This is a genomic window from Acinetobacter sp. UBA991 (genome assembly GCF_002292065.1).
Lineage (GTDB): Bacteria > Pseudomonadota > Gammaproteobacteria > Pseudomonadales > Moraxellaceae > Acinetobacter > Acinetobacter higginsii.
In genome coordinates, this window is record NZ_DBBF01000003.1 from 26,639 (window position 1) to 69,201 (window position 42,563).

Sequence of the window (42,563 nt, forward strand, 5' to 3'; positions counted from 1 at the left end):
GTATATTGCAAGCATTGTATCGGTATTGAAATTAGTTATGAATAAGCTTGAATTATTACTGGATCAACACCTTGTTGGTTCTTTATTGAGTAAAAAACTTGATCTGGCGCTTAGCGTACACGGAATTAATCTGACGGAATTCATTCTGATGTATCACCTTGGTCTGGTGCCTGAGGTGGGATTAAATCGAATCTCATTGGCCCATAAAGTTGCACTGACGGCTTCTGGTGTCACCAGAGTGTTGCAACCTATGGAAAAAACTGGACTGATCGTAAAGACGGTTCATCCACGTGATGCGAGACAAAGCTTTGTTGTACTGAGTGCAAGTGGCCAAGAACTTCTCAGTAATGCGATCACGACGGTCGAGCACACGGTTGATTCTATCTTTGCATTATTCAATCAAGAGGAAATCAAGACGCTACAGCTTTTGTTAAATAAATTAAAAGTTTAAAGGGGAGGCAAAATGAAAGACGCGTATATTTTCCCAACCCAAGAGGATGGGATTCGTTTATTTAAGCGACATCTTCAAGGGGAGGTCGTCATGTTGAACTTACTTTGATTGAAGCAAGTGGCGGATTATTCAGATTGTCCAGATTTAGCACCAGCAACCCCAATTACAGGGCGAGAGGCTTTTCAGCGCTATATCGACCATACACGTCCATTTCTACAGCAAACGGGTGGCGATATTTTACTGCTTGCCAATGCAGGTGAATTTTTTATCGGCCCCTCTGATGAGTATTGGGACATTGTGATGTTGGTAAAACAAACATCCATTGACAGCTTTATGTCGTTTGCACAGAACCCAGAATGCATGAAGGGAAATGGACATCGTGTTGCAGCAATTCAAGATTCTAGATTACTGCCAATGCAGACAACAACACAGCTTTAACATTGGTGCAACAGAGCTTATGGATGAACCATCGAAAAAGCCCAGCGATTTAATGTTGGGCTTTTTTTACAGTTCTAAAATAGCAAGCTTTAAACATTCAGATGATCTAAGAACGTTTGAATGACCAGTCGGCACTGTTGTTCCAACTGTGCTGCATAAGCCTGATTATCTTGGCGTAATTGAGGAATGGATAAACCCGCATGACGTATTTCACAGGTATGGCCAATGAGCCATTTTTCAAAATTTTCTTCAGCGATTTCAAGATGAAACTGCAAGGCCAAGATGTTATTGCCGACAGAAAAAGCTTGATTTGGATAGATCGCCGAACTTGCCAATAAGCTACTATTTTCAGGTAAATCAAAAGTGTCGCCGTGCCAGTGCAGCACTTCGACATTTTCTAATGCGGCTAAGGGATTCGTCACAAGCACTTTAATGTCTAATTTGCTCCAACCAATCTCTTTTTGATGTCCAGCATAGACTTTTGCCCCCAGTGCATGTGCAATCAGCTGTGCGCCCAAACAAATGCCAATGGTGGGTTTATTGGCTTTTAAGCGTTGTTTTAAACCCTCAATTTCATCCACTAAAAACGGGTAGTCCTCTGTTTCATAAACACCGATTGGTCCACCGAGAATTATCGTTAAGCCTTCATAACTCAGTGCAGGACTCAGATCATCAACACCCGCTTCAAAATAACGGACGCGAAAACCCAACTGATAAAAAATATCTTCTAATGAACCAAGGTCTTCAAAAGCAAGATGCTGAATGGCGTAAACGGTTTTTAGATGAGTGGCGAGGGGCATGACCGAGTACCAATGAATAAAAATTATGTTGTATCTTAAATCATTTTTAAGACCGATGTGTTGACCTTATGCTTTTTGGACAGCACTGGAAAATAGGGCTGTCCAATTGCTCAGTTAAAAAAGCAATCTGCGTTGATGATGTTCTTCAACAGTTGGAACCACATGTTCATCCTTTAAATCGACACCAGATAAGCCCAGTCGTTTGGAGTTATGCATTAAAGCCAATAGGCGTTGTGTGGCAATCGGCGTACTTAATCCTGCGGGACGAATATTGGAAATACAGTTGCGTTGTGAATCTAGGCAACCGCTGTGCGCTTTCCATGTGTAGTAGAGTCCCATACTGTCAGGTGAACTGAGCCCAGGACGTTCACCGATCAGCATAATCAACATACGGGCCTGAAAAATTTCAGCAATTTCGTCACCCAAAGCAACTCGGCTGCCTGTGGCAATTGCAATTGGGGCTAAGGACCACTGTTGTTCTGCAAAAGGCTGGATCAGTGCCTGTATAAAAGGCAGTGCATTTTCTTCAATGGCACGGGCGGATAAACCATCACCAATCACAATACAGACATCATAACCCTGCGAATCTTTTTGCATCTGCTGAAGCAGTTGCGTCGAATCGGTTGAAAGTAAACGTCCTAAATCAGGCCGCTTCAAATACAGCTCTTTATGTTCAGCCTGACTTTGTACATGGATTGGGTTTAAACCTAGTTTCTGTAGCTGTTCTTGCAGATGCGTGACATTCAGTGATTGGAAAACCGCATCTTTGGCTTGGGCGTGGCTGAGTTGGAAATCAAGCAATGCACGGGTTGGAATGCTGCATCCTGCACGTCCAATGGCAATACGGGCATCGGTAAACTGTTTTAGTGTTTCCCACTGGTCTTGATGCGCCTGTGCAGGAAATTGAATATCTTTAGAAAGCTTCATGAGATTCTCCTTAATGCATCAATAATCTGGAGAATTGAGCAGGCATGTGCTCTGCCCAATGAATCTGTTGCTGCTGCTGTTTTAAAATGCCTTGTTGTTCCAACCAGAGTGAAAACTCGGGGGCGGGTTGCAATCCAAGCAGTTGTCTGAGATACAGCGCATCATGAAAAGAGGTAGTTTGATAATTCAACATTACATCATCTGAACCTGGAATGCCCATAATAAAATTAATGCCTGCTGTACCAAATAAGGTCAGCAGCACATCCATATCGTTCTGATCGGCATCTGCATGATTGGTATAGCAAATATCGCAGCCCATTGGCAGACCGAGCAACTTGCCACAGAAATGATCTTCTAAGCCTGCGCGAATAATTTGTTTTCCGTCGTAGAGATATTCAGGTCCAATAAAGCCGACCACGGTATTGACCAATAAAGGCTTGTATTTGCGCGCCACAGCATAGGCACGTGCTTCGATGGTTTGCTGATCAACGCCGTGATGCGCATTACTGGACAGGGCACTACCTTGACCCGTTTCAAAATACATCACATTGTTACCAAGCGTACCGCGGTTTAAAGACAGCGTTGCTTCATAACCTTCTTGTAGCATTTGAAGTGAAATACCAAAACCTTCATTGGCTTTTTGTGTACCTGCAATAGATTGAAACATCAGGTCAATTGGAACATTCTTTTCTGCCAGTTGTATGCCAGAACTGATGTGGGTCAGAACACAAGACTGGGTTGGGATTTGATATTCCTGAATGACATGGTCGATCAGCTTTAACAGCTCAGAGAGATTATGCAGATTGTCTGTTGCTGGATTAATCCCAATCACTGCATCGCCATTGCCATACATCAGACCATCTAAAATACTGGCGGAAATACCCAGCACATCATCGGTGGGATGATTGGGTTGTAAACGCGTGGATAAATGTCCTTTTAAACCGATGGTATTGCGAAACTGGGTAATGACCTCACATTTGCTTGCAACATAAATTAAGTCTTGATTGCGCATGATTTTACTCACAGCGGCAACCATTTCTGGGGTTAAACCCGCTGCAAGCTGTTGCAGTTTTTCGGTGGTTGCATCTTCACTCAGTAACCAGTTACGGAAATCACCCACCGTAAAATGTGCAATTGGTGCAAATAGATCAGCGCGATGTTCATCAATAATCAGACGGGTAATTTCATCGGTTTCGTAATCGACTAGCGTTTCATTTAAAAAGTTTTTTAACGGTACATCTGCCAGTGTAATTTGTGCAGCAACACGTTCAGTTGCATCCTGTGCAGCAACCCCCGCCAGTTGATCACCAGAACGCAAAGGGGTGGCTTTTGCCATCAAGGTTTTAAGATCGGCAAACTGATAGTGTTGTTGGGCTACGATTTGACGGTAACGCATGCGCTTCTCCTTAATCTTTCTGATTATTGCTTTTCATCTGCCGTGATCTGGGCAAACTCTTCTTCTGGCGTCCCTTGTATGAGTTGATGACGGCTATAAAAAATAAAATAGGCAATAAAGACCATATAAATGCCTGCTGCAATACACCACACTTTAGGATTGACCAGAAAACCTGCGACAACTGCGATGGCAGCCAAAATTAAGGCAATGCTCGAGGTGACGATGCCACCAGGTGTTTTATAGGGACGGTGCATTAAGGGACGAGATACGCGTAGCTTAATATGTGAAAGCATCATCAAGACATAAGAAATGGTCGCACCGAAGACTGCAATTAAAATCAGTAAATCGCCTTCTTTACTTAAGGACAAGAAGAAGCCAATGATGCCAGGAATAATAATGGCTAAATAAGGGGCGTGATTTTTGTTGGTCAATGACAGCGATGTGGGTAAATAGCCGGCACGGGAGAGTGCAAAAATCTGGCGTGAATAGGCATAGATAATTGAAAAGAAACTGGCGATAAGCCCAGCAAGACCGACAAAATTAACAAAGTTCGCCAGCCATGTACCTTGACCATAGACTTTGACGAGCGCATCGACCAAGGGCGCACTGGAGTTTTGTAAGGTACTGGCACCGGCTGCACCTGCGCCTAAAAATAGAATCAGTAGGGCAAAAGCGGTTAAAATTAACATCGCACCAATCAATCCGCGTGGTAGTGATTTGGCAGGGTCTTTGGCTTCTTCAGCAGCTAAAGGTACACCTTCAACAGCCAAGAAAAACCAAATCGCATAGGGAACCGCTGCCCAAATGCCTAAATAGCCATAGGGTAAAAAGCTGCTTGCGCCAAATTGTTGCCCGGCAGCAATATCAAACAGATTCTGCGAATTAAAATGAGGCAACATCGCAACGATAAAAACAGCCAGTGCAATCGCTGCAACCAAGGTGATGGCAAACATAATCTTAAGTGCTTCACCAGCACCTTTCAGGTGGATCCCCATAAAAATCAGATAACAGGCTAAATAAACTTGCCAGCCGCCAATACCGAATAGAGATTCACAATAGGCCCCAATAAAGACCGCAATAGCGGCAGGCGCAATCGCATACTCAATCAGAATCGCGGTACCTGTTAAATAACCACCGAGTGGACCAAATGCAATACGGGCAAAACTATAACCGCCACCCGCTGTAGGCAGCATGGTCGCCATTTCGGACATGGCAAGACATAGGCAGAGATACATCACGGCAACGACCGCGGTGGCAACAAACATGCCGCCCCAACCCCCTTGAGCGATACCAAAATTCCAGCCAGCGAAATCGCCTGAAATAACATAGGCGACCCCTAAGCCGATCAGTAATAACCAGCCCACGGCACCTTGCTTGAGTTTTCTTTGGGCAAAATAATCTTCAGAAGAGGTTGCAGATGCTGAAAGTGCAGAAATAGGTTCTTGATTGTTCATACAAAGCTCCGTGTATGGGTCTCATCAGCAAGATGCAAAAGCAATGCCGATGTTGCACACCTTGTGCCAAAATTAAATTTTTATTTGATTGCTTGATCCAGTTTGCTTGAGAAAATACGGTGTTTATTGAGTCATCAGTACATTAGGGTTTAAGGCTGTATAAGCCTATGTCGCAAGGCTTATACAGGGTTTGATCCTTCTATAGACTTAGAAAAAGCCCATGGCTTTGGTTGAATAGCTCACCAACAGATTTTTGGTTTGTTGATAGTGGTCGAGCATCATTTTGTGATTTTCACGGCCTACACCTGACTTTTTATAGCCTCCAAATGCAGCATGAGCTGGGTAGATGTGGTAACAATTGGTCCAAACTCGACCCGCTTCAATGGCACGACCTGCACGATAGGCGGTATGGGTTGAACGTGACCAGACCCCAGCACCTAAGCCATACATGGTGTCATTGGCAATCTGAATGGCTTCATCAAAGTCCTTGAATGTAGTTACCGACAGCACAGGGCCAAAGATTTCTTCCTGAAACACTTGCATGTTGTTATGACCTTTAAAGATGGTCGGTTCGATGTAGTATCCATTGCCGACCTCTTGGCGACCATGCCCACCCAATAGCACTTCCGCACCTTCCTGTCGGCCTGTATCGATACAACGTAGGATTTTCTCTTGCTGTTCCAGTGAGGCTTGTGCACCGACCATGGTGTCGGTATCAAGTGGATGTCCGAGTTTGATGCGCTTGACGCGTTCAATGGCTTTTTCCATAAACTGATCGGCAATACTTTCCTGAATCAAGGCACGCGATGGGCAGGTGCAGACTTCACCTTGATTCAGCGCAAACATGGCAAAACCTTCAAGGGTTTTATCCAGAAAATCATCGTCATGATCCATCACATCGGCAAAAAACACATTTGGTGATTTTCCGCCCAGCTCCAAAGTCACTGGAATGATGTTTTCGGTGGCATATTGCATGATCAATTGCCCAACTTGGGTTGAACCGGTAAACGCAATTTTGGCAATACGTGGACTGGTCGCAAGCGGTCGACCAACTTCGGCACCGTAACCATTGACGATATTGAGTACACCCGCAGGTAATAGGTCCTGTATCAGTTCAGCCACCAATAAAATACCGACGGGGGTTTGTTCTGCAGGTTTGATCACCACGCAGTTGCCCGCTGCCAATGCCGGTGCCAGTTTCCATGCCGCCATCAAAATCGGGAAGTTCCAAGGGATGATTTGTCCAACCACGCCGAGTGGTTCATGAAAATGATAGGCAATGGTATCTTCGTCTATCTCAGAAATACCACCTTCCTGTGCGCGAATACAGCCTGCAAAATAACGGAAATGATCTATGGCCAAAGGGATATCAGCCGCCAGTGTTTCACGCACGGGTTTACCATTATCCCAAGTTTCAGCCACTGCTAACATTTCCAAATTGGCTTCCATACGGTCAGCAATTTTAAGTAATAAATTAGATCGTGTAGTTGGAGAGGATTTATTCCATTCTTTCTTGGCTTTGTGGGCGGCATCCAGTGCTAATTCAATATCTTCTGCACTCGAACGTGGGATACGAGTAAAACTTTTGCCATCGACAGGAGAAATATTGTCGAAGTAGACTCCTTTAACGGGGGCAACCCACTGTCCACCAATAAAGTTTTCATATTGGTCTTTAAAATGGATTTTTGAACCAGATTGATTCGGATCAACATAGCGCATATACATACTCCTTTATGTGTTGTGATATTTTTAAATAAAGTACTGGGTACGTTATTGAGAATGACGTTATCGCGTTGAAGGTTGGAAAAAGGTTGGAATCGCATGTAAGGGAATAGGGAAATTACAAATGCATACAAAAAGGGAATTACAGCAACAGCGGACATTGGTTGAGCAACTCAGGGCACAAAGTAGTCTCAACCCACAACATGCCGAAAAAATGGAACAGAGTATTGCCAGTTCATGGGAGCGTTCTACACTCGCTGATATTCCTAAAGAACGTTTAGCTGCACCGTTGCTCGATCAAGTTTCGACTCAGACAGGTTCTTTGGCCTTGGCATTGCAGGCTTGCCAACAAGACCTCAAGCATGTTGCAGAGCAGTCAGCGATGGTGCTTGCGGTTGGCGATGTCGGCAGTACCATTATTTGGACGGCATCCTGTACTCAAATGCGCAATGCTGCCGAACGTGTCCATTTTGTTGCAGGTGGGCAATGGCAGGAAGAACTGGTCGGCACCAATGCACTGGCACTTTCGCTCAAGACGCAGAAATCAAGTTGTGTATTTTCCAATGAACACTATATGGCGTCGGTGCATGATTGGGTTTGCTATGCTGCCCCGATCCTCGACCCATACTCCAAACAAGTCTTAGGCGTAGTGGATTTATCCACCACATGGGAAAACCACAATAGTTTAGGTTTATTGGCGGTCGAACGCTGCGCCGCAATTATTCAAATGGCGGTGCAACAATTACAACAACAACATGTGTATCTCCGTACTTTTAATACAGCGCAGGTCTTGATCAATGGCAAGCACTTAAGCTTAAGCCCGAGACAAGTTGAAATTTTGGTAATTTTGGCTTTATGCCCACAAGGGCTGAATTTAGAGAATTTACATCAGGCTTTGTATGGGGAACGCAAAGTCAGTATGGGGACATTAAAAGCGGAGATGTCGCATTTAAGAGAGCACTTGGGCGATTTACTTGGTTCTCGTCCTTATCGCCTGAATGTACCTGTTGAGGCGGATTTTCTGCAACTGGAACAAGCATTGGATGCGGGTTATATCAACACAGCCCTGCAAGGTTATACCGGCATTTTTTTAGCGAAAACCGAAAGTCCATTTTTATCAGCTTGGCGGGATTGCTTGGAATCTCGTTTGAGTCATGCGATTTTCCAGACACAGGGCAGTGATGCTTTATTAAAGCATTTGGCTTATTGTCCGGAAGCCGTGGATGCGGCTGAACGCTTATTGGAGTTATTACCAGCCTCGCATCCCGCTAAAAATATGCTCAGTAAGTACCAAGACCACTGAGCATCAAGATATTTAAAATGGTCGTCGGTATTACTGGATTTTTTCAGTTAACCAAGCAAACAGATCTTTATAGACCTGTGCACGAACAGGCGGGGCAGATAAAACCAAATCATGCAAACCATTTTGAATAGACAGGGTTTGCACATCGCCTTTCATTTTCTTGGCATTTTGCGTCATATCATTGACATCCAGAATCACATCGCTTTGCTGTGCATCAATGCCCCATTTTTTAGGGAATTTGGATTGATGTGAATGCATGATCAAGGTCGGCACATTTAAGGTCACACCTTGATGGATTTCTTTTTGTGCTTCGTGAATTGCCGTGACAAAAGAGAGATGAACAAAAGGCATGGTTTTCGGTTTCCAATCCAGATTGAAATCCCATTCGCCGTAAAAATCTTTATGCAAGCTTGGTGTGTACCACGGGTTTAGACCACTTGGAAATTTTGCATTCGGTAAGCGTTTACCCACTTCACTGAGCAAGGGAATCCCGACCTTTTTCTCAATAACACTCTTATAGAAGTCATAAAAGGGGCTGTTGTTCCAAACCGCTTTAATTAAACGATGATCAGGATAATGTGCAGCATATAAAGTGGCAATTAAACCGCCTGTCGAATGTCCTGCCAGTACAACTTGATTGTGGTTTTCTTGACTGATCACTTCGAGTGCTTTACTGATTTCAGCATCGTATTCGCGCAAATCTAAAACGTAGTAGAGTTTTTGATGAGGAAGTTTTGAGCGGCCATATTTTCTCAGGTCGAGTGCGTAAAAATCGTAACCATGCTGATTGAATTGTTCAGCCATTTCTTTTTGGAAAAAATAATCTGCAAAACCATGAATATATAAAACTGCTTTTTTGGTCGCTTCTGTAGCTTTCTTGCGAACCAGTGTAGCAACAACTTTTCCATCATAGTCATCAGCAAAATTTAAAGTCAGTTGCTGATAATCTTCACCGAGTATATCTGGCTGATATGTATAGAGATTTGAAGTAGTCATTTTTATATATCAAGTCTGAATTCATTAACAACCACATTAAATGAAAACCCTTGGATGTCAATGCAATTATGCGACACCAAGCGTTCGCGAATTGGATTTGCATTTTTATTTTTGCGAAAAAATCGTTAAGCTATGCACTGTTGTTTTTGACTGAAGAAATTATGAAACAAGAGACTGCACTCAAGTTACTTAAAGCTGGGGAAAATGTTTTTTTAACGGGCTCAGCAGGTGCAGGAAAAACCTATACGCTTAATCAGTACATTCATTATCTCAAAGCACGTAAAGTGCCTGTGGCGATCACTGCATCCACAGGGATTGCGGCGACGCATATGAATGGCATGACCATCCATACTTGGGCAGGGATCGGGATTAAAGACCGCCTAAGTGATGATGATCTGAAACGGATGAAAGAGCGTAAATATTTAAAAGAGCATTTAGAAAATGCCCAAGTCTTGATTATTGATGAAATTTCAATGCTGCATGCCAAGCAATTGAATTTGGTTAATCAGGTATTGAAATACTTTAAAGAAAGTGACGAAGCCTTTGGTGGGATTCAGGTCATTGTTGCTGGTGACTTCTTCCAGTTACCGCCAGTCGGTAAAAAGGATGAAAGCAATCGCGATAAATTCTGCTTTATGTCAGAGGCTTGGGTCGAAGCCAAATTCCGTGTCTGTTATTTGACTGAACAGCATCGTCAGGATGATGAAATCCTCAATCAGATTCTCAATGCAATTCGGGCACAGAATATTCAAAGCAACCATATTAGTGCTTTGCAACAATCGCGTCAGCACGATATTGGCGAGACCTTTACCCGTTTATACACACATAATATGGATGTCGATAATATTAATTATCAGCACCTGAATGAAATTGACAATGAAAGCCATCAATTCAATGCCGTGGTCGATGGCAACGAAAAGTTGATGGAAACCTTAAAATCATCAGTGCGTGCGCCTGAAGAACTCACCCTAAAGAAAAATGCCAAGGTGATGTTTGTTAAAAACAACTTTGATATGGGCTATATCAATGGCAGTTTGGGTGAAGTGATTGGTTTTGAAGAAGATGATAAGCAGGGCATTTTGCCTAAAGTAAAGTTGACGGATGGCACAACCTTCTTGGTTGAACCTGAAACATGGTCGATTGAAAATGAAGCGGGTAAGGCAATTGCCAGTTTTCAACAGATTCCGTTGCGTTTGGCGTGGGCAATCACTATTCATAAAAGCCAAGGGATGACTTTGGAAGCTGCAGAGATCAATCTCAGTAATACCTTTGAAAAAGGTCAGGGCTATGTGGCTTTATCACGCTTAAAATCTCTGACAGGGCTGAAATTGCTCGGCTTTAATGAGCAGGCACTTGAGCTGGATAGTCTCGCAATCAAAGCAGATCGCCGTTTTCAGGAATTATCGAGTGAAGCGGAAGCCAACTTTGAAAATATTGATTTAAGCACACAGCATAATGCCTTTATTCGGCATTGTGGTGGCACACTGAATGCGACTGAAATTGCCCGTAATGAAAAGAAAATCGCCAAAGGTGCAAAACAGAATTATGCTGCAGCGACCTTGGATGAAACCCGTACTTTATTTGAAGAAGGCTATGAAATTGAAGATATTGCACATGAGCGTGGTTTAACCCCTGCAACGATCATCAATCATCTGGCACGTTTGCATAAAGAGCAGGGTTTGGATATTTCAGTTGCCAGTCCAGGCGATGAAGTGATTGAAGAAGTGCGTAAGATTTATAAGCGTTTGCATAAACGTAAAAACCCTGAACATTTTACTGATGATGGTTCGATTAAATTGCGTCCCATTGTTGAAGCCACTAGTCCGCGAATGGCTTATGACCAAGTCCGTTTAGCTTTATTATTTGTAGAATAGGAATCATAAAAATGCCGCATTTAATTGCAAACTATTCGGCTAATTTAACAGAGTTAAATCCGCATCAATTATTAAAAGATGCGAATATCGCATTAATTGAAACGGATTTATTTGTCGCACATGATATTAAATCTCGTGCATTTAAAGACGAGATATTTTTAATTGGTTTGGATGAAACAGAAGAAGCCTATATTCATTTAAAACTGTATTTATTGAGTGGCAGAACGCAGGCTCAAAAACAAGCTGTTGGTGCGGCATTGTTGCAGCGACTGCAGCAAAAAAGCTATATCCAGTCTGAAGTCAGCTATCCGATACAGTTGTGTGTTGAAGTGATTGATATGCCGAAAGAGGATTATTTTAAGGCCACGGTCTAAGGCTGAATAATTGCTGTTTTATCAAATAGGGAGAATTGGCCTTATTTGATAAAATATTTTAGTTTATATGTATTCTGATTTAATCCTGTAAAAAAATTATTAATCATTATTTTAAGCGCTTAGACTAAAATTGGCAGTTTATGGCAGGCTTTGTTGCAAGAACGTAACATTAAAAATATAGACAGATTTGTATGCTGTTTATAAAATAGCGTAAATTTTAGTTAATATTTTATAAAATAATGTTGAGTAATATATTTCAGGCCTTGGATAATTTGGGCCTTACCGCACAAAAACGTGCAATCCATATTCAATTTTCTAATCAAAATTTAAATACTCAAGTCTTCCTGCAACGTATTGATGGTCAGCATCAACTGAATGAAGGATTTAGGGCAGAACTGATTTGCCTGTCGACCAATGCGGCGATTCCACTCAAACAATTTATTGGTAGCCAAGCAGCAATTGATACGGTGACTGATCAAGGTCAACTCACTCGTGTCACAGGCATTATTACTCAAGCCTTACAAGGACAATCAGACGGTAGCCTGACCGTATATAAACTCACCTTAGAAGATCCAACTGCACTGTGGAAGCAACGCCGTAACAGCCGTGTGTTTATGAACAAGAGCGTGCGTGATGTAGTGGAAATCATCTTCAAAGAGTGGCAACAAAAAAGCCCCTTATTTGCATCCAGCTTAACGCTTGATTTAAGCGGACTCAGCCAAGATTACGACATTCGTCCCTTTATTATGCAATATAATCAATCAGATGAAGATTTTTTAACATCTTTGATGCGTAGCGAATCGATTAACTGGCTCATTGATGAAGCTGAACGAACCGTCGCGCAAAGCAGTGCTGCGATTCAGCCGCAAAAACTACGTCTGATTGACGACAATAGCCAGTACCAAGCTTTAGAGCGTCGACAGATCCGTTATCACCGTAGTAGTGCCACTGAACAATATGACAGCATGACCAGTCTGGTTGGACAACGCTCACTGCAACCGAGCAGTGTACATGTACAACGCTGGCAAGCCGATGCACTGGAACAAGAAGATGGTGCAGGCAGTGTACAGAGCACACATCAACACAGCGAACAATATGACAATGCCAGTCTTGGTCTGGAACAGGCATGGCACTTTTCACCCGCATGGATGCAAGACCTGAATGGGGAAGATGGTGCAACCCCATCGGGCAATGCTCAAATTGAAAAACTGAATCGGAACTTGGGTCAATACTACGACTTACAATCCAAACAATTTACAGCCCATACCACCGTGCGCGATACCCATGTCGGTTACTGGTTTGAATTGGCTGAACATCCTGAAATTGATCAACATGATGGCAGTGATAAAGAATTCCTGATTACAGGCAAAAACTTTTATAACCAAAACAACTTACCTAAAGATCTACATCAACAGATCAATCAATTATTAGCACAAAGCAACTGGCAACCGACTCAATCGAATAATGAAGAGCGCCAAGCCAACCAACTGATTCTGCAACGCCGCAATATCAAAACCGTTCCTGAATTTAACCCATTGCAACACCGTCCAGCAGCTTCACCACAACGTGCCAAAGTGGTTGGGCCAAGCGGCGAAGAAATCTATGTGGATGAATGGGGACGGATCAAAGTCCGTTTCCTGTTTACCCGCAATGACGACCATAGCCATGATGGTGGTGCGGGAGCGAATGACAACGACACCGATTCAGCTTGGGTGGATGTACTGACCCCTTGGGCAGGTGAAGGCTTTGGCGCACGATTCTTACCCCGTATTGATGAAATCGTAGTCATCGACTTCTTTGATGGTAATATTGATCGTCCATTTGTAGTGGGACGTATCCATGAAGGCCATCGCAGCCCAACCAAATTTGACAATGCAGGTAGGCTGCCAGACACCAAGAAACTGGCAGGAATCAAATCGAAAGAATATCAGGGCGAAGGTTTTAACCAACTGCGCTTTGATGATACCACAGGTCAGATCAGCGCCCAGTTGCAAAGCAGTCATGCTGCCAGTCAACTCAATCTAGGGAAGTTGAGTCACCCTAAAGCAACAGCTGAAAGTGAAGATCGCGGTGAAGGTTTTGAGCTGCGCACTGACCAATGGGGTGCAGTACGCGCAGGCGAGGGTCTACTGCTTTCCACACATAAACAGGATCAAGCCCAAGGTGAACATCTGGATGCCCAAGTTGCTAAACAACAGCTAGAAGGCAATCAAAGCAATGCCAAAGCCTTGAGTGAAGTGGCCAAGAATCAGCAGACTGATGAAATAGAATCGCTGGATCAACTCAAAGAATTTGCTGAGCAGATTCAAGAGAAGATCGCTCAGTTTAAAAAATCATTGCTATTGCTGAACTCACCAGCAGGGATTGGTCTAAGTAGCAATGAAGATATTCATTTATCTGCGGATGGACAAATCAATCAGTTTGCAGGCGATAGTATCAATTTGAGTACACAGAAAAATCTGATTACGCATGCGCAAAACAGAATCAGTGTGTTTGCAGCGCAGAATGGAATTAAGCAAGTGGCTGCCAAAGGTAAGGTTGAAGTCCAAGCGCAGTCGGATGGTATGGATTTACTGGCCAAGCAAGGGATTCAGATTATTTCAACTGAAGACCGTATTGAGATCAGCAGTCCGAAAGAGATTGTGATTACTGCGGGTGGTTCTCAGATCAAACTGAATGGTTCAGGTATTTTCCCTGTGACCAGTGGCAAGTTTGAGGTGAAAGCAGGGCAGCATTTACTCGCCTCAGGCGCGAGTGCAAGTAGCAATGCACCCCAGTTACCACAAGCAAAATCATTGAAAGGCGCGCTACAGTTATTAAGAAGTTATGGGGGAGATAATTTCTTTAAGCAGAACAGCTATAAAGTGATTGATTCTCTGGGTAAGCAACTGACTGGCAAACTAGATGGAAATGGTTTTGCGCAAGTGACAGGCATTGCACCAGGTGCAGCTAAGGTCATTTTTGAAAAAGATGAGACCAGTGCATGGGCATCAAGTAGTGACTTTAAACGTGATTATACTTGGGCAGAGCCAGTAGAAAAAGTTGTCGCCTCATTAAGCAGTGCATTGGGACAGAACATGAAGCAACAGCTGAGCAGCAGTTTAGTTTCGATGGATAAAAACAGCCTTAAAAATATAGGTAAAAATACCTTAAATGGTTTGGTTGAGCAGACGGTTGGGCAAATCAAGGATCAAGTCAGCAATACCGCTTTAAGTGCTGTTTCAAAGCAACTGAACCTTAATATTTCTCCAGATCAAATGAAAAGCTTGGCGCAACTCGCCATGAATCCGAGCCAGTCGGTTGACATGATCAAAGCACAGGGTGTGGGTTTTGTAAAAGATCAGGCAGCTACAAAATTGGCGGAGGCCACCCAAATGGATTCGATTCTTCAACAAGGCATCGTTGATCGTTTTCATGGTCAGAACAATGGTTAGGACAGATTTTAATTCACGCGCAGCAATTTAAAAAATAGATGTATTGAAATAAATTAAGGGTTTGAGATTGATGGCTACGGAAAAAACACAACTGGCAACAGATCAAAAAGCGTCGAAGGTTGAACTTGCTGTTTTTAATTTGGACAGCGTACACACGGTAACTGACCTGCAAATGATTGCCAAGCAAATCCAGCTTTATTTACAGGTATGTGGGAATACCAGTTTAGAACAATTACAAGGGAGTGCGAATACTGCAACGGTAGCCAATATTTTTGCTTTAACTGGCAGTGTGCTGGATTTAATTTTATACGCGACCGACAGCAAGACAGAGGATGCTGCGGTACAACAGGGTGCATTGCTCGCTGCAAATTTAATTGGTTTATTTGCGGAACCAAGCAATGAAGCACATGCGCGTATGGCATTACGTCCGATGTTTGGTCTAATGTCGCAATGTTTATATCCTGAAAATGGAAAGATTAAAGACGCGGATATTAAACGCTTGGGACTACATCTGAATGCGATGGTCGCAGGTGATTTAGAAAAGTTTTTACAAGAAACACAAGCCAAATTAGCGACCTTGCTCTCACAGGCAACGATTTTAGGCAGCAGTATTCTGACGAGCTTGTCTGTGCCTGCTACACCAATGAATGCGAGCATGGCTGCAACGTCGGCAGGTGTGACAGCAGAGAAAAGAGACCCCAAACTCAAATTTAGCAATTGGGCTGCACCTCTCATTGATTTAATCGGTAAACCGAGTCAGGCAGATTTAACCCCTAAACTACAACCCAATATTCAAACACGCCTGCAACAAGAAGCAATACAGGCAATTGCAACTTTAAGCCAGACTTTACAGCAGCAAGCCAATGCAGGGCAGAAATACAGCTTGGCTTGGTTATTACAACAAACTTTAACTGCGATTCAGGCCAGCGAAAATAAAGGCAATGCCAGTGTGCCGATTAATCAGACGGGAGAATATGAGCGTCATACCAAAGGTGATACCTTGGAGTTTGTGAGCTTACAGGCGGATGCGTTGAATGCACCACCTTGTGAAGGTAATGGGTCAGAGACGGGTAAGAGTATCAGTTATTCAATTGGCGCAGAGCGGGTTCAGCATGCCGATTTCTATTTACCGAAAGTTGGTTTTGTATTTAGTCGCCAATATAACTCGCAAATGGATGAGTTTGATCAGGGGATGATTGGCGCTCGTTGGATGATGCCTTTTTCCAATGTGATTTTGCCAAAAGAACAAGGTTACGTCTTTATTGATGCGAAAGGGCGTAAACATGCCTTACCATCTACGATTTTGCAGCAGGCTTATACCGTTCCTTATGAAGGAGTGACGGTTCATCCAGTTGGAAATGGTGATTTACTATTAAATTTTGGTGGTGAATGGAGTTTACATTTTCATCAATTTGGTCTTGGTCAGCCCTATCATTTAATTCAACAATTCAATGAAAATTCCAATGAAAAAATTAGCCTAAGTTATCTTTTGGCAGATGGTGTTGCTTATCTGCAAACTATTGATTTCCAATTTGAACAGGCTCAGCACCAACTAAAATTTGCCTTTAATGAGCAAGTTAAGATTATTGCGGTATTTGTGGATGATCAAATTGAGCCTTGGGCACGCTATTACTATGATGCACAAGGTAATCTGATTACAGCTTTCGATCAAAATGGGTATGCACGTCAATACGAATATAATCAGGCGCACCAGCTAACGCGCTATACCGATCGTACAGGACGTGGACAAAATATTCGTTATGAATCGACGTTGCCAAATGCCAAAGCCATTGAAGAATGGGCGGATGACGGCAGTTTCCATACCAAACTGAAATGGCATCCGCGTTTACGTCAAGTTGCGGTTTACGATGCCTATGATGTACCAACCTATTATTATTTTGATTTGGATGGTTTTACCTATCGGACTCGTTTAGCTGATGGTCGAGAGTCTTGGTATTCTCGTGACGGTGAAAAACGCATTACTCGACAAATTGACTTTGAAGGTCGGGAAACTCAGCAAGAATATAATGATCAAGGGCAACTGGCGAAAATTGTACAGCCGAATGGTGGTGTGATTCGCTTTGCTTATGATGAACAAGGCAATTTAACCGAGACCAAAGATCCAGAAGGTAATATCTGGAAACGTGAATATGATGCACAGGGCAATGTTAGCAAAGAGATTAATCCCTTAGGTCATGTCACTCAATATAAATACAACAGCAATAATCAAGTGGTGGAAGTGGTTGATGCCAAAGGAGGTATCAAGAAAATCCAGTACAATGATCAAGGGCAAATGCTGTCTTATACCGATTGTTCAGGCAAAAGCAGTACATGGGAATATGATGAAGAAGGTGATCTAAGTGCCCAGCAAGCGGCGAATGAACAGAAAGTTCAATATCTGTATAGTCTGCAAGGCAAAGATAAAGGTCAGCTTCAAGCCATCGTGTATCCAGATGGCTTGAAAGAGCTATTTGAGCATGATCAAGAAGGTCGCCTGCTTAATCACACCGACACCAACGGCTTAACCACTCAATATCAATACAATACTGTCGGCCTGTTAGAACAACGCATTGATGCCAATCAGCATCGTGTGGGCTATCAATGGGATAGACAGGGTCGTATCCAAAAGCTTATTAATCAAAATCAGGCTGAATACCAGTTTAGCTATAACAAGTTTGGTCAGTTGGTCAGTGAACAAGCATTTGATGGTGAGGAAAAGCATTATAGCTATAGTGAAAATGGTCTATTGTTCCAGATTCGACAACCCAATATTCTGACTGAATTTAGCTATTATGATGATGGACAGATTGCTTCTAAAACATATACGCATCTGCATACTCATCAAAGCCAGACAGAGCAATTTGAATATAATTTAAATCAACAATTAAGCTCGGCCAGTAATGCAGAAAGTCAGGTTCAACTGTATCGTAATCAGCTTGGACAATTGGTGCGTGAACACCAGCATTATAAAATGTTGAATCTAACGGCTGTACTGCGTTATGAATATGATGAACTGGGTCATCTGGTTAAAACGATTCGTCCAGACGGACAGCAACAGACCAATCTAAGTTATGGTTCAGGACATATCTACGGAATTGCGTTTAATCAGCAGGATGTTGTTTCTTTCCAACGTGATGATTTGCATCGTGAAACGGGACGTTTTCTGGCAAATGGTTTGGTGCAAACCAAGTATTATAATGATGTGGGGTTATTGATTTCTCAACAGATTGAGCCTGAGCAAGAAAGCTCAGATCGACTCCGTTATCAAGCGCATAGGCATTATCAATACGATAAAAACTATTTGCTCACCCAAGTTGAAGACAGTCGTTTAGGACAGCTTAATTATCAATATGATCCGATTGGACGTCTGATTTCAATGCAAAGTCAGCATAAAAACGAGAGTTTTAAGTTCGATCCAGCGGGGAATCTGATTGACCCAATCAACCAGACAACACATGCCAAAAACAATTTAATCAAGCAGTATCAAGGCAAGCATTATCAATATGATGTACAAGGCAATGTGATTGAAACCATGCAAAATGGTAAGGTCTTAAAGCTGACTTGGGATAATCATAACCGTTTGATTCAAAGTAACTTGAATGGGAAAGTGACTCAGTATGGTTATGATGTCTTTGGACGTCGTTTATATAAGAAATCATCAAATCAAGACTTCACCTTATTTGGATGGGATGGAGATTTGATGATTTGGGAATCTAGCCAAAATTCGAGCCATCCTGAGAACAGTTATACCAAACATTATGTCTATGAGCCTGATAGCTTTGTACCGTTAATGCAGGCGGGGTATCAGGGTTTTATTCAACTGATAGAAACACCTGATTATAGTGAATATCTCAACAAGCCTTATTCGGTTTATAAAGATCCGATTTGGAGCAGCGATACACGTAAAAACCGTGTGGCTTTAGAACAGACGGTATTTTATCATTGTGATCAGGTTGGAACACCGCAAACACTGAGTAATGCCGCAGGTGAATGTGTTTGGGAAATTACTCAGGATACATGGGGGACTGCGCTCGAGATTCAAATGCTAAATAAGGACAATCCATTTGAGCAGAGCAATATTAGATTCCAAGGCCAATATTACGATAATGAAACAGGACTGCATTATAACCGTTATCGTTATTATGAGCCGTATAGTGCAAGGTATATGAGTAAAGATCCGATAGGACTTGAGGGCGGTATGAATACCTCTGCTTATGTAAATAATCCGAATCAATGGATTGATCCGAAAGGATTAAATGGAATGAATTTTGGTGAGATGTTTGGTATTCCTGCTAGTGCTCAATCTGGTTTAGCGTACCAAGGAAGGAAGAATTATGATTGTTACGCTGAAACTGGAGAGCTATGTAAGTTAAATATACCACCATTATTTGATTATGTTGCATGTAGTGGTGGCGGATTAGGAGTAGGTGTTGGCTTTGTAAAAAATCAATGGACTGGTGAGTATTATATGAGTGGTTCTAAGGATTCTATTTTAGCACCTGTGGCAAAATCAGCTGCACAAAAAAAACCATTTAGCGCTAAAGATTTAGCGGGGATTAGTTGTGTAGGTGGTAATATTCATAATATTCCAAGTTATACAAAATCAATGATGACGATGGGAGAAATTACAAACGAATTTGTAAGTGGAGCTTCTGTCTCAGTTGGAGGTGGAGCTTATGGTGCAGTAGCAAACTTAGTTGTTCCATTAGTAAACAAAAGTAGTCCCGTGCGAGGAGCATGGGCTTCTGAATTTGGTGTAGGAACACCAGGGGTAAATGTTGGAGTCAGTGGCACAGTTAGTGTTGATACAATTTTAGATGCAGTCAAACCTAATAGAGAAAAGAATTAAGAGAGTAATTGTAATGTCTATTATAGTAAGAAATTCGGTTTTGAAATTTATATTATTAATTTTAATTAGCTTAGGTTTTTCTGGGTGTGACTTTAGAAAAAAAAATGAAGTCAAAATTCTCGATAATAACAAGACAATAATTAAAAAATTTGAAAGTGATGCTAACTATGTTTTTGGCGATCGCATCTTAGATAAACATTCATTCTCATCATATAATGCAGATAGATTAATATTTCAAATTCAGAGTGATGGTGGTATTGGCGAAATAGATTTTTTAAACAATATTGAATCTAGTCTTAAAGAAAAAGGATGGGTATATAAAGAAAAATATAAGGAAGCATATATTTACTGTGATAAAAAAAATAATCAACTGGAACTAGTATCTCCAGTTAAATTAGATACTTATAGTTCTGCTGGTGAAGGACAGTCATTAAACCAGTTGGTTGGGTATTGGAATGTGGGTTTTATTCACTCTAGACAGAAACGCTATGTGTGTAATATTGATAGTTAATATTGTTTAAATTCGGTTTTAAGTTGATGATAAGATTTATAAAACTGATGTCTATCTTTACTTTTAGTATTGGTTTATTTGGATGTGATGATAGTGAAGTACTGGATTTGAAGAGGTTCTCCAATGAGTTGTTTGGTAAATATGAGTACGAATATGATACTGATAGGGAAAAGAGCTCAACTCAACTTTTAGTAGTGAAAATAAAAAAACAAGATTTTTCTAGCAAAGATTATGAGGGTGTAAAAAATGATCTACTAAAGAGGAAGTGGGATTTGGTAGACTCTTATAATAGTTATTATAATTTTTGTAAAACCAACCATTATTCGATAGACATATTAAATCCGATTTATGATAAGCATTATACACGAGACGGTGAAGAAGTTAATTTTAAAAGTAAAGATTATTGGTACTTTTCAATTTATTACAATAAGCTAGGCGTTAATAATTGTATGGAGTATTATAGTAAGTAATTATTTTTTATTTTTTTACTTTGATTTGGCTTGTATGAAAAAAATTATTTTAATCCTCTCATTTCTGTTAGTCGGATGTGATAAGGAGGTAGAACGAAAACCCTATATAGATAAAGTAAATCAGGACATCGTAAATGAGGCCAAAGTTTTATTTAATGGTACTGTTGAAGATTTAAGTGCTTATTCTTCATATACTGATAACACTGTGGCATATAAAATTAAAGCAAATAAATTTGATATTAATTTTTTTATGAAAGAAGAGAGTAAAGATTTAAAAAAAATGGGATGGTCTTTCTTTAAAAAGTATAATGAAAGTTATATCTTTTGTGATGGGGAAAGACAATTAGAGATAATATCACCTAGAATTGTTTCTAAAAATGAAGTTTTAGTTAAAGGTTCTGCTGGTATGCAGTTGGATAAGTTTTGGCATGTTATATTTATGTCACCAAATAATACAAGGCGCTATGTTTGTTATGACTACAAGAAATAATGTTTGAATTTAAATATTTTTGAAAAATGTGTATTTATATAATGAAAAGTATATATCAATCTTTTTTAATTATCATACTTTTAACTTCCTGTGCACAAGATGAAAATCTAGAGATTGGAAGAAGTAATCATCCAATTAATATAGAGTTGAAAAGAGAGGCTAAAGATATTTTTGGAGATAAGCTAGAAAGAGAAAGAAGTTATCAATCATTTTCTTCAAATGACGTTGTTTATAAAATTAGTGCTAGAAATTTAAGTATGGAACAGTTTGAATTCTACAAAGATCAGATATTACCTGAAAAAGGTTGGTTTTTTAGATCAAAAGTTAATGAAGGCTATATATTTTGCCAAGGTTCTCGCCAATTAGAAATAATTCCTCCACAAGTTCTTGTTGATAACAATGAACTAGGTCGAGGAGATATTGGTAAACAGCTTGAAAAGAATTGGAATATTTTTTTAAGACATACTGCTAATGGTACTTTAAATGAATGTTATTTGAGAAGTAAAAGTTAAATATGATACGGATTTTTGAATTTATTTTATAAAAGATTTATGGATAAGAAGGAAATGACAAATCACTTTAAGAAATTACTCATTTCTTTAATAGTAGTACCTTTTTTGAGTTGTTCTTTACTTGAGGAAAAAGTATGTATTCATAATTTTAATAAGAGAGTGATTGAACTAAGCCATGATCTAAAGGTACAGAAGGTGATCAATCGTATTGATCAGAAAATTTTTTGTGGAAACCATCCTTATAGTGATTTTTATAATCGCTTGGATAGTTTATTGGTAGGGTTGGATGAAATTCAACGAGAAGAATTTTATACAGTTTTATTTTTTGCTGAATTCCATCGCAATGAAAATGGTGGTGAGTATGTTGAATTTTTGAATAAAAATAATATTAATATTTACAAGCAATATAAGCTAAAAATGAGTGATCAAAAGTTATTGGCTAAAATGAAATATACAGATGAAGAGTTGTTGAATATAAAAGCCTTGGGTGAGATGCTTCATTAATGTATTTTATTAAGATTTAATATATAATCTTGAAATTTTAGTTTGATAGCTAAATTTATAAATTTTTAATTAAATATAAAGGGTATGTTTTGTCTTCTGTAAAATTTTCTTATATTGCTGGTTTCTGGCGCCGATCATTTGCTTTTCTTATTGATTTATTACTGGTAGGTGGTTTCTGCTGGAGTACGATTAGACTTTTATCTAATTTTTTGCATCAATTCCCAGTTATATCTATTTTTATTGGATATTTCTTTGTTGTTTTATATTTTGGTTTGTTAAACAGTCATTTACATTCTGGACAAACGTTTGGCAAACAGCTTTTAAAAATCAGAGTGGCTGACACACATGGGAAAGATCTTGCTGTAATTCCATCATTGCTTCGTTCATCCATCTTGTTTGCGCCATCATGCCTCATGTCATTAAGCGGTTATTTTCCGATTTTACTATTATCTGAATTATTCAACCTGTTGTTGGCCTGCTTACAAATTTTGCTTATTTATTTTTATATTTTTAACCGACAAAACCGCCGCTCCATTCATGACTTCGTTGTGGGTTCAATGGTGATTAATTTAAAAAAAGATGATCAAGAACAACAAGTTCCTGAGATGTGGACTAAGCATAAGATTTTTGCAGCATTGATTACGTTGGTGGGTTTAGGCATTGGAATTTCTTCTTTCAATTTGTTTGATCGTGATAATACTGTTGAAATTAATAATTTTAAGGGCGGTCAGCCTGAAATTGTTCATGTAAAACGGATTTTAGAAATGGAAGATGGATCAGAGGCTCAACTCATTTTATTTGATGTGCAGATCAATGATCCAATAAAACTTAAAAATTCATTTTTCGCCCAAGAGTTCGCAGATAATTTACAAAGACTTGAGCCGCAGTTGATAAATGACAGCAGTAAAATTTCAATTCTTTTGAGCACACGGCTTCAATTTGGCTTAGCCTCATCAATGGATTTAAATATGTACTCAGTTAAAAAAACGCAGCAAGGATTAAAGGTTGTAGAAGAGATTTCTACCGTAAACTTTTAAACCATGAAAAAAGCTGAAGCTATTTGTTGCATAGATTAAACCTTTTAATTTACGTGCGGATAGCTTCAGTATCTCTAATCCTGTTCCATTAAACACACTCCGTAAAGACCAACTTTATAGTTTAAGCGTTGTTTGTCAGCCTGAATTTCTTCATTTTCTTATGAGGTTAAACAAGGACGTACAACAATGAAAAAAGCACTGCTTCTCTTGGGTTCAATAGGTATCTTGGCAAATACGCCAGTCTTGGCCGCCGATTTAAGTATCGGTGACCCGAAAACACAGGCGGGTGAACTAAAACTGACAGGCGCCATCCGTACCCGCTATATCCATAAAGACTATATTGTCGAAGCCAATGAAGGCTCCAAAAATGATGACTGGAGATTGGCCGATATCAAGGCGGTCTTGAGTTATGAAAATCCAGACTGGATTGCATCGATGGATGTGCGTTGTTACCAGTATGACCGCTTATGTGATGCACTGTTTTTAAAAGATGCTTGGGCAGGCTACAAATTCTCGGATCAGCAACGGCTGACAGTTGGTTTTCAATCGGTTGATTTCGGCTTTGGACGACTTTGGGGCAATAGTTATTATGAAACTTTGCTCAATACCGTTGGGCTGGAAGACATTCAAAACCTTGGAGTGAAATACCAGTTTAAGGACAATCTGTATAACTTCATTCTCGGTTTTTACCCGACTGATGGTGGTAACTACAAAGGCACATCCAAAGATTCCAGTCGCTATAGCGGTAACTTTGTGCGGGCAGATGATCAGACCCAAGGTACCGATATTGATGAAAAGAATATGTGGGTGACACGCTTATCCCGAAAATTTGAGCTCGATCAATCTCAGAATTTCTCCACGGAAATTGGTGGCTCTTACTGGTATTCGGAACTGGAAAATAACCGAACCAATAAAGATGGGCATCGTAGTACATGGAGCATTTTTAGCACCACCAATTATCAGGCATGGCAATGGTTGTTCTTGGCAGGAGAGCAGGACATTAAAAATGCAGATGATCTTTTGCCAAAAAGTTCGACCATTGGCGCATTTGACTATCCTTATCAAGTGGCCAACAAAGGTAAATATATGGCCAATGAAATTAACTATACCTTTGCTAAGCCTTTCCATCAGTTAGAAAATATTAAACCCTATGTGTCGTATAGTCGTTTTTATAAAGATGAATCAGGCTATCAAGATTCGGATCGCTTAATCGCAGGTCTATATTTTAACTATAAAAAAGTCGGCATACAGGGGGAATATATCTGGAGTCGCAATGACCCAATGACGGGCAGTGGCGCAGATGGATTGGCACAAGGTGAGAGCAATCAATGGAATAAATTGTTCTATTTATCCTTGGGTTATTATTTCTAAACTCAGCGTTGAAAATGAGCCAGTCTGTTTGCGATAGACTGGCTTTTTGCTTTAGGCGGTTCTTAAGATCAAAGCACCAATCAAAATGATGCATGAGGAGATAATCCGTACCGCATTAATACGTTCTTTTAGAATAAAGATCGAAATCAGCGTGGCAAATAAAATCGAGGTTTCTCTTAGTGCGGCAACAATCGCAACAGGTGCAAGCGTCATCGCCCACAGTGCCAAACCATAAGAAAAAAATGAACCGATTCCACCAATTAAACCTAAATGCCAATTATGTCGAAAATACTCCCCCATTTGCCGATATTGCATTTTTAGGGCAAAGATAAAAAAGATCAGTCCTGAGAGTACGAAACTCCATAGGATATAGGCAATGGCTGATCCTGCAAGGCGAACACCATGTCCATCCAGCAAGGTATAACCCGCAATCAGGACAGCGTTGAGTAGAGCCAGACCGATACCTTTGCGTCCCGTTTTGGGCGCAGCCAGAATCATCGATAAAATGCCGACGGAAATGGTGATAATGCCTAGCCATGCATTGAATTGAAGTTGTTCATGCAATAACAAAGTGCCTAAAATGGCCACAATCAGCGGTGCTGTGCCACGCATTAAGGGATAAGTCAGCCCCATATCGGCAACGCGATAGATTTTAGCCACCATACCAAAATACAGAATTTGTATTGCTGTTGAAGACAGAATATAAGGCCAGCTCTCGCGATGCGGAATCGGGAAAAAGGGCAGCAGTAGTGCGGCTAAAACTGCTGCGGATGCAGTGACCAATACGGTAGTTAAAAATTTATTTGTACCCGCTTTTACAATGGCATTCCATGTGGCGTGACATGTCGCTGCAAGTAAAATAAGGCCAAATATTGCCGTGCTCATAAGCTGCCTGTTATTTCATGATCTTGCTAATGTGCATGATATGGTTGAAAAAAGAAAGCAGGCAGCTTAGCGCGATTATAGAAATACTTTCTCTGTATTTGGATTGATCGGCTCAATCGGTTGGATCAACTGACCACGGCTTAGGTTCTGGATATGCTGTAAACGGTTGATCAGTTCATTTTGAATAAACAGGATACAGGTCTGTAGTTTAGACGAACTTTTTAAACGTGAAGGATAGACCGCCCAAACATCGGCATCTTGCCAGTATTCAGGCAAAATATGCTGTAACTGACCACTAATCAATTCATCTGCGACATCCCAAATCGAACGTAAGATAATGCCATGTCCCTCAATCGCCAACTGGTGAATAATCTCGCCATTATTGGAAATGAAGCGCGGTGTGACATGTACCGACCGATCTTCCGAGAGATGACGCAATTTCCATAATACTGAGGATTGGTCACGCTCACTGATAGTCAGGCAATCATGGTTGCGTAAATCTTCCAAACTTTCAGGCATGCCTTGTTGCAGTAAGTAGCTGGGTGCAGCGCAGAAAATTCGGAAATTCGACACCAGTTTTTTGGCAATCATATTCGGGGCAATGTCATTGCCGATGCGAATATCCAGATCAATACTGTGTTGAATCAGGTCTTTGGTGTTGTCGATGGTATCAAACTGAATTTCCAGTTTTGGGTACATGGTCATTAATTTAGACAGAATTGGCGCAACATGTTTACGGCCAAAACCGAAGCTACTGACTATGTCGAGATGACCTGTGGGCGTGCTTAAGGGGTTATTCACCAGCTCACTGATTTCATCAAATTCATCCAGAATATTGGAGACCCGATCCAGAATCAGTTTGCCATCTTCGGTCAAACTGACATGACGGGTACTGCGATGGAACAGTTTACAGTTCAGATTGGTTTCTAAAATATTGATGCGTTTACTGATAAATGCAGGTGAAGCACCTAGCTCCTCAGCTGAATCGACAAAACTCTTGCGTTTGGCGACTGTGCAAAAAACCTTTAAATCCGATAGGTTAGGTAGATTATTCACGATCCGTGTCCATTGGGGTGATAGTTTTCTTATTGATCATTTTTGCTGAAAACAGCATGTTTACAGCTAAGGATATTAACCAAAGGTGTAAGGGAGCGTTATGGCAAAAAAGTATAAAGTTGCCACGATTGCGGGTGATGGGATTGGTTTAGAAGTTCTACCAGAAGGCATCAAGGTTGTAAAGGCGGCAGCAGACAAATATGGCATTCAAGTTCAAATGGATAGCTTTGATTGGGCCAGCTGCGATTACTACCTTGAACACGGCAAAATGATGCCGGATAACTGGTTTGAAGTCTTGCAGGAATATGATGCAATTTTCTTTGGTGCGGTGGGTTGGCCTGAAAAGGTGCCTGATCACATTTCACTATGGGGATCATTGCTGCAGTTCCGTCGTCGTTTTGACCAGTATGTGAATTTACGTCCAGTTCGGTTAATGCCTGGGGTGAAATGTCCACTGGCTGGTAAGCAACCAGGCGATATCGATTTTTATGTGGTGCGTGAAAACAGCGAAGGTGAATATTCAGCGATTGGTGGTAAAGCCTTTGAAGGCACTGATCGTGAGTTCGTCTTGCAGGAAGCGGTGTTTACCCGTCATGGCGTCGATCGCATTTTAAAATATGCGTTTGAATTTGCGGATCAACGTGAGGCTAAAAAAATCACGGCTGCAACCAAATCTAATGGCATTGCCGTCAGCATGCCGTACTGGGACGAGCGTGTCGATGCAATGGCAAAACACTATCCACAGATTAAGGCAGATAAACAGCATGTTGATATTTTAGCGGCACGTTTTGTTCTACAGCCTGAGCGTTTTGATGTGGTGGTGGCATCGAATTTATTTGGTGACATCTTGTCGGATTTAGGCCCTGCATGTACCGGCACCATTGGTTTGGCGGCTTCGGCCAACCTCAACCCTGAACGTAAATTCCCGTCATTGTTTGAACCTGTGCATGGTTCAGCACCCGATATTTACGGTCAGCAAATTGCCAATCCGATTGCGGCGATTTGGTCAGGTGCCATGATGCTGGATTTCTTGGCAGATGGAGATGAGCAGGTGATTCAGGCAGGGCAGGAAATTATGCAGGCGATTGAGCATGTGTTGGTGCATGGCCCGAAAACGCCTGATGTCGGCGGAACTGCCAAGACCTATGAAGTGGGTGATGCGATTGCATCCTGTGTGACTCAGCAAAAAATGGATTTATTCGCGATGGAGTAAGTACCCCTGAGGGAATAGTCACTATCCGAGATGGATTGAATAGATATGGATAATCAAATTACAAAGCCTTATACAGATAAGACGCTTGCGATCACCAGTCTTGCCGTTGTATTTACATCGGTGGCTGGGTTGGCAATCTACTCATCTGAATCAATACAACTGGCAGCAAAATGGATGCAATGGACCACGTCGGTGTTTACCACGCCAGTCCTGTTATTTGCTTTTTTATCAATTATTTTTACCTTCGGTTTGGCCTTTAGTAAATACGGCAAAATCAAGCTCGGCGAAGGTAAGCCCCAATACAGCACCATGTCATGGATTTTCATGTTTATTTTGTCGGGGATCGGGTCATCTACCTTGTACTGGGGCTTTCTAGACTGGGCTTATTATTATCAAACGCCAGGTTTGAATTTAGCTCCTGAGTCAGCTGAAGCACTGAAATACAGCGTGGCCTATTCCTTCTTTCACTCTGGTTTGAGTGCATGGTCGATCTATGCTTTGGCATCGATTTCACTGTGCTATAGCTATCATGTCAGAAAGAATAAAGGCTTGAGCTTAGCCTCAATGGTCGAAGCAGTCACTGGCTTTAAAGCGACAGGACCCGTTGGACGTGTGGTCGACCTGATGTTCTTGCTATGCATGTTTGGTGCCTTGACCATTTCACTGGTTTTGACTGCAGTCACTTTTACCAACATTCTGTCCCAACTCACGGGTATTCCGAATACCTTCATGACCAAAGTCATTATCATCTTGGCGGTGTCGGTGTTATTTGCCCTCAGCTCTTATGTCGGTATGGATAAAGGCATGCAGCGTTTGAGTCATATGGTGTGTTTGGGTGTGGTGCTGTTTGCGATCTATGTGCTGTGCTTTGGCCCAACCCAATTCATTATGAATAATTCATTGATGAGTTTTGGTCTGATGGCGACTAACTTTGTCGATATGAGTCTGTTTACCGACCCGATGGGCGATGGAAAGTTTACCCGTGAATGGACGGTGTTCTATTGGTTATGGTGGATTTCTTATGCACCCGGTGTAGCGCTGTTTGTGACCCGTGTATCTAAAGGACGCACCATTAAAGAAGTGATTCTTGCCATGGTCATCGGCGGTAGCGTTGGTTTATGGTTCATCTTTGGGGTATTTGAAAATTACAGCGTTCACAGCTTTATTCACGGCATGGTCAATGTGCCGCAAATCTTGAGTCAGCAAGGCGGTGAAGTGGCGATTGGTCAACTGCTCGGTTTATTGCCAGCAGGCAAGCTGATGATGTGGTTGTTCCTTGGCATTATGGTGATTTTCCTTGCAGCACATATGGATGCGGTGGGCTATGCGGTTTCTGCAACCTGTACCCGTGGCCTAAGTGAAGGGCAAGATCCATCTCCGAATGCGCGTTTGTTTTGGTGTCTGATGTTAACCCTGGTACCGATTGCGATGATTTTCTCTAAGGCGCCGTTAGACACCATGAAAACGGCCACCATTGTGACTGCCTTGCCGTTTATTGTGATTATTCTGGTACAGACCTATGGCTTGGTGAAATGGTTGATTGAGGATTATTCCAAAGTACCATCGCATTTGATTGAACAGCGCAGCTTTAGTGATTTGGACGCGCTTGAGCATACTGACCCAAATCAACAGATGCAGATTGATATTGCGGCAACCACACTGGCACATAAAAGCAGTCAAAAGGAATTGTTATGACTCAGCAACCGAACATGCACTATGGGTTAAGCGAAGAAATGCAAAGTCTGGTGTACTGGAGCAGCATTTATTCAGCAGCGGATAACGATATTGATTCAATTCGTGCAGCCTATGATGCGATGTGCCTGCATTACACCTTGCCACGTGATGGTACGGTCAATATTGAAGATAAAACTGTTGCGCATGCCACTCATCCAGTCAATGTTCGGTTGTATTCACCCTTGGGCCAAGCACCTGCGCAAGGTTGGCCTTGCGTGTTGTTTATCCATGGGGGTGGCTGGATGCTGGGGAATCTAGATTCACATGAATTTATTACCCGTTATTTATGTCGTGATTTGAATGTTGCGGTACTGAGTGTGGATTATCGTTTGGTGCCCGAACATCATTTCCCAGCCGCTTATGAAGACTGTGAAACGGTTTATCAGTGGCTTCGTGCGCATGGCGCAGACTGGAACATTGATCCAACGCAGATTGCCTTAGCAGGCGACAGTGCAGGCGGCAATTTAGCCGCGGCACTGGCGGTTCAATTACAACATACAGGCAATCAGGCATGTGGTTTGGCTTTGATCTATCCATGTTTGGGCATTAGTTTTGATACCGCGTCTTGTCAGCAGCACGCACAGGCGCCGTTATTGACGCTCGAGGAAATGCATTATTACCTGAAGGAATATGCGCCGAATGCAAATGACTGGGAAGATACACGTTTAGCGCCACTAAATGCACAGGATTTTTCTGACATGCCACGTAGCTTTGTTGCGGTGGCTGAATACGATCCACTGAGTGATGACGGGCGTATTTTCGTGGACAAGTTAAAACAAGCCAATATTACCGCCGAGTTTTATCTCGGCAAAGGATTACTACATGGCAGTTTACGTTTAGTACGGGATTGTCCTGTGGTGCAGGATTTATATCAGCACATGCTGAGTTCGTTAAAGCAAATGTTCAAGTGATTTGAACATCAGCCAATTTTGATAAAACGGTCGTTAGGACAAAACAGTTTAATGGAGTAAAACCATGAATGCAGTTGAAAAATTACCAGAAGATTTCTGTTCAAACCCAGATGTGGCATGGACATTTCCAAAAGTGTTCTATACCTCATCTCAGGTGTTTGAGCGCGAAAAAGAAGAAATTTTTGCGAAAAGCTGGATTTGCGTAGCACATGGCAGTGAAGTTGCCCAAGCCAATGACTATATTACCCGTAAGGTGATTGGTGAAAACATCATCGTGATTCGCGGTAAAGATAGTGTATTGCGTGCATTTTATAATGTCTGCCCACATCGTGGTCATGAATTATTAAGTGGTAGCGGTAAAGCCAAAAACGTGATTACCTGTCCGTATCATGCATGGACATTCAAGCTGGATGGTAGTTTGGCACTGGCACGTAACTGTGATCATGTTGAGTCTTTTGACAAGCAAAACTCCAGCATGGTGCCGTTAAAAGTTGAAGAATATGGTGGTTTTGTCTTTATTAATATGGATGAAAATGCCACTTGTGTTGAAGATCAATTGCCTGAATTTGCACAAAAACTGAATGAAGCTTGTGCCGTAATCAAAGACTTGAAACTGGCTGCACGTTTTGTAACGGAAACACCTGCCAACTGGAAAGTGATCGTGGATAACTATTTAGAATGTTATCACTGTGGTCCAGCGCATCCTGGTTTTGCTGACTCGGTACAGGTGGATAAATACTGGCACACCACCCATCAAAATTGGACGCTGCAATATGGTTATGCACGTTCTTCAGAAAAATCATTCAAGCTTGACCCATCGGTGAAGGATCCAACTTTTAGTGGTTTCTGGACTTGGCCATGCACCATGTTTAACGTACCACCGGGTGCGAACTTTATGACCGTGATTTATGAGTTCCCGATGGATGCGGAAACCACTTTGCAGCACTATGACATTTTCTTCACCAATGAAGAATTGACTCAAGATCAGAAAGACCTGATTGAATGGTATCGCAATGTCTTCCGTCCTGAAGACCTCGAACTGGTTGAAAGCGTACAACGTGGTTTAAAATCACGGGGTTATCGTGGTCAAGGGCGTATCATGACCGACAAGCAACGTTCAGGAATCAGTGAACACGGTATTGCGTATTTCCAGAATCTTGTTGCGCAATACCACAAATAATTTTGTCTCAGGCATCAGATAATTTAAGGTGCGGTGATCAGGCCGTACCTTGCTTTTAATCGATAGGAACATGACATGTCAAGTTTGCAAGCAAGTCCGTTATTTCAACAACGCGGATTGATCAATGGTCAATGGGTGAGTGCACAATCTAATGCCACCATTCCTGTGACCAATCCTGCGACAGGTGAAGAAATTGGTGTCATTCCAAATATGGGTGCAGCAGAAGCCACCGAAGCGGTTGAAGTGGCGTATCAGGCTTTAGCAGCGTGGAAAGGATTAACGGCACAAAAACGTGCAGACCTATTATTGGCTTGGTATCAGCTGGTTTTGAGCCACGCGGATGAGCTGGCGCGGATCATGACCATTGAGCAGGGTAAACCCTTAGCCGAAGCTTTGGGTGAAGTGAAATATGCAGCTTCATTTATTCAATGGTTTGCGGAAGAAGGCAAACGTGTTTATGGCGATGTGATTCCAACCACCAATAGCCAGCAGCGTTTTATTATCACCAAAGAACCTGTGGGTGTGGTTGCAGCGATTACGCCGTGGAATTTCCCTATTGCCATGATTACCCGTAAAGCGGCACCTGCTTTGGCAGCGGGTTGTACGATCGTGATTAAGCCTGCCAATGAAACCCCATATTGTGCGCTTGCAATTGCCAAACTGGCAGAAATGGCAGGCATTCCAGCAGGTGTCATTAATGTAGTTACAGGCAAATCGCAAGAGATTGGTTTGGTCTTTAGCAGTCATGAAAAAGTCAAAAAACTGACCTTTACTGGTTCTACACCTGTGGGGCGTTTATTGATGCAGCAATGCTCAGGCACCATTAAAAAATTGGCGCTGGAACTGGGTGGCAATGCACCATTGATCGTGTTTGATGATGCGGATCTGGATAAAGCGGTACAAGGTGCAATCTTTGCCAAGTTCCGTAATGCAGGGCAGACCTGTGTTTGTGCCAATCGAATCTATGTCCATGACAAGGTTTATCAGGCCTTTACCGAGAAATTTGTGCAAGAAGTACAGAAATTCAAAATCGGCAATGGTTTGGAACCGAATGTACAGATCGGGCCGTTAATCAATGACAAGGCAGTACTGAAAGCAAAACAGTTGATTGATGATGCTTGTGGCAAAGGTGCCCAAGTGGCGTGCGGTGGTCAACAACATGCACTTGGACAAACCTTCTTTGAACCGACCGTGTTAACCGATGTTTCGCGTGATATGGACATTGTTCAGGAAGAAATTTTTGGCCCAGTAGCACCTTTAATTCGTTTTACTGAGGAAGCGGATGTGGTGGCGCAAGCCAACGATACCATTTTTGGTTTGGCAGCCTATGTGTATAGCGAAAACATTTCACGGATTTGGCGTGTGGCTGAACAACTGGAATATGGCATGGTCGGGATGAACTCAACTGCTATTTCCAATGAAGTGGTGCCATTTGGCGGTGTAAAACAATCGGGTGTTGGTCGTGAAGGCTCTAAATACGGTTTAGAAGAATTTATGACCATTAAATATATGTGTTTAGGAATTTAGGGACACTGTTGGTTGGGTTGTCAGAATGGGCAGCCCAACGGGCAATATGCGCTTAAAATTAGAAAATGCTGAGATGAGCAGCATGCGGTAAAGAGGATTTAGACATGGCTAGTCATTATGAAATGTTTGCATCGGTGGTCACACGGGTAGAGCAACTGACTCCACTGATCAAACGGTTTACATTTAAACGTCAGGACGGACAAAATTTCCCTCAATTCAATGGTGGCAGTCATATCATTGTGAAAATGAATGATCAGCTATCCAATGCCTATTCATTGATGAGCTGTGCTCATGATCTATCGACTTACCAAGTCTGTGTCCGTAAAGATATTGAAGGTAAAGGTGGTTCAGTCTTTATGCATGATCAGTGCAATGAAGGCTGTGAAATTCTGATTTCTGAACCGAAGAATTTGTTTCCATTGGCGGCAGATGGTGAGAAACATATTTTAATTGCAGGCGGGATTGGGATTACCCCATTTGTGCCGCAAATGGATGAGCTGGCAGCGCGTGGTGCAGACTTTGAATTGCATTATGCCTACCGTTCCCCAGAGCATGCTGCATTGTTAGATGAACTCAAGCAAAAGCATGGCGAACATATTGTTAGCTATATTGATTCAGATGGAAAATATCTTGATCTCGATCAATTGATTGGCTCTCAACCCAAAGGTACGCACGTCTATGTGTGTGGCCCAAAGCCAATGATTGATGCAGTGATCGATCGTTGTAATTACCATCGTTACCGCGATGAATATATTCACTGGGAACAGTTTGCATCTACGGTACCTGAAGAGGGTGAAGCATTTACGGTTGTATTGGCGAAATCCAATCAAGAAGTGGAAGTGCAAGGCAATCAAACCATTTTACAAGCGATTGAATTGCTCAATATTGATGTGGAATGTTTATGCCGTGAAGGAGTCTGTGGCACGTGTGAAACCATGATTCTAGAAGGTGAGGTAGAGCATTTCGATCAGTATCTGAGTGATGATGAAAAAGCCTCACAGCAGTCGATGATGATTTGTGTATCGCGTGCAAAAGGCAAAAAACTAGTACTTGATCTTTAATTTAAAGTTTTGAGTTTAAAAATATAAAAAAGCAGCCTAAGCTGCTTTTTTATTGATCAGGAACATTGATTCAGATTTATTTTTTGCCTTTCTTGGTTTTTAAGTATTCTTGATAAGATTCTTCGGCAAAGCGTCTTAAGGAATCCCCAATGGCAGCATATTGGTATTCATTCAGGTTGGCCAATGACGCACGGGCAGAAGGGTGCTGTACCCCAAAGCCTGAACCTGGTAACAGTACCACACCTGTTTCATCAGCAACGCGGAATAATAATTCGGTTGGGTTCTTATTCTTCATGACCCAATCTGCAAACTCGTCTCCATACAGTGTTCGAGAGGTATTTTCCAAGTTGACCAAGGTATAGTAATCGACTGAGTTTGGATCGGCTGGAACTTCAACTCCTAATTGTCGATACAGCGCAGCATCACGTTCGCGCACTACAGATTTAACCGCCTTCTTATAGTTCTGTTGCGAATCCATCATATTGAATAGGGCAAACAGTACCATTTGCACTTGTTGAGGTGTAGAAAGACCTGCGGTGTGGTTCAGTGCTACATTGCGACTATCTGCGACCAGACGATCAATAAATTTGATCTTGGCTGGATCAGTGGTTAAAGAAGAATAGCGTTCTTCCAGTTCCTTCTTGTCTTTTTTCGACAGCGCAGCCAGTTTTTGATCCAGAATATTATTGTTGGAGAGAGCGATTACCCCGAGTCTCCATCCAGTTGCTCCAAAATATTTCGAGAATGAATACACCAAGATGGTATTGTCTGGGCAGATCGCAAACAGTGATTTGAAATTGTCTGCAAATGTACCGTACACATCATCGGTTAAAATAATCAGGTCAGGTCGTTTTTTCACGATATCAGCCAATATCGCCAAACCTTCATCGCTGAGTTTTACTGAGGGCGGGTTACTTGGATTCACCAGAAAGAAGGCTTTAATCGATGGGTCTTCCAGTTTCCGCAATTCAGATTCAGGGTATTGCCATCCGAGTTTTGGATCGGCCTCGATCAGGACTTCTTCAAGTTGATAGTCATTCAGTTTTGGAATTTCCAAATATGGTGTGAAAATAGGTGCACCAATCGCGATACGATCGCCATTGGCAATAATTTTATTCTCTTTTAAGGAGTTAAAAATATAGGCCATTGCTGCGGTTCCACCTTCGACCGCAAACAAGTCTAAGCCTTCTTTCGGCATGCCTTGGACGCCCATTTCACGTAGGATATATTCTTTGATAATCGATTCACTGATACGTAGCATGCGGTCAGGGACAGGGTAGTTACAACCTAAAATTCCCTCAACCATTTCCAGTAAAAAAGCATCTGGATCTAAACCGAGCTGATCTCGGACATAGGAAATGGCTTTGCCTAAAAATACTACACCGGGTTTATCCCGATTGTGCATAATGAAGTTATCGAAGCGAGATTGCAGACCAACTGGGCGAGGGAAGCCGCCTAAGCCTTCTGGCATATAAGAGAACGAAAACTCTGATTCCGTTGTTGAAAATAGCCCCAATTGGAAGAATGCCCGACGCGGAATCGTGGCTAAAAAGTTTGGATTTCCGCGGCCTGCATTCAGCATCATCCTGTCTGTTTTGCTTTGGGCAAGCTCAATTAAATTGTCTTTTAGTTCGAATGGGCTAAGTTTTGAGTATTTTGAGTAATCAACGTTCCCCATGGGAAGTCTCCTTAATTATAGTGACGGCAATAAAATTTTGAATATGGATTTAAGCAAGGCCAACAATCAGTGGGCCAAGCAGAGTTAAGAATACGTTTGCCAAGGCATAGGTAATTGCAAAAGGCACGGTCGGAATTGAGTTTCCAGCTTTATCTAAAATTGCACCAAAGGCAGGGTTGGCACTACGAGAACCAGACAAGGCGCCTGCCATAACGGCAACGTTGTCATAACGCAGCACATAACGTGCAAAAAGCATGGAAAGAATCAGAGGAACTAATGTGACCACCACACCGATCATAAATAAGGACAGACCACTGTCTTTAATGGTTTGGATGGCTTGTAAACCAGATTGCAAGCCAACCGCAGCCACGAATCCTGCAAGACCCAGATCTTTCAGGAGCTGCGATGCAGCTAAAGGCATGTTGCCATGGACTTGATTGCGGCTGCGCAACCAACCAAACAGAAGACCTGACAGTAACGCACCACCACCTGCACCAAGTGTTAGAGGGACATCACCAATACGGACTACAAACAAACCAATCAATAAACCAACGACCAAGCCTGCGCCGTGGAAAATCCAGTCGGTTTTTAAGCTTTCTGGCAGTGCTGTACCTGCTTCTTTGACTAAACGATCAAGATCACTTTTAGTTCCATACACGGTAATAACATCCCCTTGATGTAAAACGGTGTCATCACTCAAGCTCTGCGTTTCATCGTTACGTTTAATCGCCAGCACGTAAATCCCATGCTTTAAATAGGATGGGGTATTACTTTTAATATCACCGAGACTGCGATTGATATACTTGGAATTTCTTAGGATGACATCGGTCGTATCCATAATCATTTCCATACCTTGTGAAGACTGTAGTTCAGTACCAATTTGGTCTGAAATAGCAACAACACTGGCACGACGGCCGACCAGCAATATCACATCATCTGTTTGTAAAGTTAGTTCTGGTGCCACATCAATCAATTGATCTTTACGCTTTAAGCGCTCGATGGTAATGCTACTTTGTATGGATTCAAGTTCTGCAACAGTTTGTCCATTGGCTTGTTTGACTTTATAAATACGTCCGACAATTTCAGGCATTGCAAGCTCTTGACCTGGTGCTAATTCAAAAGCACCTTTCAGACGTTCGGATTGTGCTTTCAAAGCATCATCGTGAATTTCTTTGCCCATAAATTTAGGCAGAATATTGACACAGACAATGATGGCACCCAATGAACCAAAAATATAAGTCACCGCATATCCGATTGCGACATTGGCCTGTAGTTTTTGAATCTCAGCCAAGGGCAGGTCGAGTCGTGAAATCGCATCACCTGCAGTCCCAATAATTGCAGATTGGGTCATTCCACCAGCAGCGAGTCCTGCGGCTAAACCTTTGTCTAAATGGAATAACTTTGCCATGACCAAGACTGTGATTAAGCCGCTGACTGCCATGAAGACTGCTAATAGGATTTCTTTTATCGATTGTGGACCCAATGATTTGAAGAACTGTGGGCCACTTTCAAAACCAACTGCATAAATAAATAATGCAAATAGAATGGCTTTGACCCCATTATCGACGGGAACACCGATGAGACTGAGTACGACTGCAACAAGTAGGGAACCTGCTACACCACCGAACTGAAATTTTCCGAATTGAAACTGACCGATCCAGAAACCTATTGCTAAGGATAAGAACAATAGTATTTCTGGGCTATGTTTTAATTCGCCTTGTAACCATTCAATCATTTTTCGATCTCACTTTTCTTATTCGATCTATCTTTAGGTTTGAAATTTATTTATTTTTCATGTTTTTTTAAAATACGCCTCAGAGCGATTCTGTGCAAATCTATTGATTTTATTGTATTTTTATATTTTTAAAGTCTAAGTTGTTATAAAGGCTAATTTTTTTTTCAAAGTGTTGTTATATAAAAATATATTTTAACTAAAGATAAAAATAAAGTTACACAAATAAACAAATTGGAATCTAAGTATTTACTAGTGTTTTATGTTTTTTTAATAAATTTTAAATAATAATTAATTTTTTATAATAAATATTTAATATTATGATTTTTAATGAAAAATGTTGTTTTAAACTGTAATCATTAATTAGATTTAAAATAATATTAAAGTAAGTTGTATTTTTGTAAATTACATTTAAAAAACAAAGTATAAATAAAGAGTTACTCTAAGTTACCAAGGGTTGAATAAGTTTCTGTTTATATTTTATTCAAAATAAACACTTTAAAAACATACATAAACGATAAGGTGAAATAATCATGAATAAAGTCTATAAGCTGGTGTGGAATGCTTCAACTGGTGTTTGGGTAGCGGTATCTGAGCTGGCTAAATCCAGAGTAAAATCAAAGACAATTAAGGTTTTAGCTGCTGTCATACTGGTTAATTTTAGTGTAGGGATAGGCGCAAGTTATGCAGATGAGGTAATTCAGGGAAATAATATACAAGTCGTTACAGATAATAGTGATCCGTTGAATATAAAGCACACAATTTCTACATCGGATAATGTTGCTTTTAAGAATGTTACCGTGGGGACGGTGGTGGTTGATAGTACAAGCAATAAAATCTCTGGATTGAGTGATGGGGCGAATAATGATGATGCTGCAACTTTTGGGCAATTGAAAACTGTTGATAATAAAGTCAATCAAAATAGCTCAGATATTTCATCATTAAATTCTAGTGTTTCGAAAAATACAGGTGATATTTCGACAATAAACTCGAGTGTATCTAAAAACACAGGTGATATTTCCTCACTAACTAATCGAGTCACGGTGAATGAAGGAGATATTGCAAATTTACAGTCATCGGTTGGGGGAATATCGAATCAAACCTGGAAAATTCAAGCAAATGGTGATGCTGCAACATCAGTAAAGTCTTCTGATACAGTTCAGTTTTCAGATGGCGCAAATATTGCGATTACCCGATCAGGAAATAATCTGACTGTTGCGACAAAGCCAGAGGTTAGTTTTGACAAAGTTACAGTCGATGGGGTTGTGATCGATAATGGCCAAATTACAGTGACTAAAAATGCTACTGTAGGTTCTGGATCTAAGGAAGTTGTGACTGGTGATCAACTGTATAAAGTTGAACAAGACTTGTTAAATGCAGGAATTGAACGCGCTAAATATTTCCATGCAACTTCAGTTTTAGATGATTCTGTTGCTGATGGTACCGACTCAGTGGCGGTAGGGCCAAAGGCTGTGACCAATATAGCAGCTAAAGATGCGGTGGCGATTGGTAATAATGCCATTGTCGGAACAGCAACCGTTGCGGGTACACCTGCTACCGATGGAATTGAGTCAATTGCGATTGGTAAAGACACTAAAGCACTAGGCAATAAAAATACCGTGATTGGGCAGGCAGCGACGACGGATACGATGGAAATTACCAGTTCGATTGCGATTGGTGATGCTGCAAAGATTAGTGGTACCAGCACCAAAAATGCCGTTTCTATAGGTTCTAACTCAATTTCAAGTGCTGAGAATGCGACTGCGTTAGGGGCTGGTGCAGAAGCTTCTGCATCGAATGCTACCGCTATTGGTCAAGGGGCGAAAGCAGCATCTGGCTCAGCAATAGCCTTGGGAGATAGTGCAATTGCGAGTGGAGCAAATTCTACTGCACTGGGTTCAGGTGCTCAGGCGAATAGTACCAGCGCCATTTCTTTAGGTGCAAATGCAGGCGTAGGTACGGTCAATAATGCAGGAAATAGCAATCAAAACCATATTGCAATTGGTACCAATGCAGGACAAAACATCAAAGGCAATGAAAATATCGCCATTGGTTTAGAAGCATCCAATGGTACATCGGGAAATTATAACATTGCGATTGGTTCGAAATCGGGTCAGGCTTCCGCGGGCGAGGAAAATGTCAGTATTGGTTATTTATCCAATCAAAATGCCAAAGAAACTGACCATACCACAGCGATTGGTGGACGTTCAATTTCAGGTCAAGCGGCTGTTGCTGTTGGTTATTTAGCAAGTGCAGACAATCAAGGTGCGGTTGCGATTGGGTCCAATTCAAAAGTAGAAGGGATTGATGACGGCTCGGGTACAGGGACCAAGAAAAATGCAGATAATGGCGTTGTAATTGGAACAAATGCGTGGTCTAAAGATAATAGTATTGCTTTGGGTTCTAATTCTGTTGCTTCAAAAGAGTTAGCCGAAACACAAACAGGTTATCTGACCTCATCTAAAACCAGTAATCAAGGCGTGGTCTCAGTTGGTTCGGATGGTTCAGGAGGTGTGGCTGCATTTAACAGAAGAATTGCTCATGTGGATGATGGTGCAGATGGTTATGATGCTGTTAATGTCAGACAATTAAAAATTGCTCAAGAGAAAGTAGGTAACTTAATTGGTGGCGATGTTAGTGTAGACAACAACGGTAATTATTCGCAAATTACCTTAAAAGATAATAATGGCAAGGAATATAAATACAATACAGTGGTCGATGCTTTAGGTGCGATCTCAAGTGGTGCTGTGCTGCCAAGTATTGATAATGCAGTGACTTATACAGATGCAACCTCTAAACAAATTAATCTAAGACCTAATACGGTTATTAGTGGTTTGGCACCAGGTAAAGTGGGTACAGATGCGGTGAATCTAGCTCAAATGCAAGAAGCCGTTGAAGCGAGTCGGGTCAAATATATCAGTGTTAAATCTGAGACGATTGGAAACAAAAATAATGAAGGTGCTTCTGGGGTAGATGCGGTTGCAATTGGGCCTGAAGCCATTGCCCAGAATAAAAATAGTACGGCAATAGGTTCGCAGGTCTATGCCCTTGGTGATAATGCGACCACGATTGGTTCAACAGGAACGATTGCATATGATGCAGCAGGTGTTGCGATTGGTCAGCATGCGATCAGCCGGGGTGAAAATAGTATTGTCATTGGTAAAGATGCGAAATCAGAGCCACAAACCAGCAATGATAAAGTCAATGATGCAGTGGCAATTGGGACAAATGCACTGGTGACTAACAGTAAAGGGATTGCGATTGGTAAAGAAACGATTGCACGAGGAGAGGAAAGTATAGCGCAAGGTTATGATGCTCGAGCGAGTGCCGATCGGGCGCTTGCCGTTGGGGTCAGCAGTCGTTCCTCAAGCACAGATGCACTGGCTTTAGGTACGCAAGCATCGGCATCTGGAACCAATGCGTTGGCGACAGGTAAACAAGCCAATGCCAATGCTCGTGACTCAATTGCAACAGGGACACAAGCAACAAGTTATGCAACCAATGCAATTGCACTGGGAAATAACTCTATTTCAGGGAAAGCCAATCCGACCAAAGATGAAATTGATAACAATCTCAATTCAAATACGATTGCCATTGGTACAGATAGTTTTGCTCAAATTCAAAGTGCAATTGCTCTAGGGAATACGGCTCGAGCGACTGAGGAAAATACCATTGCAGTGGGTAAAAACAGCAAAGTTGAGGCGAAAGATGCAATTGCGATTGGTCTAGATGCTCAGACGATTGGAGCAAATGGGGTTGCTTTAGGTAAACAAGCCAAAGCAGACGGGGAAAATGCGTTGGCGCAAGGTGTTTCAGCTAAGGCATTAAATCTTAACTCCATTGCGCAAGGGAACAATGCACAAGCTATTGCAGATAATGCAACTGCGATTGGTGCAAATGCTTTGGCGACAGGCAGCGCAGCAATTTCACAAGGTTTCAATGCCAAAGCGTTAAATACCAATACCATTGCTCAAGGTACCAATGCACAGGCAACAGCCGAAGGTGCGACTGCCATAGGTTCAAATACAGTTGTTAATCATAACAATGCTGTTGCCCTTGGTAATGGTTCGCAATCTGCCGATTATGTACAAACAACCAGTACGGTAATTAATGGCAAGACCTATAATTTTGCGGGTATGCCTACCAATTCTTCAAGTGTAAGTGTGGGTAGTGCAGGGAATGAACGTATCATCGTCAATGTCGCAGCAGGTCGAATCAGCTCAACCAGTACGGATGCGATTAATGGTAGTCAATTGCATCAAACCAATACTGCAATTGAAGATTTAGCCAATACACCACTAACCTTTCAAGCAGATAGCGGTGCCAATGTACAGCGTAAACTTGGAGAAACGCTAAATGTCGTTGGTGGTGTAACAGATGCGAGCAAATTAACAGATAACAATATTGGTGTTGTGGCTGATGGAAATAACAAGCTCACGGTTAAATTAGCCAAAGATGTGAAAGTCGATAGCGTCAATGCAGCAGGTACATTGATCAATAGTAATGGCCTCAGTTTTGTGGATGCTAGTGGCAATGCGATCGCGAATAGTCCAAGTATTAGCAAGAACGGAATTAGTGCAGGCAATCAAAAGATCACCAATGTCGCCAAAGGTGATGTAAATGCCACTTCGACTGATGCGGTGAACGGCAGCCAATTGAATGAAGTTCAGCAA

At 41.6% G+C, this 42,563-nt stretch carries 31 protein-coding genes; 21 read left to right on the forward strand and 10 right to left on the reverse strand.

What is annotated here, in order from left to right; translation table 11 throughout:
• Together B2727_RS01015 and B2727_RS01020 are read left to right on the forward strand one after the other, a co-directional pair.
• The coding region (locus B2727_RS01015) for a MarR family winged helix-turn-helix transcriptional regulator (protein WP_349677306.1) at nucleotides 1–451 on the forward strand (451 nt) is incomplete at its 5' end.
• A gap of 117 nt (nucleotides 452–568) precedes the next feature.
• Nucleotides 569–889 carry a DUF1330 domain-containing protein gene (locus B2727_RS01020; RefSeq protein ID WP_241345128.1) on the forward strand — a complete coding sequence of 107 codons (321 nt, stop codon included), beginning with the start codon at nucleotides 569–571 and terminating at the stop codon, nucleotides 887–889.
• Nucleotides 890–978: 89 nt separating this feature from the next.
• Here the strand turns inward: B2727_RS01020 and B2727_RS01025 are convergent, their stop codons facing one another.
• The 5 genes from B2727_RS01025 to B2727_RS01045 all read right to left on the reverse strand — a co-directional run bounded on the left by B2727_RS01025 (nucleotide 979) and on the right by B2727_RS01045 (nucleotide 7,185).
• Nucleotides 979–1,689: a glutamine amidotransferase gene (locus B2727_RS01025; protein ID WP_033134548.1), complete on the reverse strand. Its 711-nt coding sequence runs from the start codon at nucleotides 1,687–1,689 to the stop codon at nucleotides 979–981.
• 114 nt (nucleotides 1,690–1,803) lie between these two features.
• A complete protein-coding gene (gene eutC, locus B2727_RS01030) occupies nucleotides 1,804–2,616 on the reverse strand; it encodes an ethanolamine ammonia-lyase subunit EutC (protein ID WP_033134549.1) in 813 nt (270 codons plus the stop codon).
• A gap of 10 nt (nucleotides 2,617–2,626) precedes the next feature.
• On the reverse strand, nucleotides 2,627–4,012 hold the full coding sequence (locus B2727_RS01035; protein ID WP_004806075.1) for an ethanolamine ammonia-lyase subunit EutB: 1,386 nt from the start codon (nucleotides 4,010–4,012) through the stop codon (nucleotides 2,627–2,629).
• A 23-nt stretch (nucleotides 4,013–4,035) separates the two neighbouring features.
• The gene (gene eat, locus B2727_RS01040; protein ID WP_004806076.1) at nucleotides 4,036–5,466 is read right to left on the reverse strand and encodes an ethanolamine permease; all 1,431 of its coding nucleotides are present in this window, start codon (nucleotides 5,464–5,466) and stop codon (nucleotides 4,036–4,038) included.
• Nucleotides 5,467–5,673: 207 nt separating this feature from the next.
• Nucleotides 5,674–7,185 carry an aldehyde dehydrogenase family protein gene (locus B2727_RS01045; protein WP_033134550.1) on the reverse strand — a complete coding sequence of 504 codons (1,512 nt, stop codon included), beginning with the start codon at nucleotides 7,183–7,185 and terminating at the stop codon, nucleotides 5,674–5,676.
• Nucleotides 7,186–7,312: 127 nt separating this feature from the next.
• Here B2727_RS01045 and B2727_RS01050 point away from each other — a divergent pair, with 127 nt between their 5' ends.
• Nucleotides 7,313–8,491 (forward strand): transcriptional regulator, encoded by a 1,179-nt coding sequence (locus B2727_RS01050; RefSeq protein ID WP_033134551.1) that lies wholly within the window; start codon nucleotides 7,313–7,315, stop codon nucleotides 8,489–8,491.
• A 30-nt stretch (nucleotides 8,492–8,521) separates the two neighbouring features.
• On the opposite strand, the gene B2727_RS01055 is transcribed toward B2727_RS01050, so the two are convergent.
• On the reverse strand, nucleotides 8,522–9,487 hold the full coding sequence (locus B2727_RS01055; RefSeq protein ID WP_033134552.1) for an alpha/beta hydrolase: 966 nt from the start codon (nucleotides 9,485–9,487) through the stop codon (nucleotides 8,522–8,524).
• Between the two features lie 161 nt (nucleotides 9,488–9,648).
• On the opposite strand from B2727_RS01055, the gene B2727_RS01060 reads away from it, so the two are divergent.
• The 11 genes from B2727_RS01060 to B2727_RS01110 all read left to right on the forward strand — a co-directional run bounded on the left by B2727_RS01060 (nucleotide 9,649) and on the right by B2727_RS01110 (nucleotide 24,913).
• The gene (locus B2727_RS01060; protein WP_033134564.1) at nucleotides 9,649–11,361 is read left to right on the forward strand and encodes an AAA family ATPase; all 1,713 of its coding nucleotides are present in this window, start codon (nucleotides 9,649–9,651) and stop codon (nucleotides 11,359–11,361) included.
• 11 nt (nucleotides 11,362–11,372) lie between these two features.
• Entirely contained in the window at nucleotides 11,373–11,735 is a 363-nt protein-coding gene (locus B2727_RS01065) for a 5-carboxymethyl-2-hydroxymuconate Delta-isomerase (protein WP_033134553.1), read from the forward strand.
• A 239-nt stretch (nucleotides 11,736–11,974) separates the two neighbouring features.
• Nucleotides 11,975–15,169, forward strand: a complete 3,195-nt coding sequence (locus B2727_RS01070) for a type VI secretion system Vgr family protein (protein ID WP_033134554.1) — start codon at nucleotides 11,975–11,977, stop codon at nucleotides 15,167–15,169.
• A gap of 70 nt (nucleotides 15,170–15,239) precedes the next feature.
• Nucleotides 15,240–20,018 (forward strand): RHS repeat-associated core domain-containing protein, encoded by a 4,779-nt coding sequence (locus tag B2727_RS01075; protein WP_033134555.1) that lies wholly within the window; start codon nucleotides 15,240–15,242, stop codon nucleotides 20,016–20,018.
• A gap of 13 nt (nucleotides 20,019–20,031) precedes the next feature.
• Nucleotides 20,032–20,529: a hypothetical protein gene (locus tag B2727_RS01080; RefSeq protein ID WP_033134565.1), complete on the forward strand. Its 498-nt coding sequence runs from the start codon at nucleotides 20,032–20,034 to the stop codon at nucleotides 20,527–20,529.
• A 47-nt stretch (nucleotides 20,530–20,576) separates the two neighbouring features.
• On the forward strand, nucleotides 20,577–20,999 hold the full coding sequence (locus B2727_RS01085) for a hypothetical protein (RefSeq protein ID WP_050511496.1): 423 nt from the start codon (nucleotides 20,577–20,579) through the stop codon (nucleotides 20,997–20,999).
• A 34-nt stretch (nucleotides 21,000–21,033) separates the two neighbouring features.
• On the forward strand, nucleotides 21,034–21,489 hold the full coding sequence (locus B2727_RS01090) for a hypothetical protein (protein ID WP_033134556.1): 456 nt from the start codon (nucleotides 21,034–21,036) through the stop codon (nucleotides 21,487–21,489).
• A 41-nt stretch (nucleotides 21,490–21,530) separates the two neighbouring features.
• Nucleotides 21,531–22,001: a hypothetical protein gene (locus tag B2727_RS01095; RefSeq protein ID WP_033134557.1), complete on the forward strand. Its 471-nt coding sequence runs from the start codon at nucleotides 21,531–21,533 to the stop codon at nucleotides 21,999–22,001.
• 54 nt (nucleotides 22,002–22,055) lie between these two features.
• Entirely contained in the window at nucleotides 22,056–22,505 is a 450-nt protein-coding gene (locus B2727_RS01100) for a hypothetical protein (RefSeq protein WP_033134558.1), read from the forward strand.
• A gap of 89 nt (nucleotides 22,506–22,594) precedes the next feature.
• On the forward strand, nucleotides 22,595–23,542 hold the full coding sequence (locus B2727_RS01105; RefSeq protein ID WP_033134559.1) for an RDD family protein: 948 nt from the start codon (nucleotides 22,595–22,597) through the stop codon (nucleotides 23,540–23,542).
• A 186-nt stretch (nucleotides 23,543–23,728) separates the two neighbouring features.
• On the forward strand, nucleotides 23,729–24,913 hold the full coding sequence (locus B2727_RS01110; RefSeq protein ID WP_033134560.1) for a porin: 1,185 nt from the start codon (nucleotides 23,729–23,731) through the stop codon (nucleotides 24,911–24,913).
• Between the two features lie 51 nt (nucleotides 24,914–24,964).
• On the opposite strand, the gene B2727_RS01115 is transcribed toward B2727_RS01110, so the two are convergent.
• Entirely contained in the window at nucleotides 24,965–25,798 is an 834-nt protein-coding gene (locus B2727_RS01115) for a DMT family transporter (RefSeq protein WP_033134561.1), read from the reverse strand.
• Between the two features lie 75 nt (nucleotides 25,799–25,873).
• On the reverse strand, nucleotides 25,874–26,854 hold the full coding sequence (locus tag B2727_RS01120; protein ID WP_005213090.1) for a LysR family transcriptional regulator: 981 nt from the start codon (nucleotides 26,852–26,854) through the stop codon (nucleotides 25,874–25,876).
• Between the two features lie 100 nt (nucleotides 26,855–26,954).
• Here B2727_RS01120 and B2727_RS01125 point away from each other — a divergent pair, with 100 nt between their 5' ends.
• From B2727_RS01125 to cntB, 6 genes are all read left to right on the forward strand, one after another.
• Complete coding sequence (locus tag B2727_RS01125; RefSeq protein WP_033134562.1) at nucleotides 26,955–28,067, forward strand: tartrate dehydrogenase; 1,113 nt, start codon at nucleotides 26,955–26,957, stop codon at nucleotides 28,065–28,067.
• 39 nt (nucleotides 28,068–28,106) lie between these two features.
• On the forward strand, nucleotides 28,107–29,762 hold the full coding sequence (locus B2727_RS01130) for a BCCT family transporter (protein WP_241345176.1): 1,656 nt from the start codon (nucleotides 28,107–28,109) through the stop codon (nucleotides 29,760–29,762).
• Entirely contained in the window at nucleotides 29,759–30,712 is a 954-nt protein-coding gene (locus B2727_RS01135) for an alpha/beta hydrolase (RefSeq protein ID WP_241345127.1), read from the forward strand. The genes B2727_RS01130 and B2727_RS01135 overlap by 4 nt, the downstream gene beginning before the upstream one ends.
• 64 nt (nucleotides 30,713–30,776) lie before the next feature.
• On the forward strand, nucleotides 30,777–31,892 hold the full coding sequence (gene cntA, locus B2727_RS01140) for a carnitine monooxygenase subunit alpha (RefSeq protein ID WP_005150788.1): 1,116 nt from the start codon (nucleotides 30,777–30,779) through the stop codon (nucleotides 31,890–31,892).
• A gap of 75 nt (nucleotides 31,893–31,967) precedes the next feature.
• Complete coding sequence (locus B2727_RS01145) at nucleotides 31,968–33,419, forward strand: NAD-dependent succinate-semialdehyde dehydrogenase (protein ID WP_241345126.1); 1,452 nt, start codon at nucleotides 31,968–31,970, stop codon at nucleotides 33,417–33,419.
• 104 nt (nucleotides 33,420–33,523) lie between these two features.
• Nucleotides 33,524–34,480: a carnitine monooxygenase, reductase subunit CntB gene (gene cntB, locus B2727_RS01150; protein WP_241345125.1), complete on the forward strand. Its 957-nt coding sequence runs from the start codon at nucleotides 33,524–33,526 to the stop codon at nucleotides 34,478–34,480.
• Between the two features lie 76 nt (nucleotides 34,481–34,556).
• Here the strand turns inward: cntB and B2727_RS01155 are convergent, their stop codons facing one another.
• Nucleotides 34,557–36,158 (reverse strand): bifunctional aspartate transaminase/aspartate 4-decarboxylase, encoded by a 1,602-nt coding sequence (locus B2727_RS01155; protein WP_004806113.1) that lies wholly within the window; start codon nucleotides 36,156–36,158, stop codon nucleotides 34,557–34,559.
• Between the two features lie 49 nt (nucleotides 36,159–36,207).
• The gene (gene aspT, locus B2727_RS01160) at nucleotides 36,208–37,893 is read right to left on the reverse strand and encodes an aspartate-alanine antiporter (RefSeq protein WP_241345123.1); all 1,686 of its coding nucleotides are present in this window, start codon (nucleotides 37,891–37,893) and stop codon (nucleotides 36,208–36,210) included.
• Between the two features lie 530 nt (nucleotides 37,894–38,423).
• Between aspT and B2727_RS01165 the strand changes: the two genes are divergently transcribed.
• The coding region (locus B2727_RS01165) for an ESPR-type extended signal peptide-containing protein (protein WP_291345986.1) at nucleotides 38,424–42,563 on the forward strand (4,140 nt) is incomplete at its 3' end.

What these genes read in the sequence shown, in the direction of transcription:
- B2727_RS01060 (WP_033134564.1), top strand. Translation starts at nt 9,649, where the DNA reads ATGAAACAAGAGACTGCACTCAAGTTACTTAAAGCTGGGGAAAATGTT.
- B2727_RS01085 (WP_050511496.1), top strand. Translation starts at nt 20,577, where the DNA reads ATGTCTATCTTTACTTTTAGTATTGGTTTATTTGGATGTGATGATAGT.
- B2727_RS01035 (WP_004806075.1), bottom strand. Translation starts at nt 4,012, where the DNA reads ATGCGTTACCGTCAAATCGTAGCCCAACAACACTATCAGTTTGCCGAT.
- cntA (WP_005150788.1), top strand. Translation starts at nt 30,777, where the DNA reads ATGAATGCAGTTGAAAAATTACCAGAAGATTTCTGTTCAAACCCAGAT.
- B2727_RS01065 (WP_033134553.1), top strand. Translation starts at nt 11,373, where the DNA reads ATGCCGCATTTAATTGCAAACTATTCGGCTAATTTAACAGAGTTAAAT.
- B2727_RS01145 (WP_241345126.1), top strand. Translation starts at nt 31,968, where the DNA reads ATGTCAAGTTTGCAAGCAAGTCCGTTATTTCAACAACGCGGATTGATC.
- B2727_RS01095 (WP_033134557.1), top strand. Translation starts at nt 21,531, where the DNA reads ATGAAAAGTATATATCAATCTTTTTTAATTATCATACTTTTAACTTCC.
- B2727_RS01135 (WP_241345127.1), top strand. Translation starts at nt 29,759, where the DNA reads ATGACTCAGCAACCGAACATGCACTATGGGTTAAGCGAAGAAATGCAA.
- B2727_RS01090 (WP_033134556.1), top strand. Translation starts at nt 21,034, where the DNA reads ATGAAAAAAATTATTTTAATCCTCTCATTTCTGTTAGTCGGATGTGAT.
- B2727_RS01155 (WP_004806113.1), bottom strand. Translation starts at nt 36,158, where the DNA reads ATGGGGAACGTTGATTACTCAAAATACTCAAAACTTAGCCCATTCGAA.
- B2727_RS01025 (WP_033134548.1), bottom strand. Translation starts at nt 1,689, where the DNA reads ATGCCCCTCGCCACTCATCTAAAAACCGTTTACGCCATTCAGCATCTT.
- B2727_RS01050 (WP_033134551.1), top strand. Translation starts at nt 7,313, where the DNA reads ATGCATACAAAAAGGGAATTACAGCAACAGCGGACATTGGTTGAGCAA.
- B2727_RS01055 (WP_033134552.1), bottom strand. Translation starts at nt 9,487, where the DNA reads ATGACTACTTCAAATCTCTATACATATCAGCCAGATATACTCGGTGAA.
- B2727_RS01110 (WP_033134560.1), top strand. Translation starts at nt 23,729, where the DNA reads ATGAAAAAAGCACTGCTTCTCTTGGGTTCAATAGGTATCTTGGCAAAT.
- B2727_RS01080 (WP_033134565.1), top strand. Translation starts at nt 20,032, where the DNA reads ATGTCTATTATAGTAAGAAATTCGGTTTTGAAATTTATATTATTAATT.
- B2727_RS01075 (WP_033134555.1), top strand. Translation starts at nt 15,240, where the DNA reads ATGGCTACGGAAAAAACACAACTGGCAACAGATCAAAAAGCGTCGAAG.
- B2727_RS01100 (WP_033134558.1), top strand. Translation starts at nt 22,056, where the DNA reads ATGACAAATCACTTTAAGAAATTACTCATTTCTTTAATAGTAGTACCT.
- B2727_RS01115 (WP_033134561.1), bottom strand. Translation starts at nt 25,798, where the DNA reads ATGAGCACGGCAATATTTGGCCTTATTTTACTTGCAGCGACATGTCAC.
- B2727_RS01070 (WP_033134554.1), top strand. Translation starts at nt 11,975, where the DNA reads ATGTTGAGTAATATATTTCAGGCCTTGGATAATTTGGGCCTTACCGCA.
- B2727_RS01125 (WP_033134562.1), top strand. Translation starts at nt 26,955, where the DNA reads ATGGCAAAAAAGTATAAAGTTGCCACGATTGCGGGTGATGGGATTGGT.
- B2727_RS01045 (WP_033134550.1), bottom strand. Translation starts at nt 7,185, where the DNA reads ATGCGCTATGTTGATCCGAATCAATCTGGTTCAAAAATCCATTTTAAA.
- eat (WP_004806076.1), bottom strand. Translation starts at nt 5,466, where the DNA reads ATGAACAATCAAGAACCTATTTCTGCACTTTCAGCATCTGCAACCTCT.
- cntB (WP_241345125.1), top strand. Translation starts at nt 33,524, where the DNA reads ATGGCTAGTCATTATGAAATGTTTGCATCGGTGGTCACACGGGTAGAG.
- aspT (WP_241345123.1), bottom strand. Translation starts at nt 37,893, where the DNA reads ATGATTGAATGGTTACAAGGCGAATTAAAACATAGCCCAGAAATACTA.
- eutC (WP_033134549.1), bottom strand. Translation starts at nt 2,616, where the DNA reads ATGAAGCTTTCTAAAGATATTCAATTTCCTGCACAGGCGCATCAAGAC.